52 protein-coding genes, 1 tRNA gene and 1 pseudogene (2 of these 54 only partly in view) are annotated in these 56,650 nt (G+C 72.3%); 20 read left to right on the plus strand and 34 right to left on the minus strand.

All coding sequences use genetic code 11. From position 1 onward, the window contains the following. Positions 1 to 20, plus strand: the final stretch of a protein-coding gene (locus MTF65_RS17070) for a MaoC family dehydratase (RefSeq protein WP_243629561.1). The gene continues 472 nt to the left of window position 1, outside the view; 20 of the gene's 492 nt are visible here — the last part of the coding sequence; its start codon lies beyond the left edge, outside the window; it ends in the stop codon at positions 18 to 20. Between the two features lie 38 nt (positions 21 to 58). On the opposite strand, the gene MTF65_RS17075 is transcribed toward MTF65_RS17070, so the two are convergent. The 7 genes from MTF65_RS17075 to MTF65_RS17105 all read right to left on the minus strand — a co-directional run bounded on the left by MTF65_RS17075 (position 59) and on the right by MTF65_RS17105 (position 7,272). Then, positions 59 to 1,036: an ornithine cyclodeaminase family protein gene (locus MTF65_RS17075; RefSeq protein WP_243629562.1), complete on the minus strand. Its 978-nt coding sequence runs from the start codon at positions 1,034 to 1,036 to the stop codon at positions 59 to 61. Beyond that, positions 1,033 to 2,049: a 4-hydroxy-2-oxovalerate aldolase gene (dmpG, locus tag MTF65_RS17080; protein WP_243629563.1), complete on the minus strand. Its 1,017-nt coding sequence runs from the start codon at positions 2,047 to 2,049 to the stop codon at positions 1,033 to 1,035. The genes MTF65_RS17075 and dmpG overlap by 4 nt, the downstream gene beginning before the upstream one ends. A 26-nt stretch (positions 2,050 to 2,075) precedes the next feature. Next, the gene (locus MTF65_RS17085) at positions 2,076 to 3,038 is read right to left on the minus strand and encodes an acetaldehyde dehydrogenase (acetylating) (RefSeq protein WP_243629564.1); all 963 of its coding nucleotides are present in this window, start codon (positions 3,036 to 3,038) and stop codon (positions 2,076 to 2,078) included. Next, positions 3,025 to 3,966 (minus strand): CoA ester lyase, encoded by a 942-nt coding sequence (locus MTF65_RS17090; RefSeq protein WP_243629565.1) that lies wholly within the window; start codon positions 3,964 to 3,966, stop codon positions 3,025 to 3,027. Before MTF65_RS17090 ends, MTF65_RS17085 begins: the two co-directional genes overlap by 14 nt. Beyond that, positions 3,963 to 5,243, minus strand: coding sequence for an aminotransferase class I/II-fold pyridoxal phosphate-dependent enzyme (locus MTF65_RS17095; RefSeq protein ID WP_243629566.1), 1,281 nt, complete (start codon positions 5,241 to 5,243; stop codon positions 3,963 to 3,965). The genes MTF65_RS17090 and MTF65_RS17095 overlap by 4 nt, the downstream gene beginning before the upstream one ends. Beyond that, a complete protein-coding gene (locus MTF65_RS17100) occupies positions 5,240 to 6,028 on the minus strand; it encodes a cupin-like domain-containing protein (protein ID WP_243629737.1) in 789 nt (262 codons plus the stop codon). The genes MTF65_RS17095 and MTF65_RS17100 overlap by 4 nt, the downstream gene beginning before the upstream one ends. A 104-nt stretch (positions 6,029 to 6,132) precedes the next feature. Further along, the gene (locus MTF65_RS17105; protein ID WP_243629567.1) at positions 6,133 to 7,272 is read right to left on the minus strand and encodes an MFS transporter; all 1,140 of its coding nucleotides are present in this window, start codon (positions 7,270 to 7,272) and stop codon (positions 6,133 to 6,135) included. A gap of 630 nt (positions 7,273 to 7,902) precedes the next feature. Between MTF65_RS17105 and MTF65_RS17110 the strand changes: the two genes are divergently transcribed. From MTF65_RS17110 to MTF65_RS17135, 6 genes are all read left to right on the plus strand, one after another. Then, complete coding sequence (locus tag MTF65_RS17110; RefSeq protein WP_243629568.1) at positions 7,903 to 9,402, plus strand: aminopeptidase P family protein; 1,500 nt, start codon at positions 7,903 to 7,905, stop codon at positions 9,400 to 9,402. Between the two features lie 394 nt (positions 9,403 to 9,796). Continuing rightward, complete coding sequence (locus MTF65_RS17115) at positions 9,797 to 11,572, plus strand: ABC transporter substrate-binding protein (RefSeq protein WP_308407183.1); 1,776 nt, start codon at positions 9,797 to 9,799, stop codon at positions 11,570 to 11,572. Between the two features lie 222 nt (positions 11,573 to 11,794). After that, positions 11,795 to 12,364, plus strand: coding sequence for a type VII secretion target (locus tag MTF65_RS17120; RefSeq protein WP_243629570.1), 570 nt, complete (start codon positions 11,795 to 11,797; stop codon positions 12,362 to 12,364). Next, positions 12,364 to 13,509: a hypothetical protein gene (locus MTF65_RS17125; protein ID WP_243629571.1), complete on the plus strand. Its 1,146-nt coding sequence runs from the start codon at positions 12,364 to 12,366 to the stop codon at positions 13,507 to 13,509. The genes MTF65_RS17120 and MTF65_RS17125 overlap by 1 nt, the downstream gene beginning before the upstream one ends. Positions 13,510 to 13,513: 4 nt before the next feature. Continuing rightward, positions 13,514 to 14,005, plus strand: coding sequence for a hypothetical protein (locus tag MTF65_RS17130; protein WP_243629572.1), 492 nt, complete (start codon positions 13,514 to 13,516; stop codon positions 14,003 to 14,005). A 350-nt stretch (positions 14,006 to 14,355) separates the two neighbouring features. After that, positions 14,356 to 14,505 (plus strand): DUF6461 domain-containing protein, encoded by a 150-nt coding sequence (locus tag MTF65_RS17135; RefSeq protein WP_243629573.1) that lies wholly within the window; start codon positions 14,356 to 14,358, stop codon positions 14,503 to 14,505. A 369-nt stretch (positions 14,506 to 14,874) separates the two neighbouring features. Here MTF65_RS17135 and MTF65_RS17140 read toward each other — a convergent pair whose 3' ends face one another. Then, positions 14,875 to 15,531 (minus strand): response regulator transcription factor, encoded by a 657-nt coding sequence (locus MTF65_RS17140; protein ID WP_243629574.1) that lies wholly within the window; start codon positions 15,529 to 15,531, stop codon positions 14,875 to 14,877. Then, on the minus strand, positions 15,528 to 16,667 hold the full coding sequence (locus MTF65_RS17145; RefSeq protein ID WP_243629738.1) for a sensor histidine kinase: 1,140 nt from the start codon (positions 16,665 to 16,667) through the stop codon (positions 15,528 to 15,530). Before MTF65_RS17145 ends, MTF65_RS17140 begins: the two co-directional genes overlap by 4 nt. 165 nt (positions 16,668 to 16,832) lie before the next feature. Here MTF65_RS17145 and MTF65_RS17150 point away from each other — a divergent pair, with 165 nt between their 5' ends. Together MTF65_RS17150 and MTF65_RS17155 are read left to right on the plus strand one after the other, a co-directional pair. After that, complete coding sequence (locus MTF65_RS17150) at positions 16,833 to 17,321, plus strand: DUF6326 family protein (protein WP_243629575.1); 489 nt, start codon at positions 16,833 to 16,835, stop codon at positions 17,319 to 17,321. A gap of 190 nt (positions 17,322 to 17,511) precedes the next feature. Beyond that, positions 17,512 to 17,685, plus strand: coding sequence for a hypothetical protein (locus tag MTF65_RS17155; protein ID WP_243629576.1), 174 nt, complete (start codon positions 17,512 to 17,514; stop codon positions 17,683 to 17,685). Positions 17,686 to 17,918: 233 nt separating this feature from the next. On the opposite strand, the gene MTF65_RS17160 is transcribed toward MTF65_RS17155, so the two are convergent. From MTF65_RS17160 to galU, 7 genes are all read right to left on the minus strand, one after another. Then, positions 17,919 to 17,992, minus strand: a tRNA-Ala gene (locus tag MTF65_RS17160). 86 nt (positions 17,993 to 18,078) lie between these two features. After that, positions 18,079 to 19,131 (minus strand): hypothetical protein, encoded by a 1,053-nt coding sequence (locus MTF65_RS17165; protein ID WP_243629577.1) that lies wholly within the window; start codon positions 19,129 to 19,131, stop codon positions 18,079 to 18,081. A 137-nt stretch (positions 19,132 to 19,268) separates the two neighbouring features. Further along, positions 19,269 to 19,871, minus strand: coding sequence for a GNAT family N-acetyltransferase (locus MTF65_RS17170; protein WP_243629578.1), 603 nt, complete (start codon positions 19,869 to 19,871; stop codon positions 19,269 to 19,271). A gap of 17 nt (positions 19,872 to 19,888) precedes the next feature. Then, positions 19,889 to 20,476 carry a molybdenum cofactor biosynthesis protein B gene (locus MTF65_RS17175; RefSeq protein ID WP_243629739.1) on the minus strand — a complete coding sequence of 196 codons (588 nt, stop codon included), beginning with the start codon at positions 20,474 to 20,476 and terminating at the stop codon, positions 19,889 to 19,891. Between the two features lie 95 nt (positions 20,477 to 20,571). Beyond that, positions 20,572 to 21,051, minus strand: a complete 480-nt coding sequence (moaC, locus tag MTF65_RS17180; RefSeq protein WP_008741807.1) for a cyclic pyranopterin monophosphate synthase MoaC — start codon at positions 21,049 to 21,051, stop codon at positions 20,572 to 20,574. 73 nt (positions 21,052 to 21,124) lie between these two features. Continuing rightward, entirely contained in the window at positions 21,125 to 22,522 is a 1,398-nt protein-coding gene (gene glp / locus MTF65_RS17185; RefSeq protein WP_243629579.1) for a gephyrin-like molybdotransferase Glp, read from the minus strand. Positions 22,523 to 22,526: 4 nt separating this feature from the next. Continuing rightward, entirely contained in the window at positions 22,527 to 23,429 is a 903-nt protein-coding gene (gene galU / locus MTF65_RS17190; RefSeq protein ID WP_243629580.1) for a UTP--glucose-1-phosphate uridylyltransferase GalU, read from the minus strand. A gap of 94 nt (positions 23,430 to 23,523) precedes the next feature. On the opposite strand from galU, the gene MTF65_RS17195 reads away from it, so the two are divergent. After that, a complete protein-coding gene (locus MTF65_RS17195; protein ID WP_243629581.1) occupies positions 23,524 to 24,171 on the plus strand; it encodes a 5-formyltetrahydrofolate cyclo-ligase in 648 nt (215 codons plus the stop codon). On the opposite strand, the gene MTF65_RS17200 is transcribed toward MTF65_RS17195, so the two are convergent. Further along, positions 24,168 to 27,020 carry a penicillin acylase family protein gene (locus tag MTF65_RS17200; RefSeq protein ID WP_243629582.1) on the minus strand — a complete coding sequence of 951 codons (2,853 nt, stop codon included), beginning with the start codon at positions 27,018 to 27,020 and terminating at the stop codon, positions 24,168 to 24,170. The genes MTF65_RS17195 and MTF65_RS17200 overlap by 4 nt on opposite strands. A 261-nt stretch (positions 27,021 to 27,281) precedes the next feature. Between MTF65_RS17200 and MTF65_RS17205 the strand changes: the two genes are divergently transcribed. From MTF65_RS17205 to mscL, 6 genes are all read left to right on the plus strand, one after another. Then, the gene (locus MTF65_RS17205; protein WP_374207251.1) at positions 27,282 to 28,760 is read left to right on the plus strand and encodes a potassium/proton antiporter; all 1,479 of its coding nucleotides are present in this window, start codon (positions 27,282 to 27,284) and stop codon (positions 28,758 to 28,760) included. A 421-nt stretch (positions 28,761 to 29,181) separates the two neighbouring features. Continuing rightward, a complete protein-coding gene (locus MTF65_RS17210) occupies positions 29,182 to 30,594 on the plus strand; it encodes an MFS transporter (RefSeq protein WP_243629584.1) in 1,413 nt (470 codons plus the stop codon). Between the two features lie 67 nt (positions 30,595 to 30,661). Further along, positions 30,662 to 30,970, plus strand: a complete 309-nt coding sequence (locus MTF65_RS17215; RefSeq protein WP_243629585.1) for an FmdB family zinc ribbon protein — start codon at positions 30,662 to 30,664, stop codon at positions 30,968 to 30,970. 77 nt (positions 30,971 to 31,047) lie between these two features. Next, positions 31,048 to 31,881 (plus strand): S-methyl-5'-thioadenosine phosphorylase, encoded by an 834-nt coding sequence (locus MTF65_RS17220; protein WP_243629586.1) that lies wholly within the window; start codon positions 31,048 to 31,050, stop codon positions 31,879 to 31,881. Positions 31,882 to 32,243: 362 nt separating this feature from the next. Then, positions 32,244 to 32,624: a hypothetical protein gene (locus MTF65_RS30535; protein WP_308407184.1), complete on the plus strand. Its 381-nt coding sequence runs from the start codon at positions 32,244 to 32,246 to the stop codon at positions 32,622 to 32,624. Between the two features lie 138 nt (positions 32,625 to 32,762). Continuing rightward, complete coding sequence (mscL, locus tag MTF65_RS17230; RefSeq protein WP_243629588.1) at positions 32,763 to 33,275, plus strand: large conductance mechanosensitive channel protein MscL; 513 nt, start codon at positions 32,763 to 32,765, stop codon at positions 33,273 to 33,275. A gap of 1 nt (position 33,276) precedes the next feature. Here the strand turns inward: mscL and MTF65_RS17235 are convergent, their stop codons facing one another. Beyond that, positions 33,277 to 33,513 carry a hypothetical protein gene (locus MTF65_RS17235; protein ID WP_243629589.1) on the minus strand — a complete coding sequence of 79 codons (237 nt, stop codon included), beginning with the start codon at positions 33,511 to 33,513 and terminating at the stop codon, positions 33,277 to 33,279. A 176-nt stretch (positions 33,514 to 33,689) separates the two neighbouring features. Between MTF65_RS17235 and MTF65_RS17240 the strand changes: the two genes are divergently transcribed. Beyond that, positions 33,690 to 34,829, plus strand: a complete 1,140-nt coding sequence (locus MTF65_RS17240) for a low temperature requirement protein A (protein WP_243629740.1) — start codon at positions 33,690 to 33,692, stop codon at positions 34,827 to 34,829. A gap of 37 nt (positions 34,830 to 34,866) precedes the next feature. After that, positions 34,867 to 36,150 (plus strand): cytochrome P450, encoded by a 1,284-nt coding sequence (locus MTF65_RS17245; RefSeq protein WP_243629590.1) that lies wholly within the window; start codon positions 34,867 to 34,869, stop codon positions 36,148 to 36,150. Between the two features lie 108 nt (positions 36,151 to 36,258). Here MTF65_RS17245 and MTF65_RS17250 read toward each other — a convergent pair whose 3' ends face one another. Then, a complete protein-coding gene (locus MTF65_RS17250; RefSeq protein WP_243629591.1) occupies positions 36,259 to 36,753 on the minus strand; it encodes a DUF5949 family protein in 495 nt (164 codons plus the stop codon). Between the two features lie 57 nt (positions 36,754 to 36,810). Further along, positions 36,811 to 37,428, minus strand: a complete 618-nt coding sequence (locus tag MTF65_RS17255; protein ID WP_243629592.1) for a DUF4352 domain-containing protein — start codon at positions 37,426 to 37,428, stop codon at positions 36,811 to 36,813. 190 nt (positions 37,429 to 37,618) lie between these two features. Here MTF65_RS17255 and MTF65_RS17260 point away from each other — a divergent pair, with 190 nt between their 5' ends. Further along, the gene (locus tag MTF65_RS17260) at positions 37,619 to 38,056 is read left to right on the plus strand and encodes a DUF6299 family protein (protein WP_243629593.1); all 438 of its coding nucleotides are present in this window, start codon (positions 37,619 to 37,621) and stop codon (positions 38,054 to 38,056) included. A 39-nt stretch (positions 38,057 to 38,095) separates the two neighbouring features. Here MTF65_RS17260 and MTF65_RS17265 read toward each other — a convergent pair whose 3' ends face one another. The 5 genes from MTF65_RS17265 to MTF65_RS30280 form a co-directional block, all read right to left on the minus strand. Then, on the minus strand, positions 38,096 to 38,263 hold the full coding sequence (locus MTF65_RS17265; RefSeq protein WP_243629594.1) for a hypothetical protein: 168 nt from the start codon (positions 38,261 to 38,263) through the stop codon (positions 38,096 to 38,098). Positions 38,264 to 38,348: 85 nt separating this feature from the next. After that, positions 38,349 to 40,352, minus strand: a complete 2,004-nt coding sequence (locus tag MTF65_RS17270) for a SpoIIE family protein phosphatase (protein ID WP_243629741.1) — start codon at positions 40,350 to 40,352, stop codon at positions 38,349 to 38,351. Positions 40,353 to 40,448: 96 nt separating this feature from the next. Beyond that, positions 40,449 to 40,694, minus strand: a complete 246-nt coding sequence (locus MTF65_RS17275) for a hypothetical protein (RefSeq protein WP_243629595.1) — start codon at positions 40,692 to 40,694, stop codon at positions 40,449 to 40,451. 38 nt (positions 40,695 to 40,732) lie between these two features. Beyond that, positions 40,733 to 42,007 carry an NAD(P)-binding domain-containing protein gene (locus MTF65_RS17280; RefSeq protein WP_243629596.1) on the minus strand — a complete coding sequence of 425 codons (1,275 nt, stop codon included), beginning with the start codon at positions 42,005 to 42,007 and terminating at the stop codon, positions 40,733 to 40,735. 146 nt (positions 42,008 to 42,153) lie between these two features. Beyond that, on the minus strand, positions 42,154 to 43,830 hold the full coding sequence (locus tag MTF65_RS30280) for an ATP-grasp domain-containing protein (RefSeq protein WP_279399184.1): 1,677 nt from the start codon (positions 43,828 to 43,830) through the stop codon (positions 42,154 to 42,156). A 294-nt stretch (positions 43,831 to 44,124) separates the two neighbouring features. Between MTF65_RS30280 and MTF65_RS17290 the strand changes: the two genes are divergently transcribed. Next, complete coding sequence (locus MTF65_RS17290; RefSeq protein ID WP_243629597.1) at positions 44,125 to 45,630, plus strand: glycoside hydrolase family 26 protein; 1,506 nt, start codon at positions 44,125 to 44,127, stop codon at positions 45,628 to 45,630. An 11-nt stretch (positions 45,631 to 45,641) separates the two neighbouring features. Here the strand turns inward: MTF65_RS17290 and MTF65_RS17295 are convergent, their stop codons facing one another. The 9 genes and pseudogenes from MTF65_RS17295 to MTF65_RS17335 all read right to left on the minus strand — a co-directional run. After that, positions 45,642 to 46,784 carry a GNAT family N-acetyltransferase gene (locus tag MTF65_RS17295; protein WP_243629598.1) on the minus strand — a complete coding sequence of 381 codons (1,143 nt, stop codon included), beginning with the start codon at positions 46,782 to 46,784 and terminating at the stop codon, positions 45,642 to 45,644. Beyond that, positions 46,781 to 47,476, minus strand: coding sequence for a lipopolysaccharide biosynthesis protein (locus MTF65_RS17300; protein WP_243629599.1), 696 nt, complete (start codon positions 47,474 to 47,476; stop codon positions 46,781 to 46,783). Before MTF65_RS17300 ends, MTF65_RS17295 begins: the two co-directional genes overlap by 4 nt. Positions 47,477 to 48,199: 723 nt before the next feature. After that, positions 48,200 to 49,360: pseudogene (locus MTF65_RS17305) on the minus strand (glycosyltransferase); the annotation flags it as partial. A 5-nt stretch (positions 49,361 to 49,365) separates the two neighbouring features. After that, complete coding sequence (locus MTF65_RS17310; protein WP_243629600.1) at positions 49,366 to 50,145, minus strand: polysaccharide deacetylase family protein; 780 nt, start codon at positions 50,143 to 50,145, stop codon at positions 49,366 to 49,368. Further along, positions 50,135 to 51,916, minus strand: a complete 1,782-nt coding sequence (gene murJ, locus MTF65_RS17315) for a murein biosynthesis integral membrane protein MurJ (protein WP_243629601.1) — start codon at positions 51,914 to 51,916, stop codon at positions 50,135 to 50,137. The genes MTF65_RS17310 and murJ overlap by 11 nt, the downstream gene beginning before the upstream one ends. Before the next feature lie 407 nt (positions 51,917 to 52,323). After that, the gene (locus MTF65_RS17320) at positions 52,324 to 53,754 is read right to left on the minus strand and encodes an O-antigen ligase family protein (RefSeq protein ID WP_374207246.1); all 1,431 of its coding nucleotides are present in this window, start codon (positions 53,752 to 53,754) and stop codon (positions 52,324 to 52,326) included. A gap of 2 nt (positions 53,755 to 53,756) precedes the next feature. After that, positions 53,757 to 55,280 carry a sugar transferase gene (locus MTF65_RS17325; RefSeq protein WP_243629742.1) on the minus strand — a complete coding sequence of 508 codons (1,524 nt, stop codon included), beginning with the start codon at positions 55,278 to 55,280 and terminating at the stop codon, positions 53,757 to 53,759. A gap of 2 nt (positions 55,281 to 55,282) precedes the next feature. Beyond that, a complete protein-coding gene (locus tag MTF65_RS17330; protein ID WP_374207252.1) occupies positions 55,283 to 56,413 on the minus strand; it encodes a glycosyltransferase family 4 protein in 1,131 nt (376 codons plus the stop codon). A gap of 136 nt (positions 56,414 to 56,549) precedes the next feature. Beyond that, positions 56,550 to 56,650, minus strand: partial view of a DUF3344 domain-containing protein gene (locus tag MTF65_RS17335; RefSeq protein ID WP_243629603.1) — the 3' end only. 1,018 nt of this gene lie beyond the right edge of the window; 101 of the gene's 1,119 nt are visible here — the last part of the coding sequence; its start codon lies off the right edge, out of view; the stop codon is at positions 56,550 to 56,552.

The raw sequence follows: 56,650 nt of genomic DNA on the forward strand, positions 1-56,650 counted from the left end.
GCTGCCGCGAGGCGGGCTGAGGCCGTGCCCGGCCGGGGGTGGCCCCGGCCGGGCGGGCTCATCGTCCGTCGCGGGAGGCCTCGTAGAGCGCCGCCGCGGCGGCGGTGTCCTCGATGGCCAGGCCCACGCCGCGGAACACCGAGGTCCGGCCGGCGGCCGCGGAGGTCCCGCTCACCAGGTCGCCCAGCTCGTGCAGATCGTCCACACCGATCAGCCCGGCGGCCAGCGCGGCCCGCACCTCGCCGGCCTCCTCGATCGCGGCGGCCCGTTCCTCCACGAGGACGAACGCGGACGCCAGCAGCTCGGGGGCGACCTCGATCGCGTCCTCGTGGGTTCCGCCGATGACGTTGACGTGTGCCCCGGGGGCCACCCAGTCCGCCGCCACCAGCGGCGCGCTGTCGCCGGTCGAGGTGGTCGTGCAGATCACCGCGGCGTCGACGACGGCCTCCTTGGCCGTGTCGCACACCGTGACCCGCGCCCGCTCCGGCAGCCCGGCGCTCTCGCGGATCCACCGCGCGAACCGCTCCGTGCGGTCCGGCGTACGGGAGTACACCCGCACCGACCGGATCGGGCGCACCGCCGACACGGCCCGCACCAGCGCGCGGGCCTGGACCCCGGCGCCGATGACGGCGAGGTCCTCGGCGTCGGCGGGTGCGCACAGGCGGGTCGCGAGGCCCGCGACCGCCCCGGTACGGACGGCGGTCAGCTCGGCCCCGTCCAGCAGCGCGGTGATCCGGCCGGTCTCCAGGTCGGTCAGCACGACCACGCCGTGGATCAGCGGCAGACCGCGTTCCGCGTTGTCGGGCGTGAGCGTGGTGATCTTGACGCTGCCCACCCCGCGCCGCTCCCAGACCGCCGTCGCGGCCAGCAGCTCGCGCCGCTCGCGCCGCGGGCCGTGCGGGACGATCGTCCGGGGCGGGGACGCCGTACGGCCCGCCGACAGGTCGGCGAACACGTCGGCCAGCGTGTCCATCACCCGCGCCAGCCGGTCCGGGCCCGCCATGTCCTCGGCGCGGATCATCACCGGCCCGGTCATCCGGCGGCCTTCCTGGCGCTCAGCTCGGCGACGACGTCGACGATCAGGTCCTCCTGCCCGGCGATGGCCTGACGCCTGCCGAGCTCGAAGAACACGTCGCGCGGATCGACTCCGGCCCGCGCGGACAGGTCGAGCACCTGGTGCTTGAACCCGGAGAACACCCCGGCCAGGCCGCTGACGATGCTCAGCGAGCCGGTGACCGGCGGCGCGGGCATGAGCTCGCGCTCGGCGAACTCGGCGGCGTCGAGCAGCGCGTACAGGTCGATGCCGGTCCGGAACCCGGTCCGTTCCAGTACCGGGACCAGCACCTCCAGCTGGGTGTTGCCCGCCCCGGCGCCGAAGCCGCGCGCGCAGCCGTCGATGATCCCGGCCCCCGCCTCGGCGGCCGCGACGGAGTTCGCGACGGCCATACCGAGGTTGTTGTGGCCGTGGAAGATCACCGGGACCGCCTCGCCGACGGCCTCGCCGATCGCGCCGATCCGCTCGGTGACGTCCTGGGGTAGGAAGTGTCCGGCGGAGTCCATGATGCCCACCGCCCGCGCCCCGTACCCGACGACGCGTGCGGCCTGCTCGGCCAGTTCGGCGGGGGTCGCCATGTGGCTCATCATCAGCACGCAGTGCGCGTCGGCGCCCTGGTCCCGCAGGAACCCGAGGTGGCGTTCGGCCAGTGTGGTCTCGGTGCAGTGCACGCCGACGCGGATCACGTCGGCGCCGTGCGCGACGGCCTTGCGCAGGTCGTCGGAGGTGCCCCAGCCGGGCAGCATGAAAACGCCCATCCTGCTGTTGCGCAGGGCTTCCCGCACGGTCGAGAGCATCAGGTCGTCGCTGACGGCGGACCGGCCCACCTGGAGGGAGGAGGCACCCAGTCCGTTGCCGTGCCCCACCTCCACCACCGGGATCCCGGCCGCGTCGGCGGCCTCGGCGTACCCGCGCAGGGCGGCCACGCCGAGCTGGTGCCGTACCGCGTGCTGGCCGTCGCGCAGCGTGGGGTCGTGGATCACCACGGGTCTCATCGGCGCGGGTTTCATCGGCACGGGTTTCATCGGCCCACCCCCGTCCGTGCGGCCGGGCCGAGCCGGGCCGCGTGCTGCTCGGCGACCAGGACTGCGGCCGAGTTGATGATGTCGAGGTTCCCCGCGTACCGGGGCAGCACGTCGCTGTCCGCGATGACCTCCAGGGAGACGGTGACCCGGTCGCCGCTCACCGCGCAGGCGATGACCTCGTAGCCGGGCGCGAACGCCCGTACCCGCTCGGCCGCTTCGTCGACCACGGCTCGCACCTCCGCTTCGGTGGCTCCGGGGACGACCGCGTGGACGGCTGTCCGGAAGGTCGCCGGGGGCACGGCCGGGCTGATGTTGAGGATCGCCTTGGTGTCGCGGACGCCGGAGAACCTGGTGAGGGCGGCCCCGGTCGTCGCGACGTACTCGTCGAGGTTGAGGCGGGTCGCGCGGCCCGCGATGGTGCTGGCCACGGTGGAGACGACCTCGATGTACTCCACGTCGAAGTGCGCGGCGAGCGCGTGGGCGATCGGAGTGGACGCCTGCCCGCCGCAGCTGATCAGGCTGACGTTGCGCCCGGTCGGCGTGTGCGTCCCGGTCAGCGTGGGCACCACCATCTGCCCGACCTTGCTCGGGGTCAGGTCGATCAGCAGGGTGTCCAGCGGCTGGAGCAGCCGCCAGTGCTCGGCGTGCGACTGCGCGTTGGTGGCGTCGAAGATGACGTCGAAGGGGCGCGGGGCGGCGAGGATCGCGTCGATCCCGTCGGCCGTGGTCGGGTAGCCGAGGCCGGCCGCGTGCCGTACTCCGGCGGAGTCCGGGTTGCGCCCGGCGACCAGCGCGCACTCCAGTAGGGGGGATCGGTGGATCTTGCTGACGAGGTCCTGGCCGATGGCCCCGGTGCCGATGACGGCGACGGAGAGGGGCGGGAGGGCGCCCGGCCCGGCGGCGGCGCCCCGCCCGGCAGGGGTGCCCCGCCCGGCGGCGGTGAGGTCAGCGACCGTCATGGCCGACCCCCTCGCCCTTGCCGCCGTCGTCGCCGCCGCTGCCGCTGGCGCCGACCCCCTCGCCCTTGCCGCCCTCGCCGCCGAACCGCTCGGCCCAGGCGTCCCCGAGGGCCACGGTGTCGCGGGCCATCCGGGCGAACGGCGGGCCGACCATGTTCCCGTCCAGGACGGCGATCCCGCCGGCCGCCGACCGTACGGCCTCGGTGACCCGCCGGGCCTGCCGCAGGCCGTCCGGGTCGGGCCGCAGGGCCGCGTTGATCGCGCCGAGTTCGCTCGGGTGCACGGTCGCCTTGCCGTGGAAGCCCAGCTCGCGCGCCCTGGCTATCTCATCGGCCAGTACGGCCGGTTCGGCGAGCCGGTAGTTGGCGGTGTCGATGCACGCCGTGCCGTACCGGGCGCAGGCCATCGCCATGGCCTGCCGGGCGGAGAGCATGCCGGCCCAGGTGATCTCGACGCCGAGGGTGGCGGCCAGGTCCGCCGAGCCGAAGACCAGCCCGTCGGCGGCCGCCGCGATCGCGTCGATGCCGGCGACGGCGGCCGGGGTCTCCAGGGTCACGTAGATCTGCGGGTGGGCCCCCGCCGAGGCGAGGGTGTCGCGCATCAGCGTCACCTCGACCGGGGAGTCCACCATCGTCATCACGATGAAACCCGGTGTGACCGGGGACTCGGTGAGCGTCACCAGGTCGTGCACCGCCGCGACGGTGCCCAGTTCGTTGACCCGTACGGCGATGTTCGCCGGGTCCGGCGCCTTCTCCAGCGCCGTCCGGCAGACCGTGCGCGCCGCGGGTTTCTCCTGCGGCGGTACGGAGTCCTCCAGGTCGATCAGGTGCACGTCCGCGTCGTAGGACCAGGCCTTCACCACCCGCTCCAGCGACAGCGCGGGCGTGTACAGGAAGCTTCTCGGAATGGCTCGGGCGCTGCCCGTCATCGGGCCGCCTCCCCGGGTTTCGCGGCCGTCCGCTCGGCGCCGACCTCGGCGAGCACCGCGCACAGCGCGCGGATCTGGTCCTCGGTCTGCCCGGCGCGCATCATGACGCGCAGTCCCGCCGTGCCGCGGGCGACGATCGGGAAGAACACCGGCGAGACGTAGAAGCCGGCCTCGAACACGCGGCGGCCCGCCTCGATCACCGTGTCGTCGCCCATCGGGACGAGCCGGATCGGGAACGTGCTCCCGGCCTGGTCGGTGTGGATCAGCGAGTCGAAGAGCTCGATGTTGCCGTACAGCTTGTTCTGCAGGGTGACCAGTTCGCCGGTGCGGTGGATCTCCGCCGAGGCGAGGCCCGCGCCGACGGCGGGGGTGTTCAGCAGCTGCGAGTAGTTCAGGGCTCCGCCGAAGCGCTCGATGACGCGGAGCGTCTCCTTCGTGTACCCGTCGAGCACGATCGCCGCGCCGCTGGTGCCGAACGCCTTGTTCAGCGTCATCACCACGATGGTGCGCTCGTCCAGGACGGGGCTGTGCGTGCGGACGTAGCCGACGCCCCGCTCTCCGTACGCCGACATCGAGTGGGAGTCGTCGTAGTAGACGATCAGGCCGTACTTGTCCTGGAGCTCGGCCAGTTCCTTGACCGGCGCGTATCCGCCGAGGCTGTCGCTGCCGTCGCAGACGTAGGCCACCTTGGCGTACTTCTTGCAGGCGTCCTCGATGAAGTCGAGGTCGTGGTGCCCGGAGGTGACGACCTCGGTCTCGTCGGCGCAGACCGGCTTGAGGTTGGCCATCGAAACGTGGGCGTTCTTGTCGAAAATCATCAAAGGCCGGGTGCCGTTGCCCAGATGACCGGAAGCGATCAGCGGGAGCAGCCCGAAGGTCGCGGTGCTGGCGGCGATGGAACAGACGACGTGGGCGCCGAACAGTTCTCCCAGGGAGTTCTCCAGCTCCAGCATGGCGGGAATCTGGACACGGCTGCGCGCAATGCAGTGGTCCAGGACGCCATAACGGCGGAGCGCCTCGATACCGCCCTCGATAACCTTGGGGTGGGAGTCGAGGTCCAGGTACGAGCAGCAGCTGAAGTTGATGAATTCATGGCCCGCGTCGATGAATTCGTGGCTGGCGTCGGTACGCAGTACGCCGTCGCCGTAGTCGTAGTCCGCGACGATTCCGGCCAGCCCGTTGCGCTCCGACATGTCCCAGAACGCGTTGCCGATGCCGATCAGCTTGTCGTTGTTGCGGTATTTGTGCGTCGGCGTGATGGTCTTGCGCTCGTTCATGACGTCCCCTCGGCGGGCTCGTAGTTGTAGACGCCCTTGAGCTTGCGGAACACGGCGGTGTAGAGCGCCACGCCGAGGACGTACGGCCGGCGGAAGATCTTCGGGTCCCGCAGCCAGAAATTCACGTTGATGTTCATCTCGTCCAGCGACTCGGCCTGGTGCCACCAGCCGAGGGGCAGGTACAGCATCTGCCCGGGTTCGAGGATGAGTTCCCGGCGCTGGGCCAGCTTGGACGCGAGCTTGGGGTAGCGCGCCCAGTCCACGTCGTCGAAGTCGAAGACCTGCGACTTGTCGCCGAATCCCTGCTTCAGCGAACGCGGGTAGTACTCCCAGAACCCGGGGGGCGCCAGGACGAACCGCTTGCGGCCTTCCAGGGCGATGTTGAAGTTCTCCAGCTCGTCGAAGTGGCTCTGCGTGAACACGCCCTTGTGGCTGATCCACAGGTTGGCCGCGTTCATCGGGCGGCGGTAGTCGAACAGCTTCCCCGCGTCGAATCCGAGGATCGCGTTGACGTCGGCGGGGCTGTTGCGGAAGTTCGAGACGATGCGGTTCCAGGTACCGGGGTCGGTCAGGTAGCGCTCGTCCTCGAAGAACTCGCGGAGCCTGATCTCCTTGGTGGTCCACCGCTCGGAGTTCTGCTTGTCGCTCGGCTCGGTGAACAGGGTGACCATGAGGTCTCCGAGGCGCTCGGCCACGCCCTCCCGGCCGAGGCCCCGGGACCCCTGCGGCAGGGTGATGATCACCGGGACGTCCGCCCGGATGAGGGCCTCCCGACCGAAGGCCATGAACTCGTCGAACGAGATGCGGGGAACCGGTAGGCCCCCGAGGCTCTCTCGCCCGGACACAGGATGTGCTGTATTCACCACTCTGTCCTCATCGTCCTCACCGTTCATTGATCTTGTACCGCCATTTTTTTGGAAGCCGGTTCCGTGACCGGCCCGCTCCCGCGCAGGGCCGACTGGCCCGCGAGGCTCAGAACCAGGGCGACGGCCCCTCCGCCGACGCCCGCCCACGCGGCGTGCGCGGAACTGCCCAGATCGGCCAGTTGCCCGCCCACCGCCGTACCCGAGGCGATACCGAGGGCCCCGAAACTGGTGAGCCAGGAGAACGCCTCCGAGAGGGCGCTCTTCGGGGCCAGTGACTCCAGCAGCGTGCTGCCCGCGATCAGCGCCGGGGAGATCGCGATGCCCGCGACGACGACGAGGAAGCACATGACCAGGGGGGATTCCACGAAGGCCAGGGGAACCACCCCGAGTGTCAGCAGGCCGGTGGTGACCGCCAGCAACCGCGCCTGCGACAGGCGCCAGTTCGCCGAGCCGTAGACCAGGCCGGCGATCAGGCTGCCCACGGCGATCAGCGAGATGAACACGCCGGCCAGCCCGGGCGTCGAGCGTTCCCGGGCGAAGGCGATCATCGTGACGTCGACCGCGCCGAACTGGAAGCCCATCCCGGCGTAGGCGATCATCAGCACCCAGACGCCGGGCACCCCGAGCGCCCGCTCGGGACCGCGGCCGGGCGTCGGCTCGGACACCGGCTCCGACCGGCGGTGCAGCGCGACGGCCACGGACCCGACGGTGGTCAGGACCAGGCAGGCGACCAGGCCCGCGGCCGGGTGCACCGCCGAGGCCAACACCGTGACCAGCAGCGGCCCGACCAGGAAGATCGTGTCGTCCAGCATGGACTCCATGGCGTAGGCCGCGCGCAGCAGCCCCGGCCCGACCATCGTCGCCCACCGCGCCCGCATGAACGAGGTGAACGAGACCGAGGTGCACCCGGCGGCCACGGCCGCGACGATCATCAGCCACAGCGGGGCCTTGAGCACGATCGACACCAGCAGGGTCGTCATCCCCGCCGCGTGTGCCAGGGCCGCGGTGAGCAGCACCTTCCGCTGGCTGACCCGGTCGGCCATGCGTCCGAGCACCGGGCTGGCCACGCCCTGCGAGACCAGCATGGCCGCGGCCACCGTCCCGGCCTGGGCCATCGACCCGGTGAACGCCGAGATCAGCAGCAGACAGCTGACGGAGCGCATGGCAATCGGAAAGCGGCCGACCATTCCCCAGAATCCCAGCGCCGCGGCGCCCGGTTCCCGAAGCAGTCGTAAATAGGTTCCGAGTCCGGACTTCGACTCAGACGTACCCTCGGACACAACGCCCCCGTCAGTGCGAAATGGCTATCCCGGAAAATTCCGGCGATCCCCAGCCGGAAAACCCAGTCCCACCACACGTCAGGAATCAATTGATTCCCCATCTGACTGTGCCGATACCCGCGCCCCCGCTGCCCAACAGCGGCTCCACAGTAGGGGCGTTACCAAGCCGTGTCAATACCCGTGAATGCGGCTCCACAAGCGGCTGAGCAGGGCAATCATGGTTCACCCGGGTGGCGCGAAAACCACCGTACGCGGGTCACATACGTGAACCCCGGCAACGGGCGAGCCTTTTCAACGACGCGGATTAAATGATTCGACCGTCACCCCCATTACCCGTCCAGAATTCCCGCACCCGCCATCGGCGCGTCGATAAGTCCGGCATCGGCCGCCCATGCGCTCATCCATGGCTCATCTCACGGGCTGAGATCCGCCCGACGCCCGGCCACCCATACGATGGCTGGCGGCCTCACGCGACGCGGAGGCCGTCGTGACGATTCGATTCAGGAGGCAGTCGTGACCCAGGCGACGTCCGAGAGCCAGGACCCCGGCCAGGAGCTCCAGACCCCGGAGACCACCGAGGACGAGCAGACCGAGGCCATAGAGCAGCGGAAGAACGGCCTGACCGGCGGCGTGAGCGACGAGCTGGCCGAGAACATGAAGCAGGGCTGGGCCGACACCGAGCGCCACGACCTGGAGCCCATCGCGCAGGCCGCGCACACCGCCCGCCGCCGCTCCGAGCTCTCCGCCCGCTTCCCCGGCGAGCGCCTGGTGATCCCCGCCGGCAACCTGAAGGTCCGGGCCAACGACACGGACTACTCCTTCCGCGCGTCCTCCGACTACGCCTACCTGACGGGTGACCAGACCCAGGACGGCGCGCTGGTCCTGGAGCCGTCGCAGGACGGCGGCCACAAGGCCACCGCCTACCTGCTCCCCCGTTCCGACCGTGAGAACGGCGAGTTCTGGCTCTCCGGCCGGGGCGAGCTGTGGGACGGCCGGCGCAACAGCCTCACCGAGAACGAGCGGCTCCTCGGCCTGCCCTGCGAGGACGTTCGCACGCTGGCCGCCGCGCTCACCGAGGCGACCGGCCGGGTCCGCGTCCTGCGCGGCTACGACGCCGGCATCGAGGCCGCCCTGAACGACAAGGTGACCGCCGAGAGCGACGAGGAGTTCCGCGTCTTCCTCTCCGAGATGCGCCGCGTCAAGGACGACTTCGAGATCGCCGAGCTGCGCTACGCCTGCGAGTCCACCGCCCGCGGCTTCGAGGACGTCGTCAAGGTCCTCGACAAGGCCGAGGCCACCTCCGAGCGCTACATCGAAGGGACGTTCTTCCTGCGCGCCCGCGTCGAGGGCAACGACGTCGGCTACAGCACCATCGCCGCCGCCGGCCCGCACGCCACCACCATCCACTGGGTGCGCAACGACGGCGCGGTCCGCGCCGGCGAGCTGCTGCTGCTCGACGCCGGCGTGGAGACCCGCAACCTCTACACCGCCGACGTGACCCGCACGCTGCCCATCGACGGCCGCTTCACCCCGCTCCAGCGCAAGATCTACGACGCCGTGTACGAGGCCCAGGAGGCCGGAATCGCCGCCGTGCGGCCGGGCGCCGACTACCGGGACTTCCACCACGCCGCGCAGCGCGTGCTGGCCGAGAAGCTCGTCTCGTGGGGCCTGTTCGGCGACATGGACCTGGAGAAGGTCTGGGAGCTGGGCCTGCACCGCCGCTGGACCATGCACGGCACCGGCCACATGCTCGGCATGGACGTCCACGACTGCGCCGCGGCCCGCACCGAGCTGTACGTCAACGGCACGCTGGAGCCGGGCATGTGCCTGACCGTCGAGCCCGGTCTGTACTTCCAGGTGGACGACCTGACGGTGCCCGCGGAGTACCGGGGCATCGGCGTCCGGATCGAGGACGACATCCTCGTCACCGAGGACGGCAACGAGAACCTCTCGGCGGCCCTGCCCCGGCAGGCGGACGAGGTCGAGGCCTGGATGGCCGCCCTCCGCGCCTGACCCCCCGCGTCAGCCCGACGTCCGCGTCACCACCGGCCCGCCCCTGGTCCCCCAGGCGCGGGCCGGTCCCGTTTCCGCTTGCACTTTTCCGAACCATCCGGGCGACTGGTGCGGGTTCCGAACCTATTGACCTGTACACACTCACGCTGGAAGAGTCGCGCCCAGACCGCGGCGCCCTTCTCGCTCAGGACCAACTGGCGCCGCAGGCAGGGAAGTTCAGCCGATCGTGCCGGTGGGGGCCGGCGATACGGACGGCGACACCCGGACCGACGGACAGGCACCGCGACCGAACCGGTCAGTGCCAGGCCGTCCGCCGTGATCTTCACTCTTCATTCAGCTGGGGAAGCGTCTGATGACAGATATATCGCCTATTTTCCGGTCCAGAACCGCCGCCGTGGCACTCGCCGCAGGTTCCCTGATCCTCACCGCGACAGCCGCGACAGCCGCGCCGGCCGCCGACACCACGAGCACGACAGCGGCCCCGGCCGCCGCCGGGTCCGCCCTGGCCGACTCCTCCCAGATCACCTTCGCCGACGCGGCCGGCTCCACCGGCCCGGCCCAGGCCGTCCCCGGCGGCACCGGCGGCGGCACGGTCAACGTGCTCCAGCGCGACACCTTCGGCCACCTCGACCCCGCCCAGGTGTACGTCAACAACCAGGCACAGCTCGCCACGCTCCTGCACCGCGGACTGACCACCTACAAGCTGGACGACTCCGGCGCGTACTCCATCGTGGGCGACCTGGCCACGGACAGCGGCCGGATGAGCGACGGCGGCAAGACCTGGACGTACACGCTCAAGGACGGGATCAAGTGGGAGGACGGCACGCCGATCACCTCCACCGACATCCGCCACTCCGTCGAGCGGCTCTTCGCGCCGTTCATCAACAGCGGCCCGACCTACCTCCAGCAGTGGCTGGCCGGCACCAACGGCACGGACTACCGCGACCTGCTCCCCGGCGGCCCGTACGAGGGCAACCACCTACAGGACTCCGTCCTGTCCACGCCCGACGCGAAGACGGTCGTCTTCCACTTCGAGAAGGCGCAGCCCGACCTCCCCTACGCCCTCTCCCTCGCCGGCTACGGCGCGGTGCCGCGGGCGAAGGACACCAAGGAGGCGTACGACCTGGCGCCGGTCGCGTCCGGCCCGTACAAGATCCTCGAATTCAAGCCGGGCACGTCCATGACGCTGGTCCGCAACGCCGAGTGGAACCCGGCCACGGACGCCTCCCGGCACCAGTACCCGGACCGCTTCCAGATCTCCTTCGGCGTCTCGAACGCCGACTTCACCCGCCGGATGATGACCGACACGGGCGAGGACCAGACCACGACCACCTTCACCAACTCGGTCGACAAGGCCTTCATCCCCGAGATCATGGCGAACCCGCAGATGGCCGGGCGCACCCTCGCCGGCCACCAGTCGTACGTCGCCCAGATCAACTTCAACACCAAGCGGATCACCAGCCGCGACCTGCGCCTCGCGCTCGCGTACGCCGTCCCGACGCAGGCGGTGTACGACGCGCAGGGCGGCGGCTACGGCGCCGAGCTGGCCGGCAGCTTCATCAGCCCGACCCTCGCCGGCTACAAGAAGAGCGACCCGCTCGGCAAGATCGCGTACCCGCAGGGCCGCCCGGACAAGGCCCGCGAGATCCTCAAGCGCCACAACAAGCTGGGCATGAAGATCCGCTACGCCTTCGTGGACACCGAGCAGGGCCAGGCGTACTCGGCGAAGATCGAGACCGCGCTGGAGAAGGCCGGTTTCGACGTGGAGCGCTTCCCGATCACGGGCCGCTACTACTACGACGTGATCGGCAAGACCGACAACACGTACGACATGTACGCGTCGGCCTGGGGCGCCGACTGGCCGAGCGGCCTGACCGTCATCCCGCCCGTCTTCGACGGCCGTACGGTCGCCGACGGCGCGTCGAACTACTCGATGGTCAACGACCGGCGGATCAACCGGCGGATCGACAGCATCCAGGCCATGACCGACCCGCAGGAGGCCGCGGCGGCGTGGATGCAGCTGAGCGACTTCATCGCGAAGCAGGTCGTACCGGCCGTCCCGACCGTCTACTACAAGCAGATGCAGATGCACGGCTCGCGCGTCGGCGGAGCGACATATCACAAGATGTTCTCGAACATCGACCCGACGCGCCTGTACGTGAAGCAGTAACGCCGGGGCGCACGACCGACAGCAGCCAGGGCGGCACCACCATCACCAGGGTGCCGCCTCGGCGTCAGATCCCCCGCCGACAACGATCCCGTCCGGTCTTTCGACCGGACGGGATCTCGTGACGTTCCCCGAAAGCTACTCGGGAACGACGCCCCGCCCCCTCACCTAAAGTAGGAGCGCAAATTTGTTCGTATCGCGTTGGCGCACAGGGGGAATCCACACATGGCCGACGACAAGCTGCCCGAACCGGCCAAGCTTCCGCTGACCCCGGATGAGCTCAAGCGGCACAACGCCGAGTGGCGAGGGGGCCTCGTCCAGGCGCCCCCAGCCAACAGTTACGTGGACCCGCTGACGCCCGTCCCGCTGCGTCCCACGTCGCCCCTCTACCAGCAGCCCCCGTTGCTCGGCCCCCAACAGCCCCCGCTCTTCGGCACCCCGCCCTTCGCACCCGCACCCGGCGGCCCGCCCCAGGACCGGCTCAAGATCGAGCCCGCGGTCCTCAACACGGCGGCAGGCAGGGCGGACGAGATCCACACCGCCTTCACCAAGCCTGCGGCCGCGCTGGAGGAGCCGGCGCGGGCGGCCGTCACCGCGATGGCGGGCTGGGACTCGGGCGACGCCATCAAGGCGGCCCACAAGCAGTGGGAGAAGCAAGCGGGCACCGTCGCGGGCTGGCTGGCGCACATCGCCGAGAGCCTGCGCGCAGGGGCCCGGGACTACAGCAAGACCAATGTCGAGATCGAGCAGTCGTTCAAGGGCGTCACCCGCCGCTCGGGGCTGGAGGGCCTCTGATGAGCAACTTCTACCAGGAGATCCTGGAAACCGACCTCGGGCCACTGGAGAAGCTCGTCACGCAGTGGCGCACCACGCACGACGCCCTCACGAAGCTGCCCAAGCGCGTCCACGACGAAATGCTCACGCCGCTGCGGGACAAGGGCTACTGGGAGGGCGCTGCGGCCCCGTACGCCTGGCGGATGATCGACGACATCGAGCGGCAGATCGAGTCGGCCGCCAAGGTCGCCCAGGCGGCGATCGGAGTCATGGAAGATGCCCTCGGCGACTTCAAATCGGTGAAGAAGGACCTCCAGGACGCCGTCCGGCGCGCCCAGGAGAAAGGCGTCTTCATCCAGGCCAGCGGGGCCGCCGCCACCACGGTGTTCGACGGCCAGTGCAAGGTGATCGAGAAGGACTCCCCGGAGGCGAAGGCCATCGAAGGAGCCCAACAGGAGATCAACGCCATCGTGAAGCGGGGCATCATCGCCGACCGGAACATGGCGTTCGCCCTGATGTCCGATGTCGGACTCGGTCAGTGGTTCAACAGCAACCCGCAGCACAAGAACACCGACTCGACCGACAAGATCTCCCATGACGACTACAACGCCCTCAACCTCGCGATGCAGGGCAAGGACCCGTACCCCGCCACGCAGCGGGAAGGCGCGTACTCGCTGGGCTGGGACTACGGCACCGGCAACGGCCCACGAGACCGCGAGTACCACGACGGCGACAAGATGACGGAGCTCATCAAGAAGAGCGTGAGCATGGACCAGCTCCGGGCCGACACCCTCGCCGACTGGCGGGACAAGGGGACGGGGACCCAGGAAGGCACCGTCAGCTACTCGATCTCCAAGGACGGAAAGATCGGCGCACTCAAGAAGCTTGTCACCACCGACCTCCCGGCGATCTTCACCAATGACGAGGAACACCTCGGCGAGGCCTTCGTGGGCTCGTACTCCCTCGACTACAGCGTGAAGGGCCAGGATCCTGACGGCTCGCTCGTCGTGGAGTACACCCTGAACAACAAGACGAGCAACGAGTCGCTCCTCCATTACATCGGCTATTACGACTGGCTGGAGAAGACGAACCGCGAGGAGGGCATGCTGTCCACCATCGATCAGAAGATCACCTGGACCGAGCGCATCCCGGCAGACGGAAAGTAGTCCCGTGCAACACCGATCACACCGCATCCGCCGCACCGCGGCAGCCCTGACCATCCTGGTCGGCTCGCTCACCGCCTGCGGCTCGGACGCCTTCGAACGCTGCGTCCCGGAGGCGTCGACGACGGCGAGCGCCGCTCAGCTCGTCGGCACCTACGAGGGGTCCCGTGAGGCCGAGGGCGTCCGCCTCACCCTTACGGCCACCCCTGGTGCCAACCGGGGAGGCACCCTCACGGCGGTGAACTGGCCCACCGGCAACTTCCACAAATCCCAGCCGGGCAAAGCCTTCACCGGCTCCGGCACCTGGGAGGTGGAGGATGCCCGCCCCCCGAAGGGCAGGTCCCTGATCCGGATGCAGTTCGACGATCCGTCAGAGGTCACCTCGGGCGACACCCTCGACAAGCTCTCCATCGGCATCGACGCCAAGCGGGTCTTCGTCTACGACGACAGCGACCCCGACGTCTGCCCGGCCTTCCGCCTGAAGCTCCAGCAGAGCTGACCCCGAAGGCCCGGCTGCCCGCCCGCACGGTGCGGGCAGCCGGGCCTTCGGCCTGCGCGCCCACCCGGGAACTCCGTTGCGGTGCAACGTATCCGGCGTCCCCGGCATCGAGTCCTCGCGACAGACCCCGGAAACGCCGAGATCCCGCCCGGTCTTTCGACCGGACGGGATCTCGTGACGTTTCCGAGAGCTACTCGGGAACTGTCGTCTGTGGGCTGTTCACGAGTACCGCTGACCAGGCACTCCAGAGGCGGACGAAAATCGCTTCCCAGACCGACGGAGATCGTTTCCCACCGCGCTGGCGGACCAGGTGCCCTCCCCTGTCAGAGACAGGAGCAAGGATGGGCGGCATGACGAAGACCGGAGCGGACTACGTGTGGTTCGAGAACGAATTTCCCGACATCGCCGAGGCATACTGCTTCACCTTGGTGCGGGGCCTGTCGCCTGCTGAGGTGGTGTCCCGGCTCGAGGGGCGACCAGAGGTGCCCTTGCGGGCATAGCCGCGGTCGTCGACGCCGCCTTCGCCCAGTACGACCTGGAGGATGGCGACCGTCAGCTGGTCACCTTGACGACTGTGGGTGCCTGGATGCTGCTCATTGAGCCCAACGGCTAGCTCGGGGTCACCGAAGATCGAGTCCTGCCGGCCTCCGCCGGGGCGAGCTGGGTCTCTCATTCTGACGGGTCGGGCGCGGCAGGAGGTCGGGGCTCGAACTGCCGCGCGGCTCTATTTGGCGAGTTGGCGGATGAGGTCGTGGGCGTCGCGGTGGCTCATGGCGTGGGCGTCGAGCGTGCGGGCGTTGTCGAGATAGGTGCGTCTCGGGGCGACGCGCCGTTCACCCAAACGGGCTAGCATGCACGTCAGGTTCGGTTCAGTCCCCCACCCGGCCGGTGTCGTACGCCCACATCGCGATCTCGACCCTGTTTCGGGCGCCGATTTTGGTCAGCAGGCTGGCGACGTGGGTCTTGGCGGTCGTCAAGCCGATGAATAGCTCGGCGGCGATCTCGGCGTTCGTGCGGCCACGGGCGACCAGCGTCAGCACCTCCTCCTCGCGTTCGGTGAGCGGCTCGATCGGTTGGGTCCGTCGGCTCGACGGTTCCCTGGCGGCGAGGGTGGCTAGCAGCCGCCGGGTGATGTTCGGCGCGATCAGGGCATCGCCGACGGCGGCGGCATGGACGGCCTGGACGAGCAGCTCCGGCCCGGCGTCCTTGAGCAGAAAGCCTCGGGCGCCGGCCCGGAGCGCGCCCTGGACGTACTCGTCGAGGTCGAATGTCGTGATCACCACTACCGCGATCGGGTCCGGGACGCCCCGCCCTGCGAGGAGCTCGGTCACCTCGATGCCGTCGAGCCCGGGCATCTGGATGTCGACCAGGCACACGTCGGGGCGGAGCCGATGCGCCAGCTCGACGGCGGCGTGGCCGTCGGCGGCCTGGCCGACGACCTCGATGTCGGGCTGCGCGTCAAGGATCATCGACAGGCCGGTGCGCACCAGATCTTGGTCGTCGGCCACCAGCACGCGCACCGTCATCGGCGTACCTTCGTCGGCAGTTCGGCGTCGACCGTCCACCCGCCCTCGGGCGCAGGCCCGGCACGCAGCGTGCCGCCGAGCAGCTGCACGCGCTCGGTCATCCCCAGCAGCCCGAAGCCGTGGTTCACCGACCGTGCCGGGTCGATCTGTCCGTCGTCGGTCACGCGTAGTCGCAGCCTTCCCGCGCCCTCTACGACCCGGATCTCCACACGCGAGGCGTTGCGGGCGTGCCGCAGGGCGTTGGTCAGCGCCTCTTGCGCCAGCCGGTAGACCGCCGCGTCGACCTGGAGCGGAAGTTCGTCCAGGTCATCTGGCAACTCCACGTCGACGACCGGGACCGGGTCGCGGCGGGCGAGGGACACCAGGTCGGCAACGCCGGGCTGGGGGGCGTACTCCGCCGGCGCTCCGTCGCGCAGCACCCGGACCATCGCCCGCATCTCCGCGAGCCTCCGCGACGCTTCCCCTTCGATGACCGCCAGCGTCTCGAGCGCCGCTTCAGGTCGCTGCCCGGCCATCGCCCGGCCCGCCTGCGCCTGCACAGCGATCGCCGAGACGTGGTGGGCGACCATGTCGTGCAGCTCGCGCGCGAGGCCGACCCGCTCCTGGCTGCGGATCTGGTCCAACGCCCGGCGCCAACTCTCGGCGCGGTAGCGGAACGCCGCTCCGCCCGCCGCCGCCGCCGCCAGGACGGCGAACCCGCCGAAGAGCTCGGCCGGCCCGGTGTAGTCGGTCGCAATGCTGAATACCGCAGCGACCGCCACCACCGCCAGCCCGATCACGATCTCGCGCCCTGAGCCCCAGCGGACCAGCGCGTAGACGAGCACCAGGATGTAGATCATCGTGTTCAGGCCCACGCCCGGGATCCCGCCCAGCAGGCTCGCCAGTCCCAACGCCATGCCGGTGCCGAAGCCCACCACGACGCAGACCAACGGGTGGGTACGCCGCCACAGCAGCACCGGCGCAAGTCCGACCGCCACGATCGTCGCGAACGGCCGCCAGGCGACGTCGTCCCGGAGGACTCCCTCGAGCAGCGCCGTCACCATCAACACCCCGACCAGCACCCAGTCGCGCGACACCCGTTCGGGAGCGTCCGTGGCGCGGGGCTCGGCCCACAGCGAGCTCAGGGCGTTGGTCATCACACACCTAGCCTAGGGACCGCCGAGGCGTCGGGGACCGACCGAAAGAACGAGACGCCGCTCCTCCCAACGGCCGAGGCGGGTCCGGCCTCGACGCCGATGTGCCCGCCGCCGGGCTCAGCGATCGTGGACCTACCGATCCTCACCACAACAACGGAGCCCATGATGAGGACACGTCAACCCACCACCACACTGGAAGACCAGCGGATCCCGGTGAGAGCCAAGCTCGCCGCAGCGTGGACAAGCTTCATGTTCCTGTACGTCTACGTGGACATTCTCGCCTTCTTCAAGCCCGGCGTCATCGATGACATCCTGGTCGGCGTCGTCTGGGAGTTCGACATCAGCCAGACGTTGTTGACCGCCTTCCTCGCGCTCATGGCGATCCCGATCCTCATGGTCGTGCTGTCGATGACGCTGCCCGCCCGGGCGAACCGCATCACGAACCTCATCGTGGCCTCGGTACAGATCCCCTTCGCGGCATTCAACGCGGTGGGCGAGTCCTGGACGTACTTCTACGGCCTTGGCGTCGCACTGGAAGTGATCGTTCTCGCCCTCATCCTGCGGTACGCCTGGACCTGGCCCCGCACCGCACCGTCGGCGACCATGGCGACCAGCCCGGACCGTGAAACCGTTCGCGCCCAGCAGCAAGCGTGAACCCAAGAGCAGTCCCCGTCCTGTTCGGAGCCATCTGCCTCGGTGCCGCGGTGTGGGCCTCCTGGCGGTGGGACACCAACTACCACTGGGACGTCGCGCAGGGGCCTTCCAAGGCCCCTACCGGCAGGTCAGGTCATCGGATGCGCACACAGGCCCACCGCATCGTCGCCAGACCATCCTCCTCGCCCTGATGATCTGCTCGGTCAACCTGGCCATCCTTCACAGCTGGCACCAGACCACCGGCACACAGAGCGTCCTCACCAGCGTCGCCACCGATGTCACGGCCTACGCCCACGAGAACCGCAGCCCCATCCCGGCCGGCCTCCCGCCTCCAAGAACACGGATGATCCAAACGAACACCTGAGAACCGGCGCCACGAGCCGCGAGCCGTCATGCCTCCAGACGGCCGGAAGCGTCGCATCCACGCGAACCGCCCCCAGGAATCCCCTTCACCCCTGTCCCTGGTCGGCCAAGCACCGGGACGGGCAATCGGACACCGGCTCGAACATGCCGCAGAAACGCAGAGATCCCGCTCAGCCTTTCGGCTGAACGGGATCTCGTGACGATCCTTGAGAGCTACTCAAGAACTGTCGTCTGTGGACCTGTGGGGATTTGAACCCCAGACCCCCTCGATGCGAACGAGGTGCGCTACCAGACTGCGCCACAGGCCCTTGCGACGTGTGAAACATTAGCATCCCGGCGCTGGTGCTCCAAAACCGATATCGGGGAGCGTCCGCGCAGGTCACCGTTCACTTGTTCACTCGTTCGCGGCGCGCGGGCGGTCCTCGCCCTCGTACTGGTCGAACAGCGGCGTCCGGCCGCGGTCGCGTCCGCGCGGGCGGGGGTCCGCCTTCGACTCCGGCCTCGGGGCGGGGGCCGGTACGTGCGGCTGGGCGCGCAGGCGCGGCTCCGTCGGCTCCGCCGTGCTGGAGCGGGCCGAGCTCCAGCCGTCCGGGGCGGACGGGCCGGTGGCGCGCGGGGCGACCGGGGCCGTCACGTACGTCGGCAGCGGGACCGGGACCGGCTCCCAGCTGTCACCGCGGGCCGGACCGCGCTCGCGCTCGCGCTGCTGGTCCACCCACTCGGCGTGGTCGGTCTGCTCGACCAGGGCGCGCCGTCCCGCCTCTTGCGGGGAGACCGGTGGCGCGGGGTCCGGTTCGGCACCCTCGGCGCTCCCCTGCCCCCCGGCGGACTCGGGGTGGCGCCGGCGCTGGCGGCTCTCGCGCAGCTGCCGCGCGGCCGCCTCGGCGCGCCGCCGGTCCATGGTGAACTCGTACCGGCGCCGCTCCTGGATCCGCAGGTGCACGATGTACGTGCTCAGCAGCACCGCCGGCACGCCCGGGGCCCACAGGAAGCCGAGCCCGCCGACCGCCGCGACGACGGCGCCGAGGGTGAAGACGAGGAAGAGGAGCGCGGTGGTGCGCCGGCGGCGGGCGAGTACCTGGAGGCGCTGTTCGCGCCGGGCGCGTTCCGCCCGCTCCACCCGGTCGGCCGCGGCCGAACGGGGTTCCGCCCTGGTCGGGGGCACGCCGACGGCCCGGGCGGCGGCGTCCACGGAATTCACCGTTTCCGTCGCGGCGTCCGGGTCCGCTTGGGGCGGGACCTGCGCCTCCTGGTCACCGCGTTCACGCAGCCCCTTGGCGTAACGGCGCTCCATTCCCGCCCGGCCGGAAAGCAGCCGGATGGCGGTGGAGAAGCGTTCCGTCGGACGGGCTTCGTTCAGCTCGTCCTGCCTCCGGAGCCACATGGGCACCAAGTAGGCGGCCCAGGCCCCGACAATGACTGCGTAGATGAGGCCGCTGCTGCTCACCCTCACACCGTAGAGGGGCGCGGCCGAGGGGATCCGCCAATTGAGCCGGTGTGTCGCACGATCCGGCTGATATCACGGACTTTTTTTGTGATTCTTCGGATCAGGTTATGGACGATTCCGTTTGGAATTCGAACGCATTAGCGATTCGGCTGGGGATTGCGCCGCTTCCAGCGGTTCAGCAGCCCCTCCGGGACCTCTTCCGCCGTGAGCGCGAAGACCAGATGGTCCCGCCACGCGCCGTCGATGTGGAGGTAACGCGGCCGCATTCCCTCCTCGCGGAAGCCGAGCTTCTCCACGACGCGCCGACTCGGCCCGTTCTCCGGGCGGATGCACACCTCGATGCGGTGCAGCCCGACCTTGAAGAAGCAGTGGTCCACGGCGAGCGCGACCGCCGTCGGCATCACGCCCCGCCCCGCGACCTCGCGGTCCACCCAGTACCCGATGTGACCCGCGCACATCGAGCCCCAGGTGATCCCGGCGACCGTCAGCTGCCCGACCAGCCGGCCCTGGTACTCGATGACGAACGGCAGCATCCGGCCCGCGTTCGCCTCCGCCCGCAGATGGCGGACCATCTGGCGGTACGTGGGCCGCTGGATCACCGGCCCCCACGGCGCGGGCGGCGGAATCGTGGCCTCCCACGGCCGGAGCCATTCGCGGTTGCGCCGGTTGACCTCACGCCAGGCGCGCTGGTCCCGGAGCTTTATCGGCCGGAGCCTGACATCGCCGTCCGCCAGGACCACCGGCCAGGAAGGGCCGTTCAGCTGTCGCTCCCGGTGCTGTCGCCCCCGGTGCCGTCGCTCCCGATGCGGTCGCTCCCGGCGCCGTCGCCCCCGGTGCCCTCGTCGCCCCCGGCGCCCGGCGTGTCGCCGCCGGGCCGGGGGTGGTCTCCGCCCCGGATCTGGTCCACGGCGTGCGGCAGGACCCGGCCCAGCACCGCGAGGCCGTCACGGACCCCGCCCGTCGATCCCGGGAGGTTCACGATCAAGGTGCGGCCCGCCACGCCCGCCAGGCCCCGCGACAGTGCCGCGGTCGGCACCTTCGCCAGACCCTCGGCCCGGATGGCCTGCGGAATGCCCGGGATCTCGTAGTCCAGCACCCGCGCCGTGGCGTCCGGGGTGCGGTCGGTCGGCGAGATGCCGGTGCCGCCGGTGGTGAGGATGACGTCGTACCCGGCGGCCACGCCCTCGCGCAGCGCCTGCTCCACGGGGTCCCCGTCGGGAACGACCCGCGGGCCGTCCACCGTGAAGCCGAGCTCCTCCAGGGCCTCGGCGAGCAGCGGGCCGCCCTTGTCGGCGTACACGCCCCGCGAGGCCCGGTTGGAGGCGGTGACCACCAGCCCGCGCAGGAGCGGAGCCCCGGCGGCCGGCGGCCGCGCCGGCCGGGCCTCGCCCGCGGCGGGCCCGTGGCTGTGGCTGTGCGCCTCGCCGCCGCGCGGGGGGTTCACGCGCGGCTCCAGTCGCCGGACTTGCCGCCGGTCTTCTCCTCCACCCGGACGTCCGTGATGACGGCGCCCTTGTCGACGGCCTTCACCATGTCGATCACCGTGAGCCCGGCGACCGCGACGGCGGTCAGCGCCTCCATCTCGACGCCCGTACGGTCGGTCGTCTTGACGGTGGCCAGGATCTCGACGGCGTCATCGGCGACCGACAGGTCCACCTTCACCCCGGACACCGCGAGCGGGTGGCACAGCGGGATGAGGTCGGGGGTCTTCTTCGCCCCCATGATCCCGGCGATCCGCGCGGTGGCGAGGGCATCACCCTTCGGTACGCCCTCGCCCCGCAGCAGCTCGATCACCCGGGGGGAGACGAGGACGCGCCCGCTGGCTCGCGCCGTCCGGGTGGTGACGTCCTTCGCCGAGACGTCGACCATCCGGGCCGCGCCGGCCTCGTCGATGTGCGTCAGCCTGCTGTGCGTGCTCATATCTGGTGCCGCTCCCGCTCCGGGCCCCGCAAGGGCCTGTGTGGTGCAACACGCTACCCGCACCCGCCGGGCTTCAGCCGAGCAGGACCACTTCCAGCTCCGCCCCGGGCTCCACCGAGGTGACGTCCTCCGGTACGACCATCAGCGCATCGGCGTGCGCGAGGGCCGCGATCAGGTGCGAGCCCGTTCCGCCGACCGGGCTGACCGTGCCGCTCTCCGCGTCGTACTTGCCGCGCAGGAACTGGCGGCGGCCCGCAGGGGAGCCCAGCGCCTTGTCCGCCTTCAGCACCGCGCGCACGCTCGGCCGGGTCACGTCGGGCAGGCCCATCAGCGCCCGGATCGCGGGACGCACGAACAGCTCGAACGAGACGTACGAGGACACCGGGTTGCCGGGCAGCGCCAGCAGCGGGATGTGGTCGGGGCCGATGGAGCCGAAGCCCTGCGGCTTGCCGGGCTGCATGGCGAGCTTGCGGAAGTCCACCCCGCCGCCGGCCACGCCGCCCCCGACCGCCCCGCCGCCCCCGACCACCGCGCCGCCGGCCACACCACCGTCCGCGCCGGAGCCGACCGACGTCAACGCCTCCTTGACCACGTCGTACGCGCCGACGCTGACGCCGCCCGTGGTGACCAGCAGGTCGGCCCGGATCAGCTGGTCCTCGATGGTGGCGCGCAGGGTGTCGGCGTCGTCGGTGACCGCGCCCACCCGGTAGGCGATGGCCCCGGCGTCCCGCGCGGCGGCGGCGAGCGCGAAGCTGTTGGAGTCGTAGATCGTCCCGGCGGTGAGCGGCTCGCCCGGCTGGACCAGCTCGCTGCCGGTGGACAGCACGACCACCCGGGGGCGCGGCCGCACCCGTACGGTGGCCCGCCCGATCGCGGCCAGGAGCGCGATCTGCGGCGGCCCCAGCACCGTGCCGGCCGCCAGGGCCAGGTCTCCGGCCTGTACGTCGCTTCCGCGCGCGCGGACGTGTGCCCGCGCCTGCGCCGCGCGGTGCACCCGTACCTCTCCCGCGGCGCCCTCGGGCGCGGCACTGGCCGGGGTCATCCCCGCCGCGGCGCCGCCTCCCGTACCGCCGTCGGTCCACTCGACCGGTACGACGGCTTCGGCGCCGGGCGGCAGCGGGGCGCCGGTCATGATGCGGGCGGCCTGGCCGGGGCCGACGGTGGGCAGCTCATCGCTGCCCGCCGCGACGTCCCCGACGACCGTCAGCACCGCCGGGAACTCCTCGCTCGCACCCTGGACATCGGCGGTACGGACGGCATACCCGTCCATGGAGCTGTTGTCGAAGGGCGGGAGGGCGACGGGCACGGTGACGTCCTCGACCAGGACGCAGCCCTGGGCGTCGAGCAGCTGGAGCTCGATGGGCTCCAGCGGCCGGACGGCGGCGAGGACGTCCGCGAGGTGCTCGTCCACCGACCACAGGCGCTGCTCGCCCTGCTGCCGGCCGGTGTCCTGCGGTGCGGAACTGGTCAAGGTGCTACATCTCCTCCGTGACGTAACGGCGAAGCCAGGTGCGGAACTCCGGGCCCAGGTCCTCACGCTCGCACGCGAGTCGGACGATGGCCCGCAGGTAGTCCCCGCGGTCTCCGGTGTCGTAGCGGCGGCCGCGGAAGACCACGCCGTGCACCGGGCCGCCCACGCTCTCGTCGGCGGCCAGCTTCTGCAGGGCGTCGGTGAGCTGGATCTCCCCACCGCGGCCCGGCTCGGTCTCCCGCAGTATGCCGAAGATCGCGGGATTGAGGACGTAGCGTCCGATCACCGCGTAATTGCTGGGAGCGTCGGCCGCATCGGGCTTCTCGACCAGACCCGTGACCCGGACGACGTTCGGATCGTCGGTGGGCGCGACGGCGGCGCAGCCGTAGAGGTGGATGCTGGAGGGGTCCACCTCCATCAGCGCGACGACGGTGCCGCCGGTGCGCGCCTGGAGATCGACCATGTCGCGCAGCAGCGGGTCGCGCGGGTCGATGAGGTCGTCGCCGAGGAGGACGGCGAAGGGCTCCCGGCCGACGTGCGGCTCGGCGCAGAGCACGGCGTGGCCGAGGCCGCGCGGGTCGCCCTGGCGGACGTAGTGCATGGTCGCCAGGTCGCTGGACTCCTGGACCTTCTTGAGCTTGTCGTCGTCGCCCTTGGCGATGAGCGCCGACTCCAGCTCGTAGTTGCGGTCGAAGTGGTCTTCGAGCGGCCGCTTGTTACGCCCCGTGATCATGAGGACGTCGTCCAGCCCGGCCGAGACGGCTTCCTCGACCACGTACTGGATCGCCGGTTTGTCGACGACCGGCAGCATTTCCTTGGGCGTCGCCTTGGTCGCCGGAAGGAAGCGAGTGCCGAGGCCCGCGGCCGGGATGACGGCCTTTTTGATCACGGGGTGCGACTGAGTCATGGCAGCACGATAGTGGTTCGTTCCGTACGTCCAGGTGAGATTCGAATGAATAGATCCACTTACACACCCATTCCACAGGAGATTTGAGGTCGTTATGGCAGGTAACCTTCCACATCGTTCCGCCAAGACGGTCAAGACGGTCAAGACGGTCAAGACGGAGCTGCGCCGGGAACTCCTCGCCGCCCGCCGCGCCTTGACCCCCGAGGACTGCCGTACGGCGGCCCGCGCGCTCTCCCGGTCCGCCCTCGGGCTGCCCGAACTGACCGGCGCCGGCACGGTGGCCGCGTACGTCTCCGTCGGCACCGAACCGGGCACCCGCGAGCTGCTCGACGGGCTGCGGGCGGCCGGGAAGCGGGTGCTGCTGCCGGTGCTGCTGCCCGACAACGATCTCGACTGGGCCGTGTACGAGGGCCCGGGCAGCCTCGCCGAGGCCGCCCACCCGGGGAAGATGCGGCTGCTGGAGCCGGCCGGGCCGCGGCTCGGGCCGGACGCGGTGACCGGCGCCGACGCCGTGCTGCTGCCGGGGCTGGCCGTGGACGGGCGCGGGATCCGGCTGGGCCGCGGCGGGGGCTCGTACGACCGGGTGCTGGAGCGGCTGGAGCGCGCCGGGGCGCATCCGGCGCTGGTGGTGCTCCTCTACGACGAAGAGGTGGTCGCGCGGGTCCCGGAGGAACCGCACGACCACCCCGTCCAGGCGGTGGCCACCCCGTCCGGGGTGGTGCGTTTCGGTGACGCGCCCTAGTTCGAACCGGCCGGCTTGAGCGTCAGGGTCTCGACCGTCGCCTTGTTCACGGCCTCCTTGCCGAAGGGCCACTCCAGCAGCTCGCCCTTGGCCCACATCGTCGTCTGGTCGGTGTAGTGGGAGTGGTACGCGTGTCCCGAGGCGCCGGTCAGGTTGATCCAGCGCGACTTGTCCAGGTCGTTGAGGTTGACGACCATCCGCATCGAGGGCACCCAGGTGACCTCGTACCCGCTGGAGGCGTTCCAGCCGGTCGCGTTGACGGTGGCCTCGCCGCCGCCCAGGTTCCACGGGCCGCGGTTGAGGAGCCACTGCATGAAGCCGGGGCCCTCGGTGCCGATGGTCTGGTTCTTCAGCGTCAGCTGGTGCAGCCGGCCCCAGGTCCAGGTGGACTGGTCCTTGCCGAGCTTGGCGGTGAGCTCCCAGCGGGCGTCCTCCATGGCCCGCGCGAACAGTTCGTCGCGGGTGGTGGTGTCCTTCTCGTGCCGGTTCGGGGCGGGCGAGCGCCACCACGGCGACGTCTCGTCCTTGACGAGGCGGCGGACCACCTCGAACCAGCGGTCGCCGCCGTCCGGCTGCGCCGAGTCGGAACCGCGGCTGCCGCACTCGCGGACCGTCGTGGCCAGGTCGTCGACCGGGCCGCCCTCCTGGACGTTGACGCAGCTGCCGTCGACCCGCAGCTCCTTCGGCATCTTGTCGCCGAAGGACAGCTTGAGGATGTTGCGCCAGACCGCGTTGAAGTAGGCGGCCGCCGCGGAGTCGGGCTCCTGGGTGTAGTTCCAGCCGTCCAGCAGCTTCTGCGCGGAGCGCACGTCCGGGTCCTTGACCTGGATCTTGGCGAGGATGGGGGTCAGCAGCGCGGCGATCTCGCTGCTGTTGTCCATCTGCATGGTGCGCATGTCGTCGGTCGAGATCTTGCCGCTGTCCTTGATCTTCGCCTCGATGAGGTCGTTGATCCGCTGGCTGCGGGCGCCGTAGCCCCAGTCGGTGGTCAGCGTGTACGGGTACTTGCCCTGGCCGGTGCCGCTCTCGGCGACGGCCTGGTTGGCGGTGACGATGTAGCCGCGGGCCGGGTTGAGGTCGTACGGCATCTCGTCCTGCGGGATGTAGCCCGCGTTGCCGTCCTTGCCGCCCTTCCAGGCGTACTTCGAGTCCCAGCCGGGGGCGGGCATGCGGCCGTCGCCGGAGCCCCGGACCGGGATGCGGCCCGGGGCCTGGTAGCCGATGTTGCCGGTGGGGCCCTTGTTGTCGGCGTAGATCAGGTTCTGGGACGGGACCTCGAACTCGCGCGCGGCCGCCCGGAAGCTGTTGAAGTCCTTGGCCCGGTCGAGTTTGAAGATCGCGTCCATCGACTTGCCCGGGTCCAGGGCGGTCCAGCGCAGGGCTACGGCGTAGCCCTCGCCGCGGTCGGGGGCGGAGCTGGCGACGGGGGCGCGGGCGCCGACCGTGCCGAGTTCGTCGCTGCGGTCGGAGACCAGGGGGCCGTTGTTGGTGCTCCGGACCTTGATCTTCGTCTCGCCGCCGCCGGCGATCTTGATGACCTCGTCGCGGACGGTGAAGGGGAGCACCTTGTTGTCGTAGACGTAGCCCTCGGGCTTGATCTGCTCCAGGTAGAGGTCGGTGACGTCGGCGCCGAGGTTGGTCATGCCCCAGGCGATGTCGGCGTTGTGGCCTATGACCACGCCGGGCATGCCGGAGAAGGTGTAGCCGGCCACGTCGTACTGGCACTTCTCGGAGACGGCGCGGCAGTGCAGGCCCATCTGGTACCAGACGGAGGGCAGCTGCGGGGAGAGGTGCGGGTCGTTCGCGAGCAGCGGCTTGCCGGTGGTCGTGTGCTTGCCGGAGACGACCCAGGAGTTCGAGCCGATGCCGCTGCCGTTGGGGCCGAGGATCGCGGGGATCTGGTCCAGGGTGTTGGCGAGCGCGCTCATCCGGGTGCGCAGGCCCACGGCCGCGCCCTGGGCGGTGGCGTTGCCGGCGAGGCCGGTCGCGGTGCCGTTGGCCGTGCCGGAGCCGCTCGCGGAGCCGTTGCCCGTACCGGCGCCGGAGCCGGTGCTTCCGGAGCCCGTGGCGGCGGAGCCCGCGGAGCCCTGGGGCGTGTACTTCCCGCCGTCGGTCTTGCCGCCCTCGACGATCGGCTTGTTCCGGTCGAACGGGTACGGCGGGTAGAGCTCGTCGATCTGCTCCGGCGTGAGCTTGCCCGACATCAGCGCGCGGTCGATCTCGTCCTGCATGTTGCCGCGCAGGTCCCACGCCATCGCCTTGAGCCAGGCGACCGAGTCCACCGGGGACCACTGCTCCGGCGTGTAGTCGTCGCTGATCTTGAGTGCCGCGTGCTCGACGGAGAGGTCCTTGCCGGACTTCCCCTTCAGGTACGCGTTGACCCCGTCGGCGTAAGCCTGGAGGTACTTCTTCGTCTCCGGTGAGAGCTTGGAGTCGTACTCGGCCTGCGCGACCTGGCGCCAGCCGAGCGTGCGCAGGAAGGCGTCGGCCTCCACCTGCCCGGCGCCGAACATCTCCGAGAGGCGCCCGGAGGTCATGTGCCGGCGCACGTCCATCTCCCAGAAGCGGTCCTGGGCGTGGACGAAGCCCTGCGCGCGGAAGAGGTCGTCGTCGTTGTCGGCGTAGAGCTGGGGGATTCCGTGGGCATCGCGCTTGACTTCGACGGTCCCGGTCAGGCCGGGCACCTTGAGGGTGCCGGTCGTCTGGGGGTACGAGGCGCGCACGGTGTCCACGCTCCAGTACGCCCCGTAGCCGAGGCCCGCGAAGAGCGCCAGGACCAGTACGAGCACGATCAGACGGGCGCGTCGTCCCTTCTTCTTGACGGAAGGGGCGGTTTCGTTGGCGGGCATCGCTGTCCTTAGAGGGGCAGGGTGGTCCTGGGAGTACTGGGAGCAACCATAGGCGCAGGACCGGGTCCGATGATCCGGCAGGGTCGAGCTCCTGAGGACAGGGCGGATCAGGGGTTTCACAATGTGGTTATCACGTAAAGAGCGCGTCAAATATTAGGTAAGGTAACGAAGTACTTACCTAGACCTGCCGCCCGGAGGAAACGATCCGCCCGGCGCGTTGAGGAGGGCCGCCCGCTGACCGTCCACACGCTCAATGAGCTTCTGCTGGTCTGCTCGCTCGTGCTGCTCGTCGCGGTCGCCGCGGTGCGCCTCTCGTCACGCAGCGGCCTCCCCAGCCTGCTCATCTACCTCGGCATAGGCATCGCGATAGGCCAGGACGGCATCGGCAACGTCGTCTTCGACAACGCCGAGCTGACGCAGGTCATCGGCTACGCCGCGCTCGTCGTGATCCTCGCCGAGGGTGGTCTGGGCACCAAGTGGAAAGAGATCAAGCCGGCCCTGCCCGCCGCGATCGCGCTGTCGCTGGTCGGCGTCGCCGTCAGCGTGAGCGTGACCGCGGCGGGCGCGTACTACCTGGTCGGGCTGGAGTGGCGGCAGGCCCTGCTGGTCGGCGCGGTCGTCTCCTCGACCGACGCCGCGGCCGTGTTCTCCGTACTGCGCAAGGTGCCGCTGCCCGCGCGGGTGACGGGCGTCCTGGAGGCGGAGTCCGGATTCAACGACGCCCCCGTGGTCATCCTGGTCGCGGCCGTCGCGACCGTCGGCCCGGTGGACGAGTGGTACGTCCTGATCGGCAAGATCGCGCTGGAGCTGGCGATCGGCGTCGCGATCGGCCTGGCGGTGGGCTTCCTGGGGGCGTACGGGCTGCGGCACGTGGCCCTGCCCGCCTCCGGCCTGTACCCGATCGCCGTCATGGCGATCGCCGTAACGGCGTACGCGGCCGGCGCGATGGCGCACGGCTCCGGCTTCATCGCCGTGTACCTGGCGGCGATGGTGCTCGGGAACGCGAAGCTCCCGCACTGGCCGGCGACGCGGGGGTTCGCGGACGGGCTCGGCTGGATCGCCCAGATCGGCATGTTCGTGCTGCTCGGCCTGCTGGTGACCCCGCACGAGCTGGCGCAGGACTTCTGGCCGGCCGTGGTCATCGGGCTGGTGCTCACCATGGTGGCGCGGCCGCTGTCGGTCTTCGTCAGCCTGCTGCCCTTCCGGCTGCCCTGGCAGGAGCAGACCCTGATGTCGTGGGCCGGCCTGCGCGGCGCGGTGCCCATCATCCTGGCGACCATCCCGATGGTGTCCGGCATCGAGGGCAGCGACCGGGTCTTCAACATCGTCTTCGTGCTCGTCGTCGTCTACACCCTGGTGCAGGGGCCGACCCTGCCGTGGGTGGCGCGCAAGCTCAACCTCCGCGACACGGACGAGGCCGCCGCCGACCTGGGGATCGAGTCGGCACCGCTGGAGAAGCTGCGCGGACACCTGCTGTCGTTCGCCATCCCGCGGGCCTCGCGGATGCACGGCGTCGAGGTGAGCGAGCTGCGGCTGCCGCCCGGGGCCTCGGTCACGCTGGTGGTCCGGGACGGGAAGAGCTTCGTACCGGCGCCGTCGACCGTACTGAGGCGCGGGGACGAGCTGCTGGTGGTGGCGACGGACCCGGTCCGGGACGCGGCGGAGGCGCGACTGCGGGCGGTGGCCCGGGGCGGCAAGCTGGCCGGATGGCTGGGGTCGGACAGCGAGTCCTCGCACTGAGCGCGGGCCCTTCTGGGGCACGCGGCCACGGCGGATCCCGGCCGTTTTCCATTAGAGCGGCGTTCTAATTCAACGATTTCGCCGGCGTGTGGCCTGGTATGCCCGCGTTTAACGGGCTCCGGAATGCGAACTTCCAGTTAATCGCAGGTGAAGTCATGCATTGTCGTCGGAATCACAGGGCGTGATAGCCGCTCCCCCTGTACGATAAAGGCACACCAGATCGAACCAACTCTGCCTGACGCAGAGCTGGCGCGACCGCAAAGCGGCCGTGGCACCCTCCCGCAGTGGGCGCCCAGGTATCACTCGGTTCTGCGCAAGAGGACAGCTCTCGGGGCTCCCACATGTACGGGTGCGGCCGCTCACAAGGCGAAGCACCGTCCGCAGACGGGGATGCTCTACCAGGCAGCGGAAAGGCAAGGCCGTGACATCCGCGGTCACGACCGAGAACTCCGCCCGCCCCGGCTACGGGCTACTCCTGCGCACGCCGGGCGCCCTCAGCTTCCTGCTCCCCGGCTTCGCCGCCCGGCAGCCCTTCGCGATGCTGACCATCGGCATCGTCCTGCTCGTCCAGCACACGACCGGCTCCTACGGTGACGCCGGCATCGTCGCCGCCGTCACCGGCGTCTCCATGGCGCTGTTCGCGCCGCAGATGGGCAAGCTCGCCGACCGCTTCGGCCAGAGCGCCGTCCTGATCCCCGGCGTCCTCGCACACGCCGCCGCCGTCTCCGCCCTGACCGCTTTCGCCCTGCTGGGCGCGCCGCTGTGGGCGCTCGCGCTGGCCGCGATCCCGGCCGGCGCCTCGGTACCGCAGGTCGGGCCCATGGTCCGGTCCCGCTGGGCCGCCAAGCTTGGTGGGGGTACCTCCCAGGCCGAAGGCTCTGGGGGAGGCTCCCCGCTGCTGCCGACCGCGGCCGCGTTCGAGTCCGTCACCGACGAGTTCACCTTCGTCGTCGGCCCGGTGCTCGCGACCGCGCTGTGCACGGGCATCCACCCGGCCGCCGGTCTGATCACCGAGGCCGCCCTGACGCTGATCGGCGGCCTGCTGTTCGCCGCGCAGCGCGGCACCCAGCCCAAGCCGGTCCCGCTCGCCGCCAACGGCGAGAAGCACGCCTCGGCGCTGTCCTTCCCCGGCCTGCGCGTCCTGATCATCGCGTTCATCGGGATCGGTGCCGTCTTCGGCGGCATGCAGGTCTCGCTCGCCGCGTTCTCCAACGAGATCGGCAACCCGGGTGCCAACGGTCTGCTGTACGGCGTCTTCGCGGCCGGCAACATGATCGCGGGCATCGCGTGCGGCGCCATCGCCTGGAAGATCGGCCCGCGCCGCCGCCTGATCCTCGGCTACGTCGGCCTCACCGCCGCCGCGTCCGTCCTGTGGGCCGCGAACTCCGCGATCCTGCTCGGCGCGCTCGGCCTGGTCGTCGGCCTGTGCATCGCCCCGGCGCTGATCACCGGCTACACCATGGTCGAGCAGCTGATCCCGGCCGCCTCGCGGACCGAGGCCTTCACCTGGCTCACCGGCGCGGTCGCCTTCGGGCAGGCCGGGGCCGTGACCGTGGCCGGGCGCCTGACGGACGCGCACGGGTCCTCGTACGGCTTCCTCGTGCCGATGGGCGCCACCGCGCTCGCGCTGGTGACGCTGCTGGCGCTGCGGGCGAAGCTGGCCCCGAAGGCCCTGAAGGCCCCGAGCCGGATCGTGAACTCGTCCCCCGGCCCGGCCGCGAACGCGGCCGCTCACCCGGTCGCCGACCCGGCCGCCAACCCGGCCTCGTCCGACCCGTCCTCGCGGGTGAACGAGCGTGGGATGGGTCACCGCGTGCCGGTGACGGTGGACTGATCGGCCGGAATACGTCACCATGGAGCGTCGTTAGCACTCATCGAGTCAGAGTGCCAGGAGGAAATTCGTGCCGACCTACCAGTACCAGTGCACCGAGTGCGGTGAGGGCCTTGAGGCCGTGCAGAAGTTCACCGATGAAGCACTGACCGTGTGCCCGAGCTGCGACGGACGCCTGAAGAAGGTGTTCTCCGCGGTCGGCATCGTCTTCAAGGGCTCCGGTTTCTACCGGAACGACAGCCGTGGCGCTTCGTCGAGCAGCACGCCCGCCTCGAAGACGTCCTCGTCGCCTTCGACGTCGACCGCCGCGCCGGCGGCCGCCTCCTCGTCGTCCGCGACGTCGAGCAGCGGCAGCAGCAGCTCCAGCTCGGCCGCCTGACACCACCTGTCTCTGCGCGAGGCCCCGTCGCCCCACCGGGCGGCGGGGCCTTCCGCGTGCCCGGTTAGGGTGGCGCCATGGCGAACGCAGAGATCGGTGTCATCGGCGGCTCGGGCTTCTACTCCTTCCTGGAGGACGTCGTCGAGGTGGTGGTGGACACCCCCTACGGCCCCCCGAGCGACTCCCTGTACATGGGCGAGCTGGCCGGGCGCCCGGTGGCGTTCCTGCCCCGGCACGGGCGCGGCCACACGGTGCCGCCGCACAAGATCAACTACCGGGCCAACCTGTGGGCGCTCCGCTCGGTCGGCGTCCGCCAGGTACTGGGTCCGTGCGCGGTGGGCGGCCTGCGGACCGAGTACGGTCCGGGCACGCTGCTGATCCCCGACCAGCTGGTCGACCGTACGAAGTCCCGGCCGCAGACCTTCTTCGACGGAGAGCCGCTGCCCGACGGCAGCGTCCCGAACGTGGTGCACGCCAGCTTCGCCGACCCGTACTGCCCGGTGGGGCGCGAGGTGGCGGTGGCGGCGGCGCGCGGGCGCGACTGGGAGCCGGTGGACGGCGGGACCATGGTCGTCATAGAGGGGCCGCGCTTCTCGACGCGCGCCGAGTCGCGGTGGCACGCGGCGGCGGGCTGGTCGGTGGTCGGTATGACGGGGCACCCGGAGGCGATCCTCGCGCGTGAGCTGGGGCTCTGCTACACGTCGATGGCGCTGGTGACCGACCTGGACGCGGGCGCGGAGGTGGGCGACGGCGTGTCCCACACGGAGGTCCTGAAGGTGTTCGGCGAGAACATCGGGCGGCTGCGGAAGGTCCTCTTCGACGCGGTGGCGGCGCTGCCGCCGACGGACTCCCGCGCCTGCCTGTGCACCCACGCGCTCGACGGGTGGGACCTGGGCATCGAGCTGCCGTAGGGCGGTCGGGTAACTCGCGGGGGTGACGGGGTTTTCCACAGGCTGGGGATTGTCCACAGGCCGGAGCGGGATCCGGCGGGGCGGCGGATCGTGAGGGGTGTCCGGGCGCCGGGTCCGGACACCGGAACTCACACAGCTTGGCGGTGGCGGTCATGTCCAGGACCTCTCCTTCTTCTCCCTCTTCTCCCTCGCCCGTTCCCTCCCCGTCCCGCTCCTCTTCTCTCTCGCGTTCCCCCGCTTCTCTCCCGTGTTCCCCCGTTTCTCCGTGTCCCCCCGCGCGCCCCGTTCCGCTGTTCGCGCCGCTGCGGGTGGGCCGGGTCGGGGATCGCCTGCGCCGGGCCCTGCGGCGCCGGCGGCGGACCGTGTCGGCCGGGCTGGCCGTCGCGGCGGCCGCCGCGCTCGCCGTGGGCGGGGCGGAGGCGCAGGCCTCGCGGGGTGCCGGGCCGGCCCGTGTGAAACCGCCGCCGCCCGCGGCGGCGCGGCTGGTGTCGGCACCGGTGAGGATCGCCGATGCGGCGACGGTGCGGCTGCTGCGTCCCGGTGACCGGGTGGATGTGGTCGCGGCCGAGCGCTCCGGACCACCCCGGGTGGTGGCGGTGGCTGCCCGGGTCGCCGAAGTACCCGCTCCGGAGAAGGCTGTCGGGGACGGCGGGGCGCTGGTGGTCCTGTCCGTGCCCCGCGACACCGCGCGGGCTCTCGTGGGAGTGGGGACCACGGCCCGGCTGGCGGTGACGTTGTGCTGATGCGAGGCGCCGCCCATCGAACGGTCGGCCAGTCAAGTCACCTCAGGGTGGTGGCCGATTGGACACGCCGGGCCCGGACTGCCGTAGCTTTCGGAACCGTTGGCTCCATGTTCGGCGGATACGGAAAGAGGCTCAGCGGTGAGCAAGAAGAAGGAGAGCGTCCTGGCAGGCTTCAAGGCCTTCCTGATGCGCGGCAACGTGGTCGACCTCGCGGTGGCCGTGGTCATCGGCGCCGCGTTCACGAACATCGTGAACGCGGTGGTCAAGGGAGTCATCGGCCCGCTGGTGGGGGCGATCGGCACGAAGAACCTGGACGTCTACTCCTCCTGCCTGAAAGACCCTTGCGGCATCAACGCGAAGGGGGAGCCGACCGGCGTCAACATCATGTGGGGATCGGTGCTGAACGCGGCCCTCACCTTCCTGATCACCGCCGCGGTCGTCTACTTCCTGATGGTGCTGCCCATGGCGAAGTACCTCGCCAAGGTGGAGCAGCGGCGCAAGGCCAAGGAGGGCGTCAAGGAGACCATGGAGATCACCGAGCTGGAGGTCCTCAAGGAGATCCGCGACGCGCTGGTCGCCCAGCGCGACGGTTCGGGCCCGGCCGGCGGCCAGGGCCAGGGGCCGGGACAGGAGCGCGGCGGCTCGTTCTGACTCAGAGGTGGTGCGGCGGCTTCTCGTCGAGGAAGCGTGCCAGGTCCGCGGCGCTCCCGCCGGCGGTCGGCCGTTCGCCCCACCCTCGGTCGGTGTCGTCCGAGGACTGCTGGTCCAGCGGGTCGTCGAAGACCAGCTTCGGCCTGGGCTTCGGCTTCGGCTGGGGCGCGGCCTCGGGCTTCGGGTCCTGCGGGTCCTGCGGGTCGGAAGCCGAGGCGGAGGCGGGGGCGGTGCTCATGCCTCCAGGGTACGGCCGCCCCCGCTCCCCCCGGAGGCGCCCGGCGGCAGAGCGGAACGCACCGGCTCCGACGGGACCAAGCCCCTCCGCCCGGGGCACACGGACACCCGGGACCGCGCGCCTCGGCTGCCGCCCGCCGTACGGCTGCTGTCCTGGGCGGTGTGACGTACGTACCGATGACCGCCCGCAGCCGGGAGGAAGACCACCGGGCAGCGACACCCCTGGAGCTGTTCTTCGACCTCTGCTTCGTCGTGGCGGTGGCACAGGCCGGCAGACAGCTCGTCCACGCCCTGGCCGAGGACCACGTGGCCGCCGGTATCTCCGGCTACCTCTTTGTTTTCTTCGGGGTGTGGTGGGCTTGGATGAACTTCACCTGGTTCGCCTCCGCCTACGACGTCGACGACGTGCCGTACCGGATCGCGACCCTGGTGCAGATCTCCGGCGTGCTCATCTACGCGGCCGGGATCCCCCGCGCCTTCAACGACAACGACTGGACCATCGCCGTCGCCGGCTACGTGGTCATGCGCATCGCTCTCACGCTCCAGTGGCTGCGCGCGGCCGCCGGGGAGAGCGGAGCGGCCCGGCGCTGCGCGCTCACGTACGCGGCCGGGCTGGTGATCTGCCAGGCGGGATGGCTGGCGCTGCTGGTGGCCCCCGAGGACGCCCGCAGGTGGCTCTTCCTGGTGCTGGTGGCGGCGGAGCTGCTGGTCCCCGTCGTCGCCGAGCGCCACCAGGCGACCCCGTGGCACGCCCACCACATCGCCGAACGGTACGGCCTGTTCACCATCATCGTGCTCGGCGAGACCATCGCCGCGAGCACGGTGGCCGTGCAGTCCGCGCTCGACGAGCACGAGGCCCTGGGCGAGCTGCTGCCCATCGCGGCGGGCGGGCTGCTGCTGGTCTTCGCCGCCTGGTGGATCTACTTCGCGGTCCCCGCGCACGACCGGCTGCGGAGCAACCGCCAGGCCTTTTCATGGGGGTACGGACACTTCGTGATCTTCGCGGCGGCCGCGGCCATCGGCGCCGGCATCGAGGTGGCGATCGAGCAGGCGGTCGGCAAGGCCCACATCTCCACCGTGGCCGCCAACCTGGCCGTGACCGTCCCGGCCGCGGTGTTCCTCGCGTTCGTCTGGCTGCTGCACTCCCGCCACTACAAGCGGGGAACGACCCAGCAACTGGTGCTGCCGGTGTCGGCGCTGGCCATCCTCGCCTGTGCCTGGACCGGCGCGCAGGCGGTGCTGTGGGCCGGGCTGGTGGCGACCGCCACCGTCGCGGTGGGCGTGACCTTGGCCGACCGGACGCGTTTGGGTGCGTAAGGGCGGGGGCTCCGACCGACGAAGGGAAGAAGAGACGATGACGGTCCCTGCACAGCGGTACGAGGGCCCGGGCGCGGGCACGGGCGCGGGAGCGCACCTCGCGGACCCGGCGTTCTGGCAGCAGTCCCCCGAGGCTCGGCTCGCGGCCTTCGCCGCCCTGCGGGCCCTCGACTCCCCGGTGTACGTGCCCGAGGGGAAGGGCCGCGGCCACTGGGCCCTCGTACGGCACGCGGACGTGCAGGAGGCGAGCCGCCTGCCCAAGGTGTTCGCGAGCGCGCCCGGGGTGACCACGCCCGAGCCGGCCCGGTGGGTGCGGGCGCTGTTCGGGGACTCCATGGTCAATCTGGACGGCGCCGACCACGCGCAGCTGCGCAAGATCGTGCAGCGGGCCTTCACCCCGCGGCTGCTGGCGGCGGCCGAGGAGGACATCCACGCGGTGGCCGCCCGGATCGTGGACGACGTACTGGCCGAGCGGCCCGACGAGTTCGTCTCCGCGGTGTCCTCGCGGCTGCCCCTGGAGGTCATCTGCAACATGATGGGCATCCCGGAGCGCTACCGGGCGGAGATCGCCGACCGGGTCAACCACGCCTCCGAGAACATCGGCGTGGAGCGGGGCCTGGCCTCCCGGCTGCGGATGCCGGGGCGCGGGCTGCGGGCGCTGGCCAAGATGCAGCGGATGGTCGCGGGCATCGGGCGGGAGCGGCGCAAGAACCCCACCGACGACCTCATCTCGGCCCTCGTCACCGCGAACGTGGACGGGCAGGCGCTGGGCGCCCGCCAACTGGGCGCGTTCTTCTCGCTGCTGATGGTTGCGGGCGTGGAGACCACCCGGAACGCGATCACGCACGGGCTGGCGCTGCTGACCGACCACCCGGAGCAACGGGAGCTGCTGCTCGGCGACTTCGAGAAGTACGCCGACGGCGCGGTGGACGAGATGATCCGGCACTCGACGCCGATCATCCAGTTCCGCCGCACGGTCGCGGCCGAGCACACCCTGGGCGGGCACCTGTTCCGGCCCGGCGACAAGGTGGTGCTGTACTACGCCTCCGCCAACCGCGACGAGGCGGTCTTCCCCGACCCGGACGCCTTCGACATCACCCGCTCGCCCAACCCGCACCTGGGGTTCGGCGGCGGCGGACCGCACTTCTGCCTGGGCGCGCACCTGGCCCGGGTGGAGATGAAGGCACTGTTCCGCGAGCTGCTGACCCGGCCGGTCGGCCTGCGCGCGGTGGGTCTGCCGGATCTGGCCGGCTCCAACTTCGACAACCGAGTCCGTTCACTCCGCTTCGCCTTCGAGCAGCCGGCCCGGCGCCGCCCCTGACGAGGCCCTGCCGACGCCGGCGCCGCCCCTGACGCGGCCGCGGAACCGGCCGCCGGGCAGGCTGGGGGCCCGGCGGCCGGAGGGTGGCGGAGCGCCGCGTGCGGGCGGCTACTTCTGCAGGCGCTGCACCTGGAGCACGCAGTGGGCGCTGCTGGTGAGCACCTCCTCGTCACCCGCGAACTTCTGCAGGACCTCCGCGGTCACGGGGCGGCCCGGGACGGCCTCGGGCCAGGCGCGCGTGGCGAACAGGAAGTACGCCTGCCCGCTCTCGTTCGCCGCGGCGACCCACTCGTCCGGGGCGGTGCAGGTCGCGTTCAGCCCGGGCAGGGTCAGCGCGATCTGGTTGTCCGCGAGCAGGATCTTCACCGGGAAGGTGGAGGCCTTGAGGGTGCCGTCCATGACCACGTCGCCGATGGGCAGGCCGATCTCCTCCAGCAGCCCGCGGGCGGCCGCCTCGCCGGCCTCCGGACCCTTGGGGCCGTCGCCGAGGGTGTAGGCGAGGAGGTACGGGATGTCGTGGCCGTCGGAGGGGTCGCCGATCCAGGCGAGCACGGAAAGGGTGCCGAGCTGGGACCGGTCGATTTCGGCTTGAGTTGAAGTCATGCGCCGCACCCTAGTCGCCTCTCCCCCGACCCCTTCACGGCCTTTCACCCGGGCGGGCTAGACCGCCCAGTATCCCGCTCCGGAATTCGCCTGGATGTTCGCGTCCTGGTACTGGAGCCGCACAATGCGCACATTTTCCGGGATTTCGAACACCACCCATCCCTCGGCCCGCTCACCGACCTCCAGGGAATCGAAGACGAGGGGTTTGCCGGTCGTCAGTTCACCGGTGGGCACCACCGGATGGCGCTTCCCCGCGCTGTCGTGCGCCCACATGCGTCCGAGCGCCCCGTACGAGGCCCCGCCCACGTTGACGAACGACATCGAGGCGGCCGCCCAGCGCTTCCCGGCGGGCGGGGCGAAGTTCTTCTCGACGCTGACCGCGGGATCCACGTACGCGTTGAGCACCGCCTCCAGATGACGGCCCACCTGACGGCCGTGCACCCGTACGGAGTCACCCACATGGGCATCTTTCGCGGCGGCCCCCGCCGCCCTCGGGGCCGCGGGGTCGATATCCGCGTCGCCGCCCGGCGCCCCGTCGTCCACGGGGACGGCGGGCACCGCGGCGGGGGCGAGCGCGGCCCCGTCAGGGGCACTCTGACAGGCGGTGGCACCGAACAGCAGGGCCGGGAGCAGGGCGGCGACGGCGAGAACGGGGGCGGAGACGGGCTGGCGCATGCGGATCCCTTCGGGGACCTTCGGGGATGTATTCCGGCCAGTCTCACGCGCCCGAGCGGGCAATTGCGTACAACGACACGGCCATGCGGAGCGAGTTGCCGCCCAACTGCCAGCACAATTCGTTCCGGCGGATTCCCGTCACTCGCATTTCACCCGCATCAACCCGCATCCACCCGGAGGAACGATGGGCATGACCGGCCCCCGAATGGCTCTCGCCGCACTGTCCGCCCTGGCGGCCGCGGCGGTATTCACCGCACCGGCGACCGCCACCGCTTTCGAAAATGGCATTTCCGTACAGCCGTACGCCCATATCGGCGACGACGGCACGGTCACCCTTTCCGGCACCTACGTGTGCAACGACCCGTCACCCGTCGGGGCGGTTCAGCTCTCGACGGCCGTCACCCAGGACGGCACCCGCCTGGGGACCGGCAACGGTGACGTGAAGTGCGACGGCGAGGAGCACGCGTGGGAGACCACCGCCTCGCTGCGGTTCACCAAGGGCATCCACGCCGGCCAGGCGCTGGGCGAGGCCCGGCTGCAGGTGGTCCACCTCCAGGGCCTGATGCCGAAGTCCGTCGACACCGTCGCCGAGGACCGTCACGAGATCGAGCTGATCGACCACCGCTGAGCCGGGGCGGCCGGGGCGCGGCCCGCCCGGTAGCCGCCGCTACCGGCAGGCGGGCGCCACACCGGTCATCGACATGAACGCGACCGTCTGGCACCCGGGATCCGCGTGCGGGCGGCCCGTCGTCCAGTCCACGACCGTCGGCACCCCGGCAGCCAGCAGGAGCAGCGCCAGGATCCCGGTGACGGTGCCCCTGCTCAGCCGGCGCACAGCACGATCCGTTCCCAAACCGTCCGTTTCATGGCCGCATCATCACTCCCGTCCGGCCGGCGCACAACTCGACGTGACCGGCCGGTCACCCGAAGCCGGGACCGCTGCCCGCGGCGTCGAACTCGCACCACACCGCCTTGCCGTCGCCCCGGGACTCCACACCCCAGTGCGTGGCCAGCGCGTCCACGAGCAGCAGCCCGCGCCCCGTGGTGGCCGACTCCCCCGGGGTGCGCCGGCGCGGCCACACACTGGAGCGGTCCTTCACCCACAGCCGGATGCGCCGCACCGGTTCCGGCAGCACCTCCATGGTCAGCACCGCCCCGCCGTCCGTGTGCAGCAGGGCGTTGACCAGCAGTTCCCCGGCCGCCAGCTCCACATCGTCGGCGAGGTCCGGCATGCCCCAGTCGCGCAGGGCCTGCCGCAGGGCGTACCGGGCCTCCGACAGCCCCTCCGGATCCGCCTGGTGGATGTACTGGTGGATCCGGGGCGCCCGGTGGGTCCCCGGGTCGGGGGCCCGGCGCAGCACCAGCAGCGCCACGTCGTCGCCGGAGCCCCAGCGCTCCCAGAGCCGGTCCGAGAGGTGGTCGGCGAGCGCGCCGGCGTCCTGGGGGCCGCTCCTGACGGCGTGGGCGAGCGCCTCCATGCCCTGGGTGATGGCGGTCCCGGGCTCCTCCACGAGGCCGTCGGTGCACAGCACCAGCGTCTCGCCGGGGACCAGGTCGAGCCGGGTCTCGGGGAACTCCTCCTGCTCGAACACCGAGGCCAGCCCCAGCGGCAGCCCGCCGCGCACGTTGGGCCAGCCGGTACGTCCGTCCGTGTGCCGGATGAGCGGGCCCATGTGGCCCGCGCGGACCGCCCGGACTCCTCCGCTCTCCAGGTCCACCTGCGCGTACATGCAGGTGGCGAACCGCTCGGTGTCCAGCTCGGCGAGGAACCGCGAGGCCCGGGCGAGCACGGTGGACGGCGGATGCCCCTCCCCCGCGTACGCCCGCAGCGCGATCCGGAGCTGGCCCATGATGGCCGCCGCGTGCGTGTCATGGCCCTGTACGTCGCCCACCACGATGCCGACCCGGTCGCGGGGCAGCGCGATCACGTCGTACCAGTCCCCGCCGACCTCCCGCCCGCTCCACGCCGAGTGGTAGCGGACCGCGATCTCCCCGCCCGTGATCTCGGGGATCCGGCGCGGCAGCATCGCCGCCTGGAGGCCCGTCGCGAACTCCCGCTCCTGGTCGAAGAGGAGTGCCCGCTGGAGCGACTGGGCGACGATGCCCGCCAGGCCCAGGAGCAGGTTCTGCTCCTCCGGGCTGAACTCGCTGCGCCGCCGGTAGAACAGCACCAGCCCGCCGATGGCCTTGGCCTGCGCGATCAGCGGCAGATAGGCGGCCGCGTCGAACCGGATCCGGCCCAGGTAGTCCGCGAGCAGCGGGAACTCGATGGCCAGCTCGGTGAGGGAGGGGGCGAAGCGCGCCTTCCGGGTGACCACCGCTTGCGACAGCGGCAGCGAGCCGTCCAGCCGGGTGAACTGGCGCTCGCTGAGGATCTCCAGCGATTCCCCGCTCAGAGCGATGATCTTGATGGCGCCGCTCTCGACGAGCCCCAGGGCCAGCCCGTCCACGCCGAGCCGCTCCAGCGCGCCCGTGCCGGTCAGCACGGCCGTGACGTCGTCCACGGTCACCGCGCGCGACAGGGCCTCCGTGGTGCGCTGCACGATCGTGGCCTGCTGGGCCCGGGCCGACTCCAGCTTGCGCAGCACCGCGGCGTGCGCCAGCTCCGCCGTCGCGTCCCGGACGATCCCCACGACCCGCCGGGACCGCCCGTCGGGACCCCTCAGCACCCGGCCCTGCGTGTGCGTCCACTGGTCGCGGCCGTCGCGCCGCCGCACCGTGAAGTAAGAGCCGTACGTCTCCCCGCCGCCGTCCAGGACCGCCTGCACGGTGTCGGCGAGCCGCCGGCGGTCGCCGTCGGGGATCCGCGCGCCCAGGCCCTCCGGGGTGTCGTCGAACTCCTCCGGGTCCAGGTCGAACACGGCCATGCCGGCCTCGTCGAGCACCAGGATCCCGGCGTCCAGGTCCCACTCGAAGCTGCCCATGCCGTTCAGCGCGAGCCGCTCCCCGGGCCCGGTCACGGGGCCCTGCCGCCCCTGATCGGGTCTGTCGTGCTCCGCCGCTGCCACGAGACACACCACCTAACGGCCGGGCCAGCACGGCTGGGAGATCAGCCGCTCCCACTCCTCGTCAGGATGCCCCGGAAGGGTGCGTCCGGCCTCCCGCCAGCGCTTGACGAGGGAGAGATAGATCGTGGACTGGTCCCCGGGCGGGAACGCCGCGGCCGGGGGCGGCGGGTACCCGGCGGACCTGGCCCGGGCGGGCTGTTCCGCACGGCTGGCGGGAATGCGTACCCAGCCCCGGCCCTGTGCTCGCTCCGCACCCATCAGGGACCCCTCTCACCGCGGAATCACCGCGGAAACCTCTACCGCAGATACGTCTCCGGATATCCCGCCGGGGCCCGGTCGGGCCGGGCGCCACCGCTGGAACCCGGCAGCGGACCCCGGGCGCGCAGGCGCCCCAGGACTCCCTTTACCAGTCTCCCCGCCGTGAAGCCCGCGCCGTGCACGAATCGCATGGAAGGGCCGAATGAGGGAGCCGTCAGCAGCCCCGCGAAGAACAGCCCGGGCCACGAGGACTCGAATCCCGGCCCCAGCTCCGGCGTCCCGGTGCCGCCCACGGTCTCCAGCGCGGCCCGCAGCCCGGCGTCGAGGAACGTCAGCCTCCGCAGGTCGGGGCTGAACCCGGTCGCGGCGATCACATGTGCCGTGTCCAGTACGACGGACTCCCCGGCCGCCGTGGTCAGCCCGAGCCGGGTCCGCCCGCCCACCGCCACCGCCCGGTGCAGCCGGTGTCCCAGCAGCACCGGCACCCGCCGCTCGAACCGGTCCCGCAGCCACCAGGCCCCGGCGGGGCCCAAGGCGGTCGCCGCGATCCGCTCGCGGGTGGGCGCGGGCAGCCGGCGTACGGCCCAGGGCAGCTCGGACCAGACCCAGCTGCGCCAGCCGGTGCCGAGTCCGCTGTGCGGGTCGCGCAGGGCGCGCGGCAGCGGCCGCTCCAGCGGCTGCGGGACGGTGTTCCAGTGCAGCCGGCTGCGGCGGGCGACCAGGCAGGGCCGGGCGCCGCTCTCCGCGAGCAGCGCGGCGGTCTCCAGGGCGGCCTGCCCGGCCCCGAGGACGGCGACCTCGCGGCCGGCGAACCGGGACAGGTCGCGGTGGCCGCTGCTGTGGGAGTAGTGGGAGGGCGGGAGGTCCCGGAGCGCCTCGGGGTGGTGGACGAAGGGCATCACCCCGACCGCGAGGACCACCGTACGGGTGAGGAGCGGCGGGCCCTCCGCGGTGCGGACGCGGAATCCGTCCCCCTGCGGGGTGACTTCGGTGACGGTGACCTCCTCCACCTCCGGCGCGGCGTGCCGGGCGAACCAGAGCCCGTACGCGCTGAACGTGCCGATCGGCAGCGGAGTGCCGTGTTCCGCGACGATCCCCCGCGTGGCGCAGTAGGAGGCGAGGGTGAAGCGGCCGTCGGGGGAGGACAGATTGGACGACCAGGGCTCGGACTTGAGGTACATGCCCTCGGGCATGTGATCCCGCCAGGAGGCCATGGGCCGCCCGAGCAGCCGCACGTCGAGCCCGGCGGCCGCCGCGTGGGCGGCGATCGACAGACCGTACGGGCCCGCGCCGACCACCACGAGATCATCCATCCGCGTCACCGCTGTACCTCCGTTTCCATGGGTATTGCGCCGCCGGGATCCCTTCCCACTCGCGGGGCTCCGTCCCGGCCCCGCGCCTCGATCTCCCCCTACCGCCGCGCGGGGCCGGGGTCCCGGCCGGTCACCGGGTCACCGGGTCACCGGGTCACCAGCTCGTCCGGCGCGGCCGCCGCAGGCGGCGCGGGCGGCGGGGCGGTCGGCGGCGACGCGGGCGGCGTGGCGGGCGGGGTCGGCTCACTGGCGCGCTGGCGGGGGGCGCGGCCCACGGCCCGCGCCGTGCGCCGGCCGTGCGCCGGGACACCCCGCAGGGCGCGCGCGCCCTTCCCCGCGCCCCGGCCCAGGAAGGCCGCGAGCATCGCCAGGAACGGCAGCGGGTCGTCGGTGGCGAACCAGGCGGCCTCCACCCGGCCCCGCTCCCCCCGCGGCACCACCCGCACGGGTCCGGGCCGCGCACCCGGACCGGCAGCCGGGCGTGCCCAGGCCGGGCCGGGGCCCGGCACCGCCCCGGGACGCCGCCCCTCCGGCACTCCGCTCCCCGGCGGTGTACCGGCCCGGCCTGAGGCCGGCGGTGTACCAGCCGGGCCGGAGGCCGACGCCGAGATGGGGCGCCGCCCCTCCGGCACGCCCGGCACGGCCTGGCCCGGGCCCTGGCGCTGGCCCGGGCCGTGGCCGTGGCCGTGGCCGTGGCCGTGGCCCGGGCCGTGGCCTTGGCCTTGGCCTTGGCCCTGGTCCAGGCCCTGGCGTTGGCCTTGGCTCTGACCCTGGTCCAGGCCCTGGCGTTGGCCTGGGCCTTGGCTCTGGCCGTGGCCTTGGCTCTGGCCCTGGCCCTCCCGGCGGACGCCCGGTACGACGGCGGCCGGCGTCGTGCGGCGGAACGGCAGTTGCCGGCCCCGCACCGCCGCCAGCAGCGCGTAGTTCTCCGCGACGAACACCCGCCCCGGCCCGCCCGACGGCTCCGGGACCCGTTGCCCCGTCAGGTCCAGGTACATCGCCTGTACGACGTCCAGCCCGGCCGCGTCCGTGAACAGCCGGAACTGCGCGCCGGGGCGCGGGTTGAAGTCCACCAGCCGGAAGCAGCCCCGCTCGTCCCGGCGGAAGTCGAGGTCCAGGATCCCCTGGTAGCCGAGCCGTTCGGCGATCCGCAGCCCCGCCTCCTCCACCACCGGATCCGGCAGCCACCGCCCCACCGCCGTCAGCCCCGTCCGCACCGGCCAGGACAGTTCCTTGCGCCCCGACCCGGCCAGCAGCGGGCGCCCGCCCCGCGCGAAGGCACCGTGGAAGAACCAGTCGGTGTCCGGCCCCGCCGGCAGGAACCGCTGGAGCAGCAGCCGGCTCCCGGCCTCGGCGGAGCGCTCGTACAGCCGCCGCGCCTCGGCCGCGCTGTGGACGAGGGTGGTGCTGCGCAGGCCGGTACCCGCCGGCAGCATCCACGGCCGACTCCACTTGGCGACCGCCGGCAGCCCCAGCCGCCACGCGGCCTCGGCCGCCTCGGCCCCGCTCGCCGGAATCACCGTCTCCGGGTGCGGGATGCCCCACCGCGCGCACAGCCGCGACAGCTCCGCCTTGTCCGCCACCCGCGCGGGCAGCCCGTCGGGCTGATGGGGAATCCGGAACCGCTCCCCCAGCATCGGCGAGATCCGGGCGACGATGATCGCGCTCAGGTCGTCCATCGCGACGAGGACGGCCGGCCGGCCGATCCGCTCCGAGACGCCGACCAGGCACTCCAGCAGCGCCTCCGGTGCCTCGGGATCCAACCCGCCCAGGCCTCGGTCGGGCCCCGGGTGTACGGCGCGCAGATACCGCGAACGCCCCATGGGACCTCCCCCGGCCTCGACGACGGCATGGACCTCCACGCCCTTGCGCCCAAGGGATCTGACGGCGCCGAGGGTCCCGTGGTGGAACGGATTCCGGTCGAGTCTGAGCAGAACAGCGGGCACAAGGTTGCCGAACGCGTGCATGGGAACGGTGTCTTTCACCTAGTCGGACCAAGCGGGGAGGATGCGCAGCTGCGAATGGCCTACGCGGCAGTCACCGAACAGGCCATTCGTCAGATCTGATGCCTAACGTCTTTGACAAGCACACCGATTCAGGAAAGCTCGGGAGACACCATGCCCAGACCACGTCGCCGACTGACGAGCACCTGCATCGGTACGGTCACGGCCGGACTGCTGGCCACCGGAGCCGCGCTGGCGGCGCCCGAGGAGGGCGAGGCCCAGGGCGGTCAGGGCAGCGACATCGCCATGGGCGCGTACCTCGACTACGGGCCGCCCGGGGTCGCACGGATCCCGTACCTGTCGCGCTGGCTGGGCGGCAAGGAGATCCGGGTCGGGCACACCTATCTGCCCGGCGACCGCTGGGCCGGCATCGAGGGCAACGTCAGCTTCCTGGAGGACTGGGCAGAGTGGCGGCAGGCCGATGACGACCGGATGTTCGTCCTCAACGTGCCCATGCAGGAGCACAACGAGGGCCGGGTTTCCGACTACCGGGTGGCACGGCTGATCAGGGCGGGCGCGGAGGGCGAGCACGACGAGCACTTCCGGAAGCTGGCCGAGCGGCTCGTGGATCTCGGCGTCCCGGACACGGTGATCGTGCTGGGCTGGGAGATGAACGGCATCACCTACACGCACCGCTGCGGGCCGGACCCGGAGAACTGGAAGGCGTACTGGAAGCGCATCGTCCGCGCGATGCGCTCCGTGCCCGGGCAGGAGTTCAAGTTCGACTGGGCCCCCAACCGGGGGAAGGACGCGATCGGCTGGACCGAGTGCTACCCGGGTGACGACGTGGTCGACATCGTCGGCATGGACTCGTACGACCAGGGTCCGGGCCGGGACTTCGACGAGTACGTGTCCCAGCCGTACGGGCTCCAGCAGCATGTGGACTTCGCGAAAGCGCACGGCAAAGCGATCTCGTACCCGGAGTGGGGGCTGTTCCGGCGAGGGGACAACCCGGAGTACGTGCGGCGCATGCTGAAGTGGATCGAGCAGAACAAGCCGCTCTACCACACCATCACCGACTACTGCCCGCACGGCGTGTGGCAGTGCAAGCAGAACCCGCGGTCCTCGAAGGTGTTCCGCGACGCCCTGTCCCCGGACGGGCCCGGCCCGGTGATCCCGACGCCCGTGGTACCCACGCCGGTCGTCCCGACGCCGATGGTGCCCACGCCGGTGATCCCCACGCCGGTCATCCCCACACCCGTGGTGCCGGTCCCGCAGATCCCGACTCCCGAGATCCCGAGCCCCGTGTGGCCCCTGCCCTCGCCCGAGATCCCGGCACCGGCCAGCCCCGGCCCGGTCAAACCCGGTCCGGTGCTCCCGAGTCCGGTGTGGCCCGAACCACCCGTACCCGTGCCGGTGCCCTCGCCGGCGCGCCCGTCCCCGCAGGTTCCGGCCCCCGTGCCCGTCCCGGCGCCGTCGCCCGTGGCGCCGAGCCCCCGCCCCAGCCCCGTCGTACCCAAGCCGGAGCCCGCGCCGACCACACCGCCGCCCCCGCCCGCCAACAGCAGCCAGTGGTGCCTGCCGCTGAACTTCGGCGACTGGCTCTCCCATCTGCTCGGCAAGCAGTCGGTCTGCCTGAAGTTCGACTGGGGCAAGGACTCCGGCTCCTGGCCGTTCTAGTGCGCGTCGGGTCATCGCACGCGCAGCTCGTTCAGCCGGGCCCGCCAGTCCCGGGCGGCCGGCAGCGTCTCGCGCAGCGCCTCCACCGCCCGCTCGCGCCCCGTCAGCTGCGACGCGTGCAGCCGCAGCAGGGGCGCGAGCGCGGTCGTGGCCAGCAGGAACCGCTGGTTGACGACCGTCTCGGGCCGCCAGTGGTTCTTGTACGGCTCGTTGCCGCGCAGGAAACTCACCACCGGGCGGCCCTCCGCGAGGGCCCGGCCGGCCTCGTAGCGCAGCAGCAGCGTGGCCACGTCCACCTTCCGGGTCCGCAGATCCGGATCCGCCCCGTACAGGTAGCCGCCGCTCAGGGCGGCCGACAGCAGCGTGACGTTGGCCGCCACCACCTTGCCGTCGAGCCGGAACTCGGTCAGCCGGGCCTCACCCACCCGCACCATCCGCCGGGTGGCCCGGGTCAGATGCTCGGCGAACCGCGGCCTGAGGTGCTCGGGGGTCACCCCGCGGCCGCGCCACTGCTTCTCGTGCAGTCGCAGCAGCGTCCGTACGGCGCGCGGCACCTCGTGCTCGGTGACCTCGTGCTCCTCGATCCCGGCCGCGTCGGTCTTGCGCAGCTTGGCCCGGACCCGCTGGGCGCCGGAGGCCGGCATCCGCTTGACCAGCTCGTCGAACGGCAGCGCGGGCAGCTCCATGCAGGTGGAGTCGGCCAGCTTGCTCCGCACCCCGGGCCACGCCTCGAACACGGCCTCGGCGGCGGCACCCGGGCGCACCTCGCGCAGATCGACCACCGCGCCCCGGGCGGCCCGGTGCAGTCCCCGCGCCAGGGCCGGGACGACCTGGTCGGCGTACTCGGGGGCGACCAGGACGTCGAAGTAGTCGGTGATTCCGCCGCCGAGCGGCACCAGCAGCGGCAGCGGCCGGTGTACGAGCATCAGCGCGGCCGCGCCGACCAGCTCGCCGCCGCGCCGCACGAGCACGACGCGGAGCCGGCCGTCGCGCCCGTAGGAGAGCCACCAGGAGTGCAGCCAGGCGTGGCTCTGGAAGGGGGTTGCGGTGGGGACCTCGCGGACGAGCCGGTTCCACGGCTCCTCCAGCGCGGCGAACTGCCGGGGATCGCGGCACAGCGTCACCGACAGGGCCCCGGCGGAGCCCGTCGTCATCGCACGGACTCCTTCTCCTTGGAGTCCGTGTGCTCACCCTGGGCGGGCAGCGAGGCGAACTCCCCGGCGACGGGGGCGGCGGCGTCGCTGACGGGGTCCTCGGCGCGGCGGCGGGGCCGCGCCAGCAGCCACAGCCCGCCGAGCAGCCCGCCGGCGCACAGGCCGACGGCGCCGCTGACGGGGGCGGACGCCGAGGCGGGGGCGGCGGGCGCCACGGCCTGGTTGAAGAGGAGCAGCTGCACGCCGGTGTTCTTGGCGGCCTGGTTGCTGCTGAGCGACAGCGCGTCGGCCACCGCGTTGGCGATGTCGGCGGCCTCCGACGGGCTCTTCGAGGTCCCGGTGATGGCGATCATCGGCGACTCGGGGGAGGTCTCGGCGCGCACCTGCGTGCGGAGCTTCTGGGCGCTGAGGCCCGCGCGGGGCTGGGCGTACGCGAGGGTGGAGCTGCTGGTGGCGATGCGGGCGTAGGCCTGGGCGAAGCCGAGGGCGGTGGCCGGCTCGGTGGTGTCGTCCGGGACGGCGACGACGTAACTGGTGGCGGCGTACTCGGGTGCCTTGAGCACCCCGTACGCCCCGCCGGCGGCCAGCCCGAGCAGGGCGACGACGGGCAGCGGCCACCAAGCGGGCGGGCGCGGCAACGTGACGCGGCGGTGGGGGCGGTCGGACTTCTTCTGGTCGGGGGTTTCGGCCATGAGCGTGCTCGCTTCCTGGGTGGGAGGGGGGAGTTCCTTCGGGCCCCGGGGCCGGGGCCCCTACGGGGGGACAGATCAGCCGGCTTCGCCCGCCGGTCCGGCGACGACCCTGGCCGTCAGCGGTTGTGGGCCGGGTCCCGGGCTCCCGGCCGCCGAACCGGCGCCGATCACACCCGGCCCCACATCAGGCCGCCACCCGGGCGGGGCATCCCCCGCCCCGGGCCCGGCGACCGACGCCCCTTGCGCGCCCGCGCCGACGGCCGGATCCACGAGCGGCCCATTCAGCGGCGCAGCCGAACCGACGGCCCGACCAGCACCCGGACTGCGGCCCGCACTAGCGGCCAAGCCGGGCCCCGGGCCAGCAGCCGAGCCGGGCCCCGGGCTAACAGCCGGCGCAACACCCGCGCCAACGCCCGAGCCTGCGGCCGACGCAGCGGCGGGGGCGTGGCCCCCGCCAGCGGCCGAGCTGGGGCCCGGGGCGACGGCCGACCCAACGGCCGGCTCAGCACCCGCGGCAACGGCGGGGCAGGGGCCCGTCAGCGGCGCAGCCGGCGCAACACCCGCGCCAACGCCCGCGCCGACGGCCAGGCCCGCTGCCGACGCACCGGCCGGGGCATGGCCCCCGCCAGCGGCCGAGCTGGTGCCCGGGGCGGCGGCCGACCCGACGGCCGGCTCAAAACCCGCGGCAGCGGCAACGGCGGGGCAGGGGCCCGTCAGCGGCGCGGACAGGGCAGGCGCGGGCTGGGGGTCGGTCGAGGGCGCGGATAGCGCAAGGGCGTAGACGGCGAGGAGTTGGTCCGCGCTGCGGGCGATGTCGTAGCGGCGGGTCACCGGAGGTTGCGGGAGGCGGCGCGCGCCCGCCTCCATGTGTCCGCGCAGGGCGGCGACCAGCTCCGCCGTCCCCGTGCCGATGCGCCGCGCGCCCGGGGCCTGCGCGGCGGGCAGGTCGTCGATCGCCGGGCAGGTGACGTGCAGGACCGGCAGTCCGGCGGCCAGGGCTTCCACCACGGCCAGGCCGAACGCCTCCTCCCGCGACGGGGACACGAACACGTCCATCGCGGCGAGCAGCGCGGGAATCCCGGGTGTCCGCCCGTCCGGGCTGTCGCCCAGCGGATCCCGCTCCCCCAGCAGGTGGATCCGGCTCTGCGCCCCGAGCTCGGCCGCGAGCCGCCGGAGCGAGGCCCGCTCGGGCCCGTCCCCCGCGATCAGCAGATGCGCGCCCGGCAGCGCCGCCACCGCCCGCACCAGTACGTCGAACCGCTTGCCCGGCACCAGCCGCCCCACCCCGCCCACCACGAACGCCCGCTCCGGCAGCCCCGTGCGGCCCCGCGTGGCCCGCCGTACGCCCTCGTCGAAGCGGAACCGCGCGGCCTCGATCCCGTTCGGCACCACATGCACCCGCGCCGCCGGGACCCCCCACCCCTCCAGCCGCGCCGCCACCGTGTCCGACACCGCGACCGTCGCCGCGCCGAGCCGCTCGCTCGCCAGGTACAGCGCCCGTACCCCGCCCGACAGCGGCCGGCCCTCGATCTCGCCCTCCCCGAGCGAGTGTTCCGTCGCCACCGTCGCCCGTACGCCCGCGAGCCGCGCCGCGAGGCGCCCGTACACACAGGCGCGGTACAGGTGCGTGTGCACCAGGTCGTAGCGGCCGCGCCGGATGAACCGGACCAGCTTCGGCAGCGCCCCCAGGTCGCGGTTCCCGCTCATCCCCAGGTGCACCACCCGTACTCCGTCGGCCCGCAGCCCGTCGGCGACCGGCCCGGGGTTGGTCAGCGTCAGCACATCGCACGGCATCGGCATGTGCCTCAGCAGCAGCCTCAGTTGCTGCTCGGCGCCGCCGACGCCCAGCCCCGTGATGATGTGCAGGACCCGTACCGACTTCAGGTTCGTCACGCCGGGTTCACCCGCCGCCCCAGCTCCCGCACCTGGTGCCGTACCTGCTTGATCCGCAGCCGCGCTCCGCCGTCCGCCTGGCTGACGTGCGTACGCGGCAGGGCGTACGGGCCGGCGAGCCGCCCGGGGTCGATCGCGCAGGCGTACCCGTATCCGGCGGCCCGCGTCGCGGCGACGACCCGGGCGTCGAGGTGTCCGTACGGATAGCAGAAGCCCTCCGGGAGCGTCCCCGTCAGCTCCCGCAGCAGCTCCCGGCTGCCCCGCAGTTCCTGCTGGAGCACCTCGTCGGGCACCGCGGTGAGGTCCTGGTGGAGCAGCCCGTGGGAGCCGATCTCCTGCCCGGCGGCGGCGACCGCGCGGATGCCCTCGGCGGTGAGCAGGGACTTGCGCGGCCCCAGCGGGTCCCACACGTTGTCCACGCCGAGCCGCCCGGGCAGCACGAACAGCGTGGACGTGCAGTCGTGGCGGCGCAGCAGCGGCAGCGCCCGGGTCAGGTAGTCGTGGTAGCCGTCGTCGAAGGTGAGCCCGACCAGCCCGGCCCCCCGCCCGGCGGCGCGGGCCCGCAGGAGCTCGCCGACGGACACCCCGCGCAGGCCGCGGGAGCGCAGCCACAGCAGCTGGGCCTCCAGCGCCCCCGGGGTGACGGTGATGCCGTACGGGTCCTCGGCGGGGTCGGTGAACTCGGCGACCGAGTGGTACATCAGGACCCATGGCGAAGCGGCCCGTCGGGTGGGTGCCCCCACGGCGGCGGGCGCCGTGTCGGTATCAGCGGACATTGCGGAACCTCTGGGTGAGCTGGGCGGAGAGCCGGGCGATCTGGGCGGGCAGGGCGAGGACTTCGAGGGCTCGTATGGCCGTGCCGGCGGCCACGAACATGGCCGGGACGAGCAGGCAGCCGAGCGCGGCGCTGAGCATCGGGTCGGGGATCTTCGGCCCGGCGATCCAGCCGGTGAGGCAGGCGGCGAGGGCGGAGACCGCCAGGCGCGCGATGCTGACGGCGACCCGGCGGACCTGGATGGCGACGATCCGGGAGCCGAGTCCGGTGAGCAGCAGGACGGCGGTGGTGGAGATGCCGGCCGCGTTGGCGCCGGCGATGCCGTAGGTGCCCCACCAGCGGACGGCGAAGGCTCCGGCGACGATGTTGACGAGCAGTCCGGCGCCCATCGCGAGCGCCGGGAACCAGATGGGCCGGGCCGTCGAGAAGAAGGGCCGGCTCAGTGCCCCGACGAGGCAGTGGCCGAGGAGTCCGAGGCTGTAGACCCGCATGACGGAGGCGGTCGCCAGGGTGTCCCGATGCGTGAAGGCACCCCGCTCGAAGAGCACTTGGATGATCTGGGGCGCGTACCCGATGACGAGCGCGGCGCCCATCAGGACGGCCAGGGAGGCCAGCGCCAGGTCCCGCTCGACGCGCCGCCGGGCCTTCTCGCGCTCCCCGCCGGCCATGGCCTGGGCCACCACCGGGAAGGTGACGGTGCAGATCATCAGGGACAGCACCATCGGCATCTGCGCGACCTTCTGCGCGTAGTTGAGGTGCGAGATGGCGCCGGGCGGGAGCGAGGCGGCGAGGAAGCGCTCGACCAGGACCTGCGACTGGCGGAAGACGGCGAAGAAGATGACGGGCGCGATCAGCCCGAAGGCGATCAGGGTCGGCCGGTCCCGGTCGCGCTGGCTGCGGGGGGCGCCCTTGGGCCGGGACGGCCCGAAGCCCACGTTCCGGATGAACGCGGGCAGTTGCACCAGCACCATCAGCAGCCCGCCGACGGCGACCCCGGCGGCGGCGGCCCGCACGCCCCACAGGGTGTGCAGGGCGACCATCGTCCCGATGATGCCGATGTTGTACGACACGTAGATCGCGGCGGGCGGCAGGAAGGAGCGGTGTGCCCGCAGCGCGGCGCTGAAGTACCCGGCGAGGCCGAAGGACAGCACGGTCAGGGCGGTCATCCGGGTGCACTCGACGGCGAGTCGGGGATCCGGCAGCCCTGGCGCGAGCACGCCGACCACGAGCGGCGCGGCGACGACGAGTACGGAGGCCACCGCGGCCAGGAGCACGACGAGCCGGGGCAGCGTCGCGCCGACGAGCAGGCGTACCGGGTCCTGCGCGCGGGCCTCCCTGCGGGTGAGCCCCGCCCGGCTGGCGGCCCGCCGGGCCAGGGCGTGGCTGAACGCCGGCACCATCAGCAGCGCCATGGCGTCCTCGATCAGCAGCGTCGAGGCCATCTCGGGCACGGTCCAGGCGATCAGGAAGGAGTCGCTGTCGTGCCCGGCGCCGAAGAGGTGCGCGATGGTCTGGTCCCGGAGCAGCCCGAACACCGCCCCGGCGATGGTGAGCCCGGCGGTGACGGCGGCGGCCTTGGCCAGGAACCGCCCGAGCGGAGCCGGTGCGCTGCCGCTACCGCTGCCGCTGGGTGGGACGGCGGGTCGGGGAGCCCGGGCCGGGGCGGCGGCGCGGTGCCCCGACGCCACGGGGCCGGTCGTCGCGCGGGCGCCGGCGAACACTCGCCGCCGGTCACCGCCCCCGCCCGCCCCGGCCACCCGCGCGCCGGCCATCCGTCCCGCATCCAGCGCACCGGGATGACTGGCAGAACCGGGCAACACCGGCCCCCGCCCCGACTCCGGCGCAGCCGAGAGCCCCACCGAACGGCCGACGGAACCCGGCAGCACCGGGACCCGTCCCGGCTCCGGCGCCGCTGCGTGGCCGGGCAAGCCCGCGCCCCGACCGGGGTCCGGCGCAGCCGGGTGGCCGGGCAAACCCGCGCCCCGGCCGGGGTCCGGCGCCGCCGAACGGGCGACCGAGCCCGGCAGGGCCGTGCCCCGGCCCGGGTCCGGGGTGGGTGAAGGGCCCGGGGGGGTGGGTGGGGCGGGGTCGCGCCCGGGTCCCGGCGGGGGCGGCTCGGGGGGGCGCGGGGGACGGCCCGCGGCCGCGGCCGCGGGCCGTCGCCACGGCGTCGTATCGGTCACCGGCCGTCCGCACCCGTGGCGGAGCCGAAGCCGCGGGGCACCGGAGCCTCGTCATCCGGGGAGGGAAGCGCCCACCACGCCGCGAGTCCGATGATGACCCCGGTGAGGACGGTGGACGGGCCGCCGATGTCCGCGTAGAGGAAGTCGGTCAGCTGCCACACGAGCATCCCGATCGCGATCAGCCCGCAGTCCCGGATCCCCCGCGCGCCACCGTCGGCCGCATACCGCCGCAGCCCCGCCACCAGCAGGGCCGCCCAGCCGCCCGCCAGCGCGGTCAGCCCGATCAGCCCCTGCTCGCTGAGGATCAGCAGGTACATGTTGTGCGGGGACAGCAGGGGCTGACGCAGGTACGCCTGGCCCGCGCCCCCCGTGTCACTGCCGGAGGACAGCGCCAGCGAGGAGTGCCCGTCCCGGTGGGCCGGGAACCCCTTGAGGCCCACCCCCGCCGCGGGACGCTCCCGCCACATCGACCCGGCGGCGGCCCACATCGTGTACCGGTCCGTCACCGACTGGTCGGGGGCGCTGGAGACCTGCGTGATCGAGGTCAGCCGCTCCGTCACCATCTCGGAGCCGATCCCGACCCCGCCCACCAGCACCACACCCGCCGCGGTCAGCGCCAGCAGCACCTTCAGGGCCCGCCGGACCCCGGCCATCCCCATCACCAGCACCGCCGCGCCGAGGGTGGCGAGCCACGAGCCCCGGCTGAACGACAGCACCAGCGGCACCACCATCACCAGCGCGCAGCCCCCGGCGATCCGCCGGACCCGCCGCGACAGGCCCGGCGCCAGCGCCGCCGCCGTCGCGACGACCAGCCCGTACGACACGACCGTGGCCATGCCCATCACGTCACCGGGGCCGAAGGTCCCCACGGCCCGGATGTCCTCGCCCTGGTACGAGGCGCCGGTGTGGGTGGCGTACTGGAGCACACCCACCGCGCCCTGGAACAGCGCCAGGACCACGAAGCACCCGGCGGCGATCCGGAACTCCCGCGCGTCCCGCACCAGCAGCACCACCGCCGCCGGGACCAGCACGAACACCTGGAGGTAGCGCACGAACCCCGGCAGGGCCGCGTACGGATCCCCCGCGGTCACCGTCGCCACCGCGAGCCCTACGGCGGGCAGCCCCAGCACCAGCGCGCCCAGCGGGCTCAGCGCCCGCACCCGGCCCCGTAGCGCCTGGAGCGCGCACACGAACACCAGCAGCAGCGAGGCGGCGTCGGCCGGGCCGACCTTGCCCGAGGCGGTGGCGTCACCGGCCGGAAGCGGGGCGAGCAGCAGCAGGACGGTGCCGACGAGCGGCAGCAGCGGCCAGTGCCGGCGCAGCGCCCCGGTGAGATCGGGCCGGGCCCGGTTCCCCGGCCGTGCCCCCTTCACCGGCTGTGCCCCATTCACCGGCCGTGTTCCATTCACCAACAGCGCAAGGCTCATGATCAGCTCCCCCCGAGCCGGAAACGGAAGAACGAGGCCGCGGTGCGGGCCAGGATCCACAGGTCCTGCCACAGCGACCAGGTGTCGATGTAGTGGTTGTCGAAGCGGGCCCGGTCCTCGATCGAGGTGTCCCCGCGCAGGCCGTTGATCTGGGCGAGCCCGGTGATGCCGACGGGCATCCGGTGCCGGGCCTCGTACCCGGGATGGACGGTGCTGAACTTCGCGACGAAGAAGGGCCGTTCGGGGCGCGGACCGACCAGGCTCATGTCACCCCGTACGACGTTCCACAGCTGCGGCAGCTCGTCGAGCGAGGACTTGCGCAGGAAGGAGCCGATCGGGCTCATCCGGTTGTCCCCGGCCACCGTCCACCGGGTGGCGGACTCGTGCTCGTCGGCGCGCAGGGTACGGAACTTCAGCAGCGTGAAGGGGCGCCCGTACAGGCCGACCCGCTCCTGACGGAAGATCACCCCCGGCCCGTCGGACAGGCGTACGGCCAGCGCGCACAGGGCCATGACCGGCGCGGCGGCGATCAGCGCGAGCGCGGCCAGCATCCCGTCGATGACCCGCTTGACCCAGCGCTCCACCGGCCGGGACGGCCGCGGCAGCAGCGGCTGTACGGCGTATCCCCACAGGTGGTCGGCGGGCTGGGCCACTCGCATGCCGGTGACCTTGGCGGTGCCGGCCGGGTCGGCGAGCCAGAGCCGGCAGCCGTGGTCGTGGAAGAGCCGGACCAGCGAGGCGGTGCGCTCGTCGGCCTCGGGCGGGCGGGTGAACACCGCGTGCCGGACCGTGTTCTGGATGACCGCGCGCCGGATGTCCTCGTGGGTGGCGAGGACCGGCGTCGGGCCGTTCCCGCCGTCGGCGCCGGAGCCGGTGTCGGCGATCCCGACGGGCCTGAGCCCGTACTCGCGGCGCCCGTGCAGGGCGGCGGCGACCGCGCTCGCGCCCTCCCCGGGGCCGACCACCAGCGCGGAGGAGGGCCTGCGGACGGCGCCGCGGCGGCGGATCCCGTTCGCGAGCCCGCGTCCCGCGCACGCCAGTACGACCTGGAGGCAGACGGCGGTGAGCAGGAGGTTCCAGCCCAGCGCCTGGCCGGGCCGGACGGCCGCCACGACGGCGGCGGCCCCGCACCACAGCACGGCGGCCCGCCCGGCCAGCGCGGGCAGTTCGAGCAGTGCGCAGGGCGCGAGGCGCGGCCGGTACAGCCCGGCCTGCGCGTGCAGTGCGGCGGCCGACACGGCCAGCAGCGCGCCGATCGGCGCGGCCGCCTCGGGTAGCGGGCCCAGCCCGGGCAGGGCCGCCGCGGTGCCGCCGACGGCCAGCGCGTCGGCGGCCAGCAGCGGGGCGACCCCTTCGCGGCGGCGGACCCGCCGCGGCCGCAGGGCGGGCCGGGCCTGGTCGGCCCTGGGCCGGCGCGGGGGGTGGATGGCGGTCACGGAACGGCGGACGGCGGTGGTGTTGCCGGCGCTGCCGCCGGCCGGCCCCGTGCCGCCCTGCCCCGTGTGCCGGGCGGGTGCGCTGTCCATCGTCATCGGCTGATGCGCTCCTGGTTCAAGGGACGGGGCCTGCCTAGCAGTTCGCGGTACAGGCCGGTGACCGCGTCCGTGGTCCGTCGCACGTCGAAGTCGGTCCGGGCGTGCCGGCGGGCCTGCTCACCGAGTTCGGCGAGCAGCCGCGGTTCGGCGAGCAGCCGGCCCAGGCCCTTGGCCAGCGCCGTCGGGTCCTCCGGCGGCACCAGGCACAGCCGTGCCTGGCCGGGCGGCAGGCTCTCCCGGGCGCCGCTGACGTCGGAGACCAGGACGGGGCGACCGCAGGCCATGGCTTCGAGCGGGGCGAGCGCCATGCCCTCCCACCGCGACGGCAGTACAACGAGATCGGCGGCCCGAAGCCACGGTCGGATGTCCGCGGCGGCTCCCGCGAAGAGCACTCCGGGCGGCGCGGCGCGGCCCAGCCGCTCCCTGTCGGGTCCGTCGCCGACGAGGGCCAGCCGGGCGTCCGGGACCGCGCCCAGCAGCTCTGGCCAGGCGCGCAGCAGGATGTCCTGGCCCTTCTGCTGGCAGATCCGGCCGACGCATACGACGAGCGGCCCGTCGCCCTGGAAGTCGGCGGGCAGCGGGAGTCCGGCGCGCGCCGTGGCCCGGTCGTGGTCCCGGTCCGGTCCGCCGGGGCGGAAGTAGTCGAGGTCCACGCCGTTGCGGATCACCGCCCAGCGGGCGGGGATCCCCTCGCTCTCGCCGGTCCGGCGTTCGGCCTCGCTGACGCAGAGCACCCGGTCGGCCCAACGGGCCCCGTACCGCTCCCAGCGCAGCGCGAGGGCCGCCGTGGTGCCGCCGACGGCGTCGAAGGACCAGGCGTGCGGCTGGAACACGGTGGGCACGGCCCCGCGTACGGCGAGCCGCCCGGCCAGGCCCGCCTTGGCGCTGTGGGCGTGCAGGACGTCGGGCCCGACCCGGCGGATCAGCCGCCGGGCGCCGGGCACTTCGGTGGCCAGCCGGGGCCCGGGGACCCGCCCGGCCCGCCAGGGGAACACCTCGGCCCCGGCCTCCCGGGCCGCGTCGGTGAGCGGTCCGCCGGGCGGGCAGCCGACGACGGCCCGCAGTCCGGCGGCGGACTGGGCGCGGACGAGGTCGGCGACGACCCGGGCGACACCGCCGTCCACGGGCTGGACGAGGTGGAGGACGGTCAGGGGGTGCGCGTCCGGGGGCCGCGCCGCCTCGGACGGCGCGGTGGATTCGCGTACGGTCGGACTCTGTGCTGGTGGACGGTTAGTCGGCACGTGGAGTGGTCTCCTACGTTCAGCGGCGCGCGTCTGTCTGAACGAAGAGCACACCGAGGAAATGACCCTGGTTTTCGCCCGCGAACCTGAAGCTCAGGCTGCGGGCGCCACCGGACAGGG

The organism is Streptomyces sp. APSN-46.1 (assembly GCF_022815725.1).
Classification (GTDB): domain Bacteria; phylum Actinomycetota; class Actinomycetes; order Streptomycetales; family Streptomycetaceae; genus Streptomyces.

Coding starts and splice junctions, on each gene's coding strand:
- MTF65_RS17075 (WP_243629562.1), bottom strand. CDS start 1,036: ATGACCGGGCCGGTGATGATCCGCGCCGAGGACATGGCGGGCCCGGAC.
- dmpG (WP_243629563.1), bottom strand. CDS start 2,049: ATGAGACCCGTGGTGATCCACGACCCCACGCTGCGCGACGGCCAGCAC.
- MTF65_RS17085 (WP_243629564.1), bottom strand. CDS start 3,038: ATGACGGTCGCTGACCTCACCGCCGCCGGGCGGGGCACCCCTGCCGGG.
- MTF65_RS17090 (WP_243629565.1), bottom strand. CDS start 3,966: ATGACGGGCAGCGCCCGAGCCATTCCGAGAAGCTTCCTGTACACGCCC.
- MTF65_RS17095 (WP_243629566.1), bottom strand. CDS start 5,243: ATGAACGAGCGCAAGACCATCACGCCGACGCACAAATACCGCAACAAC.
- MTF65_RS17100 (WP_243629737.1), bottom strand. CDS start 6,028: ATGGCCTTCGGTCGGGAGGCCCTCATCCGGGCGGACGTCCCGGTGATC.
- MTF65_RS17105 (WP_243629567.1), bottom strand. CDS start 7,272: ATGCGCTCCGTCAGCTGTCTGCTGCTGATCTCGGCGTTCACCGGGTCG.
- MTF65_RS17120 (WP_243629570.1), top strand. CDS start 11,795: ATGGCCGACGACAAGCTGCCCGAACCGGCCAAGCTTCCGCTGACCCCG.
- MTF65_RS17125 (WP_243629571.1), top strand. CDS start 12,364: ATGAGCAACTTCTACCAGGAGATCCTGGAAACCGACCTCGGGCCACTG.
- MTF65_RS17135 (WP_243629573.1), top strand. CDS start 14,356: ATGACGAAGACCGGAGCGGACTACGTGTGGTTCGAGAACGAATTTCCC.
- MTF65_RS17140 (WP_243629574.1), bottom strand. CDS start 15,531: ATGACGGTGCGCGTGCTGGTGGCCGACGACCAAGATCTGGTGCGCACC.
- MTF65_RS17145 (WP_243629738.1), bottom strand. CDS start 16,667: ATGACCAACGCCCTGAGCTCGCTGTGGGCCGAGCCCCGCGCCACGGAC.
- MTF65_RS17150 (WP_243629575.1), top strand. CDS start 16,833: ATGAGGACACGTCAACCCACCACCACACTGGAAGACCAGCGGATCCCG.
- MTF65_RS17155 (WP_243629576.1), top strand. CDS start 17,512: ATGATCTGCTCGGTCAACCTGGCCATCCTTCACAGCTGGCACCAGACC.
- moaC (WP_008741807.1), bottom strand. CDS start 21,051: ATGAGCACGCACAGCAGGCTGACGCACATCGACGAGGCCGGCGCGGCC.
- galU (WP_243629580.1), bottom strand. CDS start 23,429: ATGACTCAGTCGCACCCCGTGATCAAAAAGGCCGTCATCCCGGCCGCG.
- MTF65_RS17195 (WP_243629581.1), top strand. CDS start 23,524: ATGGCAGGTAACCTTCCACATCGTTCCGCCAAGACGGTCAAGACGGTC.
- MTF65_RS17200 (WP_243629582.1), bottom strand. CDS start 27,020: ATGCCCGCCAACGAAACCGCCCCTTCCGTCAAGAAGAAGGGACGACGC.
- MTF65_RS17220 (WP_243629586.1), top strand. CDS start 31,048: ATGGCGAACGCAGAGATCGGTGTCATCGGCGGCTCGGGCTTCTACTCC.
- MTF65_RS17235 (WP_243629589.1), bottom strand. CDS start 33,513: ATGAGCACCGCCCCCGCCTCCGCCTCGGCTTCCGACCCGCAGGACCCG.
- MTF65_RS17240 (WP_243629740.1), top strand. CDS start 33,690: ATGACCGCCCGCAGCCGGGAGGAAGACCACCGGGCAGCGACACCCCTG.
- MTF65_RS17245 (WP_243629590.1), top strand. CDS start 34,867: ATGACGGTCCCTGCACAGCGGTACGAGGGCCCGGGCGCGGGCACGGGC.
- MTF65_RS17250 (WP_243629591.1), bottom strand. CDS start 36,753: ATGACTTCAACTCAAGCCGAAATCGACCGGTCCCAGCTCGGCACCCTT.
- MTF65_RS17255 (WP_243629592.1), bottom strand. CDS start 37,428: ATGCGCCAGCCCGTCTCCGCCCCCGTTCTCGCCGTCGCCGCCCTGCTC.
- MTF65_RS17260 (WP_243629593.1), top strand. CDS start 37,619: ATGACCGGCCCCCGAATGGCTCTCGCCGCACTGTCCGCCCTGGCGGCC.
- MTF65_RS17270 (WP_243629741.1), bottom strand. CDS start 40,352: ATGGGCAGCTTCGAGTGGGACCTGGACGCCGGGATCCTGGTGCTCGAC.
- MTF65_RS17275 (WP_243629595.1), bottom strand. CDS start 40,694: ATGGGTGCGGAGCGAGCACAGGGCCGGGGCTGGGTACGCATTCCCGCC.
- MTF65_RS17280 (WP_243629596.1), bottom strand. CDS start 42,007: ATGGATGATCTCGTGGTGGTCGGCGCGGGCCCGTACGGTCTGTCGATC.
- MTF65_RS30280 (WP_279399184.1), bottom strand. CDS start 43,830: ATGGGGCGTTCGCGGTATCTGCGCGCCGTACACCCGGGGCCCGACCGA.
- MTF65_RS17290 (WP_243629597.1), top strand. CDS start 44,125: ATGCCCAGACCACGTCGCCGACTGACGAGCACCTGCATCGGTACGGTC.
- MTF65_RS17295 (WP_243629598.1), bottom strand. CDS start 46,784: ATGACGACGGGCTCCGCCGGGGCCCTGTCGGTGACGCTGTGCCGCGAT.
- MTF65_RS17300 (WP_243629599.1), bottom strand. CDS start 47,476: ATGGCCGAAACCCCCGACCAGAAGAAGTCCGACCGCCCCCACCGCCGC.
- MTF65_RS17310 (WP_243629600.1), bottom strand. CDS start 50,145: ATGTCCGCTGATACCGACACGGCGCCCGCCGCCGTGGGGGCACCCACC.
- murJ (WP_243629601.1), bottom strand. CDS start 51,916: ATGGCCGGCGCGCGGGTGGCCGGGGCGGGCGGGGGCGGTGACCGGCGG.
- MTF65_RS17320 (WP_374207246.1), bottom strand. CDS start 53,754: ATGAGCCTTGCGCTGTTGGTGAATGGAACACGGCCGGTGAATGGGGCA.
- MTF65_RS17325 (WP_243629742.1), bottom strand. CDS start 55,280: ATGGACAGCGCACCCGCCCGGCACACGGGGCAGGGCGGCACGGGGCCG.